At 44.9% G+C, this 56,826-nt stretch carries 60 protein-coding genes, 1 other RNA gene and 1 pseudogene (1 of these 62 only partly in view); 45 read left to right on the forward strand and 17 right to left on the reverse strand.

Translation table 11 applies throughout. The features are described from left to right. The 5 genes from ACN0V2_RS10140 to ACN0V2_RS10160 all read left to right on the forward strand — a co-directional run. On the forward strand, positions 1 to 316 hold a 316-nt coding region (locus tag ACN0V2_RS10140; RefSeq protein ID WP_417550696.1), incomplete at its 5' end, for a TSUP family transporter. Between the two features lie 30 nt (positions 317 to 346). Then, positions 347 to 1,045, forward strand: a complete 699-nt coding sequence (locus tag ACN0V2_RS10145; protein ID WP_417550697.1) for a phosphoadenylyl-sulfate reductase — start codon at positions 347 to 349, stop codon at positions 1,043 to 1,045. A 12-nt stretch (positions 1,046 to 1,057) separates the two neighbouring features. Further along, complete coding sequence (gene cysD / locus ACN0V2_RS10150) at positions 1,058 to 1,960, forward strand: sulfate adenylyltransferase subunit CysD (RefSeq protein WP_417550699.1); 903 nt, start codon at positions 1,058 to 1,060, stop codon at positions 1,958 to 1,960. Between the two features lie 114 nt (positions 1,961 to 2,074). Continuing rightward, on the forward strand, positions 2,075 to 3,505 hold the full coding sequence (gene cysN / locus ACN0V2_RS10155; RefSeq protein WP_417550700.1) for a sulfate adenylyltransferase subunit CysN: 1,431 nt from the start codon (positions 2,075 to 2,077) through the stop codon (positions 3,503 to 3,505). Positions 3,506 to 3,758: 253 nt separating this feature from the next. Beyond that, on the forward strand, positions 3,759 to 4,526 hold the full coding sequence (locus ACN0V2_RS10160; RefSeq protein WP_417550701.1) for an EAL domain-containing protein: 768 nt from the start codon (positions 3,759 to 3,761) through the stop codon (positions 4,524 to 4,526). On the opposite strand, the gene ACN0V2_RS10165 is transcribed toward ACN0V2_RS10160, so the two are convergent. Continuing rightward, complete coding sequence (locus ACN0V2_RS10165; protein WP_417550702.1) at positions 4,506 to 5,039, reverse strand: DNA-deoxyinosine glycosylase; 534 nt, start codon at positions 5,037 to 5,039, stop codon at positions 4,506 to 4,508. The two genes, ACN0V2_RS10160 and ACN0V2_RS10165, sit on opposite strands and share 21 nt — an antisense overlap. A gap of 4 nt (positions 5,040 to 5,043) precedes the next feature. Beyond that, the gene (locus tag ACN0V2_RS10170) at positions 5,044 to 5,487 is read right to left on the reverse strand and encodes a DUF3465 domain-containing protein (RefSeq protein ID WP_417550703.1); all 444 of its coding nucleotides are present in this window, start codon (positions 5,485 to 5,487) and stop codon (positions 5,044 to 5,046) included. A gap of 309 nt (positions 5,488 to 5,796) precedes the next feature. On the opposite strand from ACN0V2_RS10170, the gene ACN0V2_RS10175 reads away from it, so the two are divergent. The 7 genes from ACN0V2_RS10175 to ACN0V2_RS10205 all read left to right on the forward strand — a co-directional run bounded on the left by ACN0V2_RS10175 (position 5,797) and on the right by ACN0V2_RS10205 (position 11,317). Then, positions 5,797 to 7,455 (forward strand): nitrite/sulfite reductase, encoded by a 1,659-nt coding sequence (locus ACN0V2_RS10175; protein ID WP_417550704.1) that lies wholly within the window; start codon positions 5,797 to 5,799, stop codon positions 7,453 to 7,455. After that, entirely contained in the window at positions 7,439 to 7,921 is a 483-nt protein-coding gene (locus tag ACN0V2_RS10180) for a DUF934 domain-containing protein (RefSeq protein WP_417550705.1), read from the forward strand. Before ACN0V2_RS10175 ends, ACN0V2_RS10180 begins: the two co-directional genes overlap by 17 nt. A gap of 12 nt (positions 7,922 to 7,933) precedes the next feature. Beyond that, positions 7,934 to 8,809 (forward strand): symmetrical bis(5'-nucleosyl)-tetraphosphatase, encoded by an 876-nt coding sequence (locus ACN0V2_RS10185; protein WP_417550706.1) that lies wholly within the window; start codon positions 7,934 to 7,936, stop codon positions 8,807 to 8,809. A 69-nt stretch (positions 8,810 to 8,878) separates the two neighbouring features. Beyond that, positions 8,879 to 9,361 carry a 6,7-dimethyl-8-ribityllumazine synthase gene (ribE, locus tag ACN0V2_RS10190; protein ID WP_417550707.1) on the forward strand — a complete coding sequence of 161 codons (483 nt, stop codon included), beginning with the start codon at positions 8,879 to 8,881 and terminating at the stop codon, positions 9,359 to 9,361. Beyond that, entirely contained in the window at positions 9,362 to 9,823 is a 462-nt protein-coding gene (nusB, locus tag ACN0V2_RS10195) for a transcription antitermination factor NusB (RefSeq protein ID WP_417550708.1), read from the forward strand. Between the two features lie 47 nt (positions 9,824 to 9,870). Beyond that, complete coding sequence (thiL, locus tag ACN0V2_RS10200; RefSeq protein ID WP_417550709.1) at positions 9,871 to 10,845, forward strand: thiamine-phosphate kinase; 975 nt, start codon at positions 9,871 to 9,873, stop codon at positions 10,843 to 10,845. Next, positions 10,829 to 11,317, forward strand: coding sequence for a phosphatidylglycerophosphatase A (locus tag ACN0V2_RS10205; RefSeq protein ID WP_417550710.1), 489 nt, complete (start codon positions 10,829 to 10,831; stop codon positions 11,315 to 11,317). The genes thiL and ACN0V2_RS10205 overlap by 17 nt, the downstream gene beginning before the upstream one ends. A gap of 35 nt (positions 11,318 to 11,352) precedes the next feature. On the opposite strand, the gene ACN0V2_RS10210 is transcribed toward ACN0V2_RS10205, so the two are convergent. From ACN0V2_RS10210 to moaB, 5 genes are read right to left on the reverse strand one after another with little or no spacing between them, the layout of a single operon-like run. Next, positions 11,353 to 12,288: a carbohydrate kinase family protein gene (locus ACN0V2_RS10210; RefSeq protein WP_417550711.1), complete on the reverse strand. Its 936-nt coding sequence runs from the start codon at positions 12,286 to 12,288 to the stop codon at positions 11,353 to 11,355. Positions 12,289 to 12,291: 3 nt separating this feature from the next. Next, the gene (rnd, locus tag ACN0V2_RS10215) at positions 12,292 to 13,440 is read right to left on the reverse strand and encodes a ribonuclease D (protein WP_417550712.1); all 1,149 of its coding nucleotides are present in this window, start codon (positions 13,438 to 13,440) and stop codon (positions 12,292 to 12,294) included. A gap of 37 nt (positions 13,441 to 13,477) precedes the next feature. Continuing rightward, positions 13,478 to 14,368: an alpha/beta fold hydrolase gene (locus ACN0V2_RS10220; protein WP_417550713.1), complete on the reverse strand. Its 891-nt coding sequence runs from the start codon at positions 14,366 to 14,368 to the stop codon at positions 13,478 to 13,480. A gap of 54 nt (positions 14,369 to 14,422) precedes the next feature. Further along, a complete protein-coding gene (locus ACN0V2_RS10225) occupies positions 14,423 to 14,674 on the reverse strand; it encodes a glutaredoxin family protein (protein ID WP_417550714.1) in 252 nt (83 codons plus the stop codon). Then, the gene (moaB, locus tag ACN0V2_RS10230; protein WP_417550715.1) at positions 14,671 to 15,186 is read right to left on the reverse strand and encodes a molybdenum cofactor biosynthesis protein B; all 516 of its coding nucleotides are present in this window, start codon (positions 15,184 to 15,186) and stop codon (positions 14,671 to 14,673) included. Before moaB ends, ACN0V2_RS10225 begins: the two co-directional genes overlap by 4 nt. Positions 15,187 to 15,280: 94 nt before the next feature. On the opposite strand from moaB, the gene ACN0V2_RS10235 reads away from it, so the two are divergent. The 9 genes and pseudogenes from ACN0V2_RS10235 to radA all read left to right on the forward strand — a co-directional run bounded on the left by ACN0V2_RS10235 (position 15,281) and on the right by radA (position 22,946). Beyond that, complete coding sequence (locus tag ACN0V2_RS10235) at positions 15,281 to 15,961, forward strand: OmpA family protein (RefSeq protein WP_417550716.1); 681 nt, start codon at positions 15,281 to 15,283, stop codon at positions 15,959 to 15,961. A 37-nt stretch (positions 15,962 to 15,998) separates the two neighbouring features. Continuing rightward, the gene (rlmB, locus tag ACN0V2_RS10240) at positions 15,999 to 16,727 is read left to right on the forward strand and encodes a 23S rRNA (guanosine(2251)-2'-O)-methyltransferase RlmB (RefSeq protein WP_417550756.1); all 729 of its coding nucleotides are present in this window, start codon (positions 15,999 to 16,001) and stop codon (positions 16,725 to 16,727) included. Between the two features lie 104 nt (positions 16,728 to 16,831). Continuing rightward, entirely contained in the window at positions 16,832 to 17,176 is a 345-nt protein-coding gene (gene rpsF, locus ACN0V2_RS10245; RefSeq protein ID WP_417550717.1) for a 30S ribosomal protein S6, read from the forward strand. Between the two features lie 15 nt (positions 17,177 to 17,191). After that, entirely contained in the window at positions 17,192 to 17,419 is a 228-nt protein-coding gene (gene rpsR, locus ACN0V2_RS10250) for a 30S ribosomal protein S18 (protein WP_014706206.1), read from the forward strand. A 37-nt stretch (positions 17,420 to 17,456) separates the two neighbouring features. Continuing rightward, entirely contained in the window at positions 17,457 to 18,365 is a 909-nt protein-coding gene (locus tag ACN0V2_RS10255) for a DUF2232 domain-containing protein (RefSeq protein WP_417550719.1), read from the forward strand. Positions 18,366 to 18,413: 48 nt separating this feature from the next. After that, positions 18,414 to 18,857, forward strand: a pseudogene (gene rplI / locus ACN0V2_RS10260) (50S ribosomal protein L9); the annotation flags it as partial. A 207-nt stretch (positions 18,858 to 19,064) separates the two neighbouring features. Next, entirely contained in the window at positions 19,065 to 20,480 is a 1,416-nt protein-coding gene (gene dnaB, locus ACN0V2_RS10265) for a replicative DNA helicase (protein WP_417550720.1), read from the forward strand. After that, positions 20,477 to 21,565, forward strand: a complete 1,089-nt coding sequence (gene alr, locus ACN0V2_RS10270) for an alanine racemase (protein WP_417550721.1) — start codon at positions 20,477 to 20,479, stop codon at positions 21,563 to 21,565. Before dnaB ends, alr begins: the two co-directional genes overlap by 4 nt. Continuing rightward, a complete protein-coding gene (radA, locus tag ACN0V2_RS10275; RefSeq protein WP_417550722.1) occupies positions 21,558 to 22,946 on the forward strand; it encodes a DNA repair protein RadA in 1,389 nt (462 codons plus the stop codon). Before alr ends, radA begins: the two co-directional genes overlap by 8 nt. A gap of 7 nt (positions 22,947 to 22,953) precedes the next feature. Here the strand turns inward: radA and ACN0V2_RS10280 are convergent, their stop codons facing one another. Continuing rightward, positions 22,954 to 23,331, reverse strand: coding sequence for a PilZ domain-containing protein (locus ACN0V2_RS10280; RefSeq protein ID WP_417550723.1), 378 nt, complete (start codon positions 23,329 to 23,331; stop codon positions 22,954 to 22,956). A gap of 56 nt (positions 23,332 to 23,387) precedes the next feature. Between ACN0V2_RS10280 and hemJ the strand changes: the two genes are divergently transcribed. Further along, a complete protein-coding gene (gene hemJ / locus ACN0V2_RS10285; protein WP_417550724.1) occupies positions 23,388 to 23,819 on the forward strand; it encodes a protoporphyrinogen oxidase HemJ in 432 nt (143 codons plus the stop codon). A 39-nt stretch (positions 23,820 to 23,858) separates the two neighbouring features. On the opposite strand, the gene ACN0V2_RS10290 is transcribed toward hemJ, so the two are convergent. The 3 genes from ACN0V2_RS10290 to ACN0V2_RS10300 all read right to left on the reverse strand — a co-directional run bounded on the left by ACN0V2_RS10290 (position 23,859) and on the right by ACN0V2_RS10300 (position 26,625). Next, the gene (locus ACN0V2_RS10290; protein WP_417550725.1) at positions 23,859 to 24,392 is read right to left on the reverse strand and encodes a BON domain-containing protein; all 534 of its coding nucleotides are present in this window, start codon (positions 24,390 to 24,392) and stop codon (positions 23,859 to 23,861) included. Positions 24,393 to 24,475: 83 nt separating this feature from the next. Beyond that, the gene (locus ACN0V2_RS10295) at positions 24,476 to 24,832 is read right to left on the reverse strand and encodes a YraN family protein (RefSeq protein ID WP_417550726.1); all 357 of its coding nucleotides are present in this window, start codon (positions 24,830 to 24,832) and stop codon (positions 24,476 to 24,478) included. A gap of 5 nt (positions 24,833 to 24,837) precedes the next feature. Then, a complete protein-coding gene (locus ACN0V2_RS10300) occupies positions 24,838 to 26,625 on the reverse strand; it encodes a penicillin-binding protein activator (protein WP_417550728.1) in 1,788 nt (595 codons plus the stop codon). Positions 26,626 to 26,789: 164 nt separating this feature from the next. Between ACN0V2_RS10300 and rsmI the strand changes: the two genes are divergently transcribed. From rsmI to lpxC, 19 genes are all read left to right on the forward strand, one after another. Beyond that, positions 26,790 to 27,635 (forward strand): 16S rRNA (cytidine(1402)-2'-O)-methyltransferase, encoded by an 846-nt coding sequence (gene rsmI, locus ACN0V2_RS10305; RefSeq protein WP_417550729.1) that lies wholly within the window; start codon positions 26,790 to 26,792, stop codon positions 27,633 to 27,635. Between the two features lie 24 nt (positions 27,636 to 27,659). Beyond that, positions 27,660 to 28,026, forward strand: an RNA gene (rnpB, locus tag ACN0V2_RS10310) — RNase P RNA component class A. Between the two features lie 549 nt (positions 28,027 to 28,575). Beyond that, entirely contained in the window at positions 28,576 to 29,028 is a 453-nt protein-coding gene (gene mraZ, locus ACN0V2_RS10315) for a division/cell wall cluster transcriptional repressor MraZ (protein WP_069295733.1), read from the forward strand. A 9-nt stretch (positions 29,029 to 29,037) separates the two neighbouring features. Further along, complete coding sequence (gene rsmH / locus ACN0V2_RS10320; RefSeq protein WP_417550730.1) at positions 29,038 to 29,976, forward strand: 16S rRNA (cytosine(1402)-N(4))-methyltransferase RsmH; 939 nt, start codon at positions 29,038 to 29,040, stop codon at positions 29,974 to 29,976. Further along, entirely contained in the window at positions 29,973 to 30,266 is a 294-nt protein-coding gene (gene ftsL, locus ACN0V2_RS10325) for a cell division protein FtsL (protein WP_417550731.1), read from the forward strand. The genes rsmH and ftsL overlap by 4 nt, the downstream gene beginning before the upstream one ends. Further along, a complete protein-coding gene (locus tag ACN0V2_RS10330; RefSeq protein WP_417550732.1) occupies positions 30,263 to 31,972 on the forward strand; it encodes a peptidoglycan D,D-transpeptidase FtsI family protein in 1,710 nt (569 codons plus the stop codon). The genes ftsL and ACN0V2_RS10330 overlap by 4 nt, the downstream gene beginning before the upstream one ends. Further along, positions 31,969 to 33,489: a UDP-N-acetylmuramoyl-L-alanyl-D-glutamate--2,6-diaminopimelate ligase gene (locus tag ACN0V2_RS10335; RefSeq protein WP_417550733.1), complete on the forward strand. Its 1,521-nt coding sequence runs from the start codon at positions 31,969 to 31,971 to the stop codon at positions 33,487 to 33,489. Before ACN0V2_RS10330 ends, ACN0V2_RS10335 begins: the two co-directional genes overlap by 4 nt. Further along, complete coding sequence (locus ACN0V2_RS10340; RefSeq protein WP_417550734.1) at positions 33,486 to 34,841, forward strand: UDP-N-acetylmuramoyl-tripeptide--D-alanyl-D-alanine ligase; 1,356 nt, start codon at positions 33,486 to 33,488, stop codon at positions 34,839 to 34,841. Before ACN0V2_RS10335 ends, ACN0V2_RS10340 begins: the two co-directional genes overlap by 4 nt. After that, positions 34,841 to 35,923, forward strand: coding sequence for a phospho-N-acetylmuramoyl-pentapeptide-transferase (gene mraY, locus ACN0V2_RS10345; protein ID WP_417550735.1), 1,083 nt, complete (start codon positions 34,841 to 34,843; stop codon positions 35,921 to 35,923). Before ACN0V2_RS10340 ends, mraY begins: the two co-directional genes overlap by 1 nt. Further along, complete coding sequence (gene murD / locus ACN0V2_RS10350; protein WP_417550736.1) at positions 35,920 to 37,275, forward strand: UDP-N-acetylmuramoyl-L-alanine--D-glutamate ligase; 1,356 nt, start codon at positions 35,920 to 35,922, stop codon at positions 37,273 to 37,275. The genes mraY and murD overlap by 4 nt, the downstream gene beginning before the upstream one ends. Further along, positions 37,272 to 38,411 carry a putative lipid II flippase FtsW gene (gene ftsW, locus ACN0V2_RS10355; RefSeq protein WP_417550737.1) on the forward strand — a complete coding sequence of 380 codons (1,140 nt, stop codon included), beginning with the start codon at positions 37,272 to 37,274 and terminating at the stop codon, positions 38,409 to 38,411. Before murD ends, ftsW begins: the two co-directional genes overlap by 4 nt. After that, on the forward strand, positions 38,408 to 39,487 hold the full coding sequence (murG, locus tag ACN0V2_RS10360) for an undecaprenyldiphospho-muramoylpentapeptide beta-N-acetylglucosaminyltransferase (RefSeq protein WP_417550738.1): 1,080 nt from the start codon (positions 38,408 to 38,410) through the stop codon (positions 39,485 to 39,487). Before ftsW ends, murG begins: the two co-directional genes overlap by 4 nt. Continuing rightward, complete coding sequence (gene murC, locus ACN0V2_RS10365; RefSeq protein WP_417550739.1) at positions 39,480 to 40,898, forward strand: UDP-N-acetylmuramate--L-alanine ligase; 1,419 nt, start codon at positions 39,480 to 39,482, stop codon at positions 40,896 to 40,898. Before murG ends, murC begins: the two co-directional genes overlap by 8 nt. After that, on the forward strand, positions 40,898 to 41,788 hold the full coding sequence (gene murB, locus ACN0V2_RS10370; RefSeq protein ID WP_417550740.1) for a UDP-N-acetylmuramate dehydrogenase: 891 nt from the start codon (positions 40,898 to 40,900) through the stop codon (positions 41,786 to 41,788). The genes murC and murB overlap by 1 nt, the downstream gene beginning before the upstream one ends. Then, a complete protein-coding gene (locus ACN0V2_RS10375; RefSeq protein WP_417550741.1) occupies positions 41,785 to 42,723 on the forward strand; it encodes a D-alanine--D-alanine ligase in 939 nt (312 codons plus the stop codon). The genes murB and ACN0V2_RS10375 overlap by 4 nt, the downstream gene beginning before the upstream one ends. Further along, entirely contained in the window at positions 42,723 to 43,511 is a 789-nt protein-coding gene (locus ACN0V2_RS10380; RefSeq protein WP_417550742.1) for a cell division protein FtsQ/DivIB, read from the forward strand. Before ACN0V2_RS10375 ends, ACN0V2_RS10380 begins: the two co-directional genes overlap by 1 nt. Beyond that, positions 43,511 to 44,761 (forward strand): cell division protein FtsA, encoded by a 1,251-nt coding sequence (ftsA, locus tag ACN0V2_RS10385; protein WP_417550743.1) that lies wholly within the window; start codon positions 43,511 to 43,513, stop codon positions 44,759 to 44,761. Before ACN0V2_RS10380 ends, ftsA begins: the two co-directional genes overlap by 1 nt. Positions 44,762 to 44,797: 36 nt before the next feature. Continuing rightward, positions 44,798 to 45,955 (forward strand): cell division protein FtsZ, encoded by a 1,158-nt coding sequence (ftsZ, locus tag ACN0V2_RS10390; protein WP_417550744.1) that lies wholly within the window; start codon positions 44,798 to 44,800, stop codon positions 45,953 to 45,955. Positions 45,956 to 46,027: 72 nt separating this feature from the next. Further along, entirely contained in the window at positions 46,028 to 46,945 is a 918-nt protein-coding gene (gene lpxC / locus ACN0V2_RS10395) for a UDP-3-O-acyl-N-acetylglucosamine deacetylase (protein WP_014706240.1), read from the forward strand. 7 nt (positions 46,946 to 46,952) lie between these two features. Here the strand turns inward: lpxC and ACN0V2_RS10400 are convergent, their stop codons facing one another. Continuing rightward, positions 46,953 to 47,411 carry a DUF721 domain-containing protein gene (locus ACN0V2_RS10400; RefSeq protein WP_417550745.1) on the reverse strand — a complete coding sequence of 153 codons (459 nt, stop codon included), beginning with the start codon at positions 47,409 to 47,411 and terminating at the stop codon, positions 46,953 to 46,955. 26 nt (positions 47,412 to 47,437) lie between these two features. On the opposite strand from ACN0V2_RS10400, the gene ACN0V2_RS10405 reads away from it, so the two are divergent. The 4 genes from ACN0V2_RS10405 to ACN0V2_RS10420 all read left to right on the forward strand — a co-directional run bounded on the left by ACN0V2_RS10405 (position 47,438) and on the right by ACN0V2_RS10420 (position 53,495). Beyond that, a complete protein-coding gene (locus ACN0V2_RS10405) occupies positions 47,438 to 48,358 on the forward strand; it encodes a M23 family metallopeptidase (RefSeq protein ID WP_417550746.1) in 921 nt (306 codons plus the stop codon). 139 nt (positions 48,359 to 48,497) lie between these two features. After that, positions 48,498 to 51,203 carry a preprotein translocase subunit SecA gene (gene secA, locus ACN0V2_RS10410; RefSeq protein WP_417550747.1) on the forward strand — a complete coding sequence of 902 codons (2,706 nt, stop codon included), beginning with the start codon at positions 48,498 to 48,500 and terminating at the stop codon, positions 51,201 to 51,203. Next, positions 51,203 to 52,429, forward strand: coding sequence for a bifunctional glutamate N-acetyltransferase/amino-acid acetyltransferase ArgJ (gene argJ / locus ACN0V2_RS10415; RefSeq protein WP_417550748.1), 1,227 nt, complete (start codon positions 51,203 to 51,205; stop codon positions 52,427 to 52,429). Before secA ends, argJ begins: the two co-directional genes overlap by 1 nt. 13 nt (positions 52,430 to 52,442) lie before the next feature. Next, positions 52,443 to 53,495 carry a DUF3549 family protein gene (locus ACN0V2_RS10420; RefSeq protein ID WP_417550749.1) on the forward strand — a complete coding sequence of 351 codons (1,053 nt, stop codon included), beginning with the start codon at positions 52,443 to 52,445 and terminating at the stop codon, positions 53,493 to 53,495. Between the two features lie 13 nt (positions 53,496 to 53,508). On the opposite strand, the gene ACN0V2_RS10425 is transcribed toward ACN0V2_RS10420, so the two are convergent. The 5 genes from ACN0V2_RS10425 to ACN0V2_RS10445 all read right to left on the reverse strand — a co-directional run. Beyond that, the gene (locus ACN0V2_RS10425) at positions 53,509 to 54,060 is read right to left on the reverse strand and encodes a pyridoxamine 5'-phosphate oxidase family protein (protein ID WP_417550750.1); all 552 of its coding nucleotides are present in this window, start codon (positions 54,058 to 54,060) and stop codon (positions 53,509 to 53,511) included. Further along, positions 54,060 to 54,608, reverse strand: coding sequence for a peptide deformylase (gene def, locus ACN0V2_RS10430; RefSeq protein ID WP_417550751.1), 549 nt, complete (start codon positions 54,606 to 54,608; stop codon positions 54,060 to 54,062). Before def ends, ACN0V2_RS10425 begins: the two co-directional genes overlap by 1 nt. After that, positions 54,605 to 55,246, reverse strand: a complete 642-nt coding sequence (locus ACN0V2_RS10435; protein ID WP_417550752.1) for a 2OG-Fe(II) oxygenase — start codon at positions 55,244 to 55,246, stop codon at positions 54,605 to 54,607. Before ACN0V2_RS10435 ends, def begins: the two co-directional genes overlap by 4 nt. A 151-nt stretch (positions 55,247 to 55,397) precedes the next feature. After that, a complete protein-coding gene (locus tag ACN0V2_RS10440; RefSeq protein ID WP_417550753.1) occupies positions 55,398 to 56,627 on the reverse strand; it encodes a nucleoside recognition domain-containing protein in 1,230 nt (409 codons plus the stop codon). A 75-nt stretch (positions 56,628 to 56,702) separates the two neighbouring features. Next, a protein-coding gene (locus ACN0V2_RS10445) for a DEAD/DEAH box helicase (RefSeq protein WP_417550754.1) crosses the window boundary here: on the reverse strand, positions 56,703 to 56,826 show its 3' portion. Its footprint extends 1,691 nt past the window's final position; only the last 124 of its 1,815 coding nucleotides appear in the window; its start codon lies beyond the right edge, outside the window; it ends in the stop codon at positions 56,703 to 56,705.

The raw sequence follows: 56,826 nt of genomic DNA on the forward strand, positions 1-56,826 counted from the left end.
GGGTGTGATGGTGACATTATCTTCGGTAGGGGCCGGCGCATTGGGAGCGGGGGTTTTATTGTTTCTTTATCCACGGATGCGTGGTGTTGAAATTGTGGCAACCGATATCGCACATGCGGTTCCTTTAACGGCAGTGGCCGGATTAGGACATTCTGCAGTGGGCACGGTGGATTGGTCGTTATTATCTTATTTGCTGATGGGATCGTTACCAGGCATTTATATCGGCTCACATCTGGGGGTGAGAATCTCAGATAAGATTTTACGGCCATTACTTGCAATCATTTTATTGTTGGTTGGCATCAAATGTTTGCTTTAACAAACTAAACGAATGAAAAAGTAATTCAAAATGACAGAAATTAATGAAAAGCTTCAATTAAAAGTCGATGCAGCAAAACAATTGCTGGAGCAGATAGCGGCTGACTATAGTCCTGCGATTCTCGCCACCAGTTATGGTGCTGAGGATATGGTATTGATGGATATGATTGCCAAGTTTGCACCTCAAATCGGCATCTTTACTTTGGATACTGGTCGACTGCCTAAAGAAACCTATGAATTAATGCAGCAGGCAAAACAGCATTATAACCTTGAGGTTGAGGTTTATTATCCCGATACCCTGAGTATTGAACAGTTTGTCACTCACAATGGACCAAATGCATTTTATGACAGCGTTGAAATGCGAAAACAATGCTGTGGCATCCGCAAGGTTGCCCCATTAAATCGTGCTTTGTCCGGTAAGAAAGCCTGGCTGACCGGCATGCGCCGCTCTCAGTCAGTCACCCGCAATGAGTTGCCGGTATCGGAATGGGATGCTGATCATGAACTACAAAAATTCAGTCCACTGACGGACTGGTCCAATGGTGAAGTATGGAAATATATCCGCGCTTTTGATGTTCCATTTAACGAATTGCATAACCAAGGCTATGCCAGTATTGGCTGTGCGCCTTGCACTAGAGCCATTACTCCTGGCGAAGATATTAGGGCTGGTCGCTGGTGGTGGGAAAATCCTGAAACCAAAGAATGTGGCTTACATGTGAAAGCTAAGTAACAGAGAAAAATTATGACTGAAAAACAACTGACACACTTAAAACAACTCGAAGCCGAAAGCATTCATATCATGCGTGAAGTGGCAGCTGAGTTTGAAAATCCGGTCATGCTATATTCGATTGGTAAGGATTCAGCAGTCATGCTGCATCTTGCCATGAAAGCATTTTATCCGGGCAAGCCGCCGTTTCCGTTGATGCATATTGATACCACCTGGAAGTTTCAGGAAATGGTCAAGTTCCGCGATCAGCGTGCTAAAGAATTGGGACTGGAACTCATCGTACATACCAATCAGGATGGTGTCGAAGCGGGTATCAACCCTTTTGACCATCCTCGTTATACCGACATCATGAAAACGGATGCGTTGAAACAGGCGCTGAGTAAACATGGCTTTGATGCGGCTTTTGGTGGTGCACGCCGTGATGAAGAAAAGTCTCGTGCCAAAGAGCGAGTATATTCGTTTCGCGATAAAAACCATCGCTGGGATCCCAAAGCACAACGTCCTGAGCTATGGAATATTTATAACAGCAGAGTGAACAAAGGTGAAAGCATCCGGGTATTCCCGCTGTCGAACTGGACCGAACTGGATATCTGGCAATATATCCACCTTGAGCAGATCCCGATTGTACCGCTGTATTACGCCGCCGAGCGTCCGGTGGTCAATTACAATGGCCTGACCATTATGGTCGACGACGATCGTATGCGTATCCCTGAAGGTGAAAAAATTCGGATGGAAAAAGTTCGTTTCCGCACACTGGGCTGTTATCCACTGACCGGTGCGGTGAAATCGGAGGCGAATACGCTGCCTGAAATCATTCAGGAAATGCTGCTGACAACGACTTCTGAACGTCAAGGACGTGCCATCGATCACGATGAAGCCGGCTCGATGGAGAAAAAGAAACAGGAAGGTTATTTCTAGTTTTGATGATGATGGGCGCCAACCCCCTCATCAAGCAGCTGAATGAATTGAATTTGATGCTCAAATTTGTGAGCATCCGGACCCCGTTAAAGATAATTAAACCAGGCACACAACATGACATATGAAACTGATGCGCTGATTGCGACCGATATCGAAGCCTATCTCAAGCAACACGAAAACAAGGAACTGCTGCGTTTTCTAACCTGCGGTAATGTGGATGATGGTAAGAGTACGCTGATTGGGCGGTTATTACACGATTCCAAAATGATTTACGAAGATCAGCTGGAAGCGGTGACACGTGACAGTGTGAAATCCGGAACCACAGGAAATCAGGTCGATTTGGCTTTGCTGGTCGATGGATTACAGGCTGAACGTGAGCAGGGCATTACCATTGACGTAGCGTATCGTTATTTCTCTACGACCAAACGTAAATTTATCATTGCTGATACTCCTGGTCACGAGCAGTACACTCGGAACATGGCTACCGGCGCGTCAACCTGTCAGTTGGCGGTTATTTTGATAGATGCCCGTTATGGTATGCAAACCCAAACCCGCCGCCACAGCTTTATTGCTTCCTTGCTGGGCATCAAACACATCATCGTTGCCATTAATAAAATGGATTTAATGGATTTCAGCGAACAGGTATTTAATGATATTCGCAAAGCCTATAGCGAATTTGCCCGTGAACTGGAAATTGAAGATATTCACTTTGTACCGATGTCGGCCTTAAACGGCGACAACGTGGTGAACCGAAGTGAAAACATGTCCTGGTATCAGGGCAACACCATGATGGAATTACTGGAAAATATTGAGATCGGTAAGGATGCTAATACTCAAGATGCGCGTTTCCCGGTGCAATTTGTCAGTCGACCGAATCTAAATTTCCGTGGTTACTGTGGCACCCTATCTGCAGGTATCCTTAAACCCGGTGATGAAATAACGGTATTGCCATCTGGTAAGGAAAGCAAAGTAAAAGCGTTGGTCACTTATGATGGAGAACTGGATCATGCGGTTCCTGGGGAATCGATAACCGTCACCTTACAGGATGAAGTGGATGTCAGTCGCGGCGATATGATTGTGCATCGTGACCATCAACCACACGTATCCAGTCGTTTTAAAGCTATGGTGGTATGGATGACAGAACAGCCGCTGGTGGCCAACAAACAATACAATATCAAGGTCGGCGTTTCTGACAGTACCGGTGTGATGACACAAGTTGATCATCAAGTGGACGTAAATACCCTGGCCCATAATATAGTGACTGAGCTGAAACTCAATGAAATCGGCTTATGTGAATTTTCATTGAATAAACCTGTTGTGTTTGATGCTTACAAACGTAATCGCACAACGGGTGCATTTATCGTTATTGATCGCCTGACCAATGTCACTATTGGTGCTGGCATGATCACTGAAGCCATTACCGGTATTACCAATGAACCTGCAAGTTCAACTGATATTTCCGCATTTGAGGTCGAATTAAATGCCCTCATTCGCAAACATTTCCCGCATTGGGATGCGAAAGATATCAGTGCTCTGCTGAAGTAAATCAAAACAAATCAGGCCGTGTCCGCGGCCTGATTTTACCATCCAGTTTTCATTGGAAAGCTCTTCGAAATTCCTTTTTTACCACATTAAATCTTACGAATGGTTTGCTTTATGTTAATGAGGCAATGCTGTTGTTTTGCCATCTTATTCGAAATTGTTAAAGTACCTTTGTAAAAATATTTAAATTATGTGAACCGGTTTTAGTAGCGGAAAGTGATTTAGGTTACATTCTGCGGAACCGGGATGGTGAATAATGAAAGAACAAGCAGATTTTCGAAAGATAGGTTGTGGCGAGTGCTTAAACAGCGGCTTACTAGGATTCGATTTTTCGATGGCCTTTCAGCCCATAGTTAACACAACTAACCAAACGATTTATGCGCAGGAAGCACTCGTTCGTGGCTTGGAGGGACAAGGATCAGCTCACGTTTTTGAGAATGTAAATCAACTTAATCGGTATCGGTTTGATCAGGCATGCCGTGTTAAAGCCATTAAACTTGCAGCTGAACTTAACATTCAGAGCAGACTCAGCATCAACTTTATGCCCAATGCGGTGTATAAACCCGAATTGTGTATCAGGACAACACTGGAAGCGGCTGAAATATATAACTTCCCGATTGAGCGAATTATTTTTGAGGTGACTGAAGGTGAGCAGATTAATGATCATGTGCATCTCCAAGACATTATCCAGTCTTATCAGCAACAAGGGTTTTTAACGGCCATAGATGATTTTGGAGCGGGTTATGCGGGATTGAACTTGCTGGCAAATATGCAAACCGATTTAGTAAAGTTGGATATGGCTTTAATACGCAACATTCATAGTGATAAAGTTCGGCAATCAATTACTAAAGGCATCATTGCTTTTTGTAAGGATTTAAATATTACCGTGATAGCCGAAGGCATTGAATCTGCAGACGAGCTGCATGTTTTGCAAGAGATGGGTATTGAGTTATTTCAGGGATATTATTTTGCCAAGCCCAGTTTTGAATCTTTGGCAACAGTATCATCCGATTGGTGGCGCTAGGGCTTGATGCCAAAGCTGTTGTTTAGTTTCATAGTTCATAGCGGCATGTGCCGGGCTGGTCGAGGGGAGCCTATGGTATGAAGGTGAAATCCTCGCAGTTTCCAGTTTTTTTGCCACATAACGTTTGAAAACCTGTTCCGCTTTACCACCATTAAAAAAGATTTGTCTTATTGATGGATGAAGCTGCAGAAAAGCCACAAAATCATTAGCAACCATCGACTCCGTTTCAATATTTTGATCCAGGCTTCCCGGTCGATAACAACTTTTCAAAACATCCCACACAGCAATCTGCTTCTGTTTTAATAACTCACAGCGTTGCGAATAGTCTAAGCTCTCCGAATGACCATAAAGCGATGTAATGATTGGCCAGAACGCATTACGCGGATGGGCGTAATAACGCTGCTGTTTTAATGATTCCATCCCTGGCATCGAGCCAAGAATAAGGATTTTCGGCGTTGTACCAACAATCGGTGGAAAGCTGGTGGCAAGTTCCAGAATCTGTTTGTCTTCCATAGCCTTACTGATAGAGCCTATCCTGATGTCTTATCCAACCATGTGGATGACGATTAGCTGGATCATGATGGGTCCAGTGAATTAAGCCGCCTTTATCATTCCAGATATATTCGCCGTAAACGCGGACTTCGTTGCCTTCTCTAATATCATCAATTCTTGGTGCCAAATCGATATTGTGAACAATTAACAAAGTTTGGCTGCTGGGTAATTCAATAATAAACCGCTGATGTCTACTACCTTCATTATCATCTGATAACAGCCGGATTACCGTACCGGAAACCTCAATCTGAACATCACTTTGGCGTTGTTCAAACAGCTGCTCAACACTACCAGCAGGTGAAGACTGATTATTCTGCGGTTCGGGTTCATAAAAACTGCCTACAAAGATCAAAATGGCAAAGCCGAAAATGATCCAGATACGTTGTTGCATGCGTGTGAATTTCGACATTCTTGAATAGCTCCACTAATAATCCATGAAATAGGATTACAGTTTGTTTCTAAAATTGGTTGGGATTTTCAAATGATAAACTTTTTACCAGTCCTGAAATTACAGTAGGGGTTTAATTACAAGATGAATCAAAATTTGATTCATCAAAAAATACTGACTTTAACCGATTATAAAAATTGATAGCTTAACTTGGATCGCTATAGTGATTTTTTATTAGCAATTAATATCGATATAGCCATTTATAATTTCCTGTTATAAGCCAGCATCGTTATAATGGGCGGTTCCATTGAAACCGTTTAGAGACCATAAATGTATCAATACGATAAGTATGATCAGACGATGATAGATCAGCGAGTAGCGCAATTTCGCGATCAAACCCGTCGTTTCCTTGCCGGCGAATTGACTGAAGAGCAATTTCGTCCGCTACGCCTTATGAATGGTTTATACATTCAAATTCATGCACCGATGTTACGGATAGCGGTGCCTTACGGCATGATGTCATCCCGCCAAGTTCGCAAAATTGCGGAAGTTGCACGTCGTTACGATAAGGGCTTTGTACATTTCACCACTCGGCAAAATTTCCAAATGAACTGGCCGAAACTGGAAGATGTTCCGGATATTTTGGCAGATCTTGCAAGTGTGCAAATGCATGGTATTCAAAGTAGTGGTAATTGCATTCGTAACACCACCTCGGACCAACTTGCCGGCGTCAATGCCAATGAAATCGAAGATCCGCGTCCATGGGCCGAGATCATTCGCCAGTGGTCAACTTTCCATCCTGAGTTTGCTTACCTACCACGCAAATTTAAAATTGCTGTTGTTGGATCTCATGAAGATCGCGCAGCAACCAAGTTGCACGATATTGGCTTGCATCTTGTGAAAAATCACGAAGGTGAAGTGGGCTTTGAAGTGTTGGTAGGTGGTGGTTTAGGCCGTACGCCGATTATTGGCGAACAGATTCGCCCTTTCCTGGAAAAACAAGATCTGTTGTCTTATCTCGAAGCCATCGTACGTGTCTATAATCGCCTTGGTCGTCGTGACAATAAATATAAAGCACGCATCAAAATCACCGTTCGGGAACATGGCATCAACCATATCCGTGAATTAGTTGAAGCCGAATGGGTGCATATTCGCGACCAACTGAAACTGGATGCAAAAGAAATCGAACGGGTAAAACAGTATTTCACTGAGCCGGCTTATGAATTGGATGCGGTTGATTCCGATAGCAGTTATGCAGATCTGTTAGCGCAAGACAAAGACTTCGCTTTGTGGGTTAAACAAAATACTGCTGATCATAAAATTCCAGGCTATCGCGCTGTTTATGTTTCGTTAAAAAAACCGGGTGAAGCACCAGGAGATATTACTTCTGAGCAATTGGAAGTGGTTGCCGATCTGGCGGATGAATTCAGTTTTGGTGAAGTGCGCTCCACTCACACCCAAAATCTTGTTTATGCCGATGTCAAAAAAGCAGATCTGTATGCTTTATGGTTGCGGTTGAATGCAGAAGATCTGGCTACGCCTAATATCAATACACTGACAGATATTATTTGCTGTCCTGGATTGGATTACTGTGGTCTAGCTAATGCGACTTCTATTCCTTTATCCAAAGGAATCGCGCAACGATTTAATGATTTGGATTACCTACATGATTTGGGTGATATCAAAATCAAATTCTCCGGCTGCATGAATGGCTGCGCGCATCAAAGCGTTGGTCATATCGGTATTCTGGGTGTCGATAAAAAAGGGGAAGAATGGTATCAGTTCACCTTGGGCGGAAGTTCAGAAGCCGATGCCTCGCTAGGCGAACGTCTGGGTCGAGCCATTCCCAAAGATGAAGTGGTAGATACCGTCGCGCATTTACTGGATGCTTATATCGAGTTGCGGCATGACGATGAAAGTTTCCTCGCGACTGTTCGCCGAGTTGGCGTTGATCCGTTCAAGGAGCGTGTTTATGCAGAAGATCATTAAAGATCGCGAGATCGTTGACGACAACTGGCAACATCTTGACGATGAAGCTGCATTGGTTGCCGGTAATATCACGGTTTCGATAACACGTTGGCAGGAACAGCACGAAAAACTGAGTCGCCATGAAGGTGGTTTAGGTATTCGTCTATCTGGCGATGATCCCTTAGAAGAAATTGTCCCTGATTTAGGCCGCTTTCAACTTATTGTATTGTTATTTCCTGCATTTACCGACGGCCGTTGTTACTCCTATGCCCGTTTGTTACGTGACCGATATCACTTCAAAGGCGAAATCCGCGCACAGGGTGATGTGTTATATGACCAGTTGTTTTATATGTCTCAGTGCGGCATTAATAGTTTTGAACTGGCTAATCCCAACCGTCTGGTTCAGGCATTAGCTGCTTTTGACGATTTCAGCGAAAGTTATCAGGCCACGGTATTAAGGCCTGAACCACTGTATCGTCGCCGTTAATCCGCTAATAAGATGGCTGTTTATGCAATCGGTGATGTTCAGGGATGTTTTGATGAACTGATCAAATTACTGGAAGCTCTCAGATTTGATCCTCAACAGGATCAAATCTGGTTGGCTGGAGATTTGGTCAACCGTGGCCCCAAATCGTTAGACACTTTGCGTTTTGTGCGGGATCTGGGGGGAAAGGCAGCAAAAGTAGTGTTAGGCAATCACGATTTGCACATGCTGGCGCATGCCGCTGGAAATAATGAATTTAGTCATCGACTAGATACTATTGAACCAGTTTTAACGGCTGAAGATAGTGATGAACTGATTGACTGGTTACGTCATCAACCGTTGTTTTATCACGATAAACAATTGCAGTTTTCTATGGTGCATGCCGGTTTGCCACCTGAGTGGAGTATAGATGAAACATTGGTTCGCGCTGCCGAAGTGGAATCAGTACTACAATCTGACAATTGGCGGGATTTTTTCAAACACATGTACGGTAACAAACCCAAACGCTGGTCTGCTGATTTAACCGGCTGGGACAGATTACGCTTTATCACCAATTGTTTTACCCGGCTGCGTTACTGTCATGAAGATGGCAGCTTAGCGCTAAAGTTTAAAGGTGCACCTAAGGACAAACCGGCTGAACAAAAACCTTGGTTTATGATGCCAAACCGCGCTAGCGAGAATGACCGGATTGTGTTTGGTCATTGGTCGCAACTGGGTACCGGACAATATGACAATGTTTTTTCATTGGATAGCGGTGCAGTTTGGGGTGAACAATTAACCGCCGTGCGCATTGATCAATCACCTTATCAATGGACCGTGGTTGAAGCGGATGCAGATGCCTTGCCGCATGCACGGAATAAAACAGCAGCCGAAAAGCAGCGCTGGCTGTAACCGACTGTTAGGCATTCATTTTTAAACACAGTACAATATCTTTTTTATCTCTTTGGACATTTCTGAAATATGAGCAATATCAAAACCTTTTCAGGTGACTTTTCCGCAAAAGGCATGCGAGTGGGTATCGTTGCTGGCCGTTTCAATGACTTTATCGTTGATAATCTGATTGCTGGCGCAGTAGATACATTATTACGTCATGGCGCAGCGGAAAAAGATATTGAAATCGCCCGAGTTCCCGGCGCAGTGGAAATCCCCTTGGCTGTACAACGCATGGGTAAAACCGGCAAATACGATGCAATCATCGCATTAGGCGCTGTTATTCGTGGTGGTACTCCGCATTTTGAATATGTTGCCGGTGAATGCTCAAAAGGTCTTGGCCAACTTACACTGCAACTCGATATACCGATCGCTTTTGGTGTATTGACGGTCGATACCATTGAACAGGCAATTGAACGAGCTGGCACTAAAGCCGGTAATAAAGGCGCTGAGGCTGCGATGGGCACGATTGAGATGGTCAATGTGTTACGTCAAATCGGAGCTGCCAAGTAAATGGCTGGTGGACTGCCCCGGACCCAAGCTCGACGTGCTGCTGTACAAGCGCTTTATCAATCACTGGTCAACAATCAGGCTCCTGAAAAAGAAACCATGGATTTTGTTATGGCGGAATACGCCAATAAAATCGATAAAAACTATTTTCAATTGCTAGTGGAAGGTGTCACCAAAGAAATAGACATTATTGATGCTGAATTAGCTCATGCAGTGGATAGAAGTTTATCCGCTGTTGATCCGGTTGAAGTTTCTGTTTTACGTTTGGCTGTTTTTGAATATATGCATCGCCCGGATATTCCGTATCGCGTTGTGTTGAATGAGGCCGTTGAACTTGCCAAATCATTTGGTGGTGAACAAGGCCATAAATATGTCAACGGTGTGTTGGATAAGATGGGGGCCCGCTTACGTCAAGTCGAGTATCAGGCAGCCAAAGCGGCACGTGCACAGAAAAAAGCGAATTGATTATCAGCCCCGAAAAGATGAAATCATCCAGACGGGGCTTTTTTTGAATGAAGCAATCTCCCGAGTTTTCTCTGATTCAACAGTATTTCCACGCGTTAACGGCTAACCGTGAAGATGTCATTGTGGGAATTGGTGATGATTGTGCCGTATTAAACAATCCGCAAGATACATATACGGCGATTTCCATTGATACGCTGGTGCATGGCATACACTTTTTTGCCGATGTCGATCCTTATCGTTTAGGCATCAAAGCGCTTGCGGTTAATCTAAGTGATCTGGCAGCGATGGGAGCTGAACCTGCCTGGTTCACACTGGCGTTAACCTTGCCGGAAATAAATGATGAATGGCTGAAACAGTTTTCTGCCGGTTTAGCGGAAATCGCTCAACAACACCAGATTCAATTAGTCGGCGGTGATACTACGCGCGGTCCGTTAACCATCACCATTCAGGTTCATGGGCATTTAGCGAAAGAAAATATTCTGAGACGCAGTGCTGCTCGATCAGCTGATTTGATCTGTGTAACTGGTTATTTGGGAGATGCCGCTGCAGGGCTTCAATATAAATTAGGGCAGCTTGATACCGCATTATTAACGGATACAGATATAGAATACTTGCTTCAACGATTGGAAATGCCCACACCGCGTAATCAAATAGGTCAGCAACTGGTGGGCAAAGCACATGCGGCAATTGATGTGTCAGATGGCTTATTAGCGGATTTAAACCATATCCTCAATGCAAGTAACAAAGGTGCAAAGTTGCATTTATCCAATTTACCGTTCTCCTCGGTGTTGCAAAAACTTTCTTTAGAACAAGCGACTCAGCTGGCATTAACTGGCGGCGATGACTACGAATTATGTTTTACTGCCCCGGCTGACAAGGTGGCGAGACTCAAACAACAGTTTCCTGACATGATTCATGTGATTGGTGAAATCACTGAAGACCTAGGCATAAATTATAAGAATGCCCAAGGCGAATGGCAGGCATTCTCAGAAATAAAGGCTGGTTATGACCACTTCGCATAATAAGGTGACATTTCAAGACTTGCTCAAAAGACCAGCCTGTTTGCTGGCCTATGGGTTTGGTTCCGGGCTATCACCCAAAGCCCCTGGTACGATGGGCACAATTGTCGCGCTGCCACTTTATTGGCTAATACAAGATCTCGACCTTTGGAGTTATTTACTGATCACTGTCATAGCGTTTATCGCTGGGATTTGGATTTGTCAGCAAGCAGTGAACTGGTTGAAACAGGATGATCCATCCGCAGTTGTATGGGATGAAATTGTCGGATATTTGGTGACAATGATTGCCGCGCCAGCCGGATGGCAATGGATGTTACTGGGATTTGTATTGTTTAGATTGTTTGATATCTGGAAACCTTGGCCAGTTTCGCTGGCAGATCGCAAGCTACATGGCGGTCTGGGCATTATGGTTGATGATGTAATTGCAGGTGTTTTTGCCGCGGTGATATTGCAGCTTTGTCATTATTTGCTCTGAAACTGCCAGATTGCAGTCTCAGAGCTCAAATGTATTTAACCTAATTGCATACCAAAGTTTTGCTCAAACCGTTCGGCAAAACTCTCACTAGTAAATTGATGATTCTGCGTGCCGTGTTGTTCAATTTTAATGGCACCTAATAACGATGCAATACGCCCCGTAATTTCCCAATCCTTGCCATGCAAAATGCCGTGCAGTAGTCCGGCACGATAAGCATCACCACAACCGGTAGGATCGACGATTTCCTCAGCTTTGGCGCAGGGAATATCAATACGTTTGCCTTCGGTGTAGATGTACGAACCTTGAGCGCCACGGGTAATAATCAGTGCCTTAACAAGTTTGGCAATCTCTTCCGGAGGCAGACCGGTTCTATCTTCAAATAACTGTGCTTCATAATCATTCAATGCAATATAGCTTGCCTGCCGGGCAAACTGCAGCAAATCCTCACCATTAAACATCGGTAAACCCTGGCCCGGATCAAAGATAAACGGAGTGCCGGCATCCGCAAATTGCTGGGCATGTTGAATCATGCCATCACGACCATCTGGAGCGATAATGCCTAGCTGGATATTTTGAGCTTCACTGATCTTGGTTTCATGGGCCAGATTCATCGCACCAGGATGAAAAGCGGTGATCTGATTATCATCAATATCGGTGGTGATATAGGCCTGGGCAGTGAAATGATCTTCTTTGACATGTACATGACGACGGTTAATTGCATACTTATCCATCCATGCGGCATAGGTGGCAAAATCACTGCCAACGGTGCCCATCGGTACAGGTTCATCACCCAACATTTTCATATTAAACGCGATATTACCAGCACAGCCACCAAATTCACGACGTAACTCCGGCACCAGAAAGGAAACATTCAGCATATGCACCTTATCCGGCAGGATATGATTTTTAAATTGATCAGGAAAAACCATAATATTATCGTAAGCAAATGAGCCACAAATAAGTGCCGACATTTTTTATACCTCTGTTGTATGAATTTGTTGTGTATCAGCGGTAACCGACAGATGGCCATCGATAAACGCAGTCAGGTGATGCCCAACGATTTGATAACGCCAACCTTGTAATAAAGGCAGATCGGTTTCACCGCGCACCAGCTTTTCAATATCTTTGCGACTGGCAACAGCAATAGGGGTGATCGATTGGTCATCACAGAATTTACGCAGCAACGCCATCAATGCATCAATCAGAGCTTCCTGTTGATTGCTCAGAGGTTCGGGCTTGAGCAATATTGGCCAATCTTCGGGTGGGGTTTGTTTGGCTTTACTGATAACTTCGATGATGGCCCGACCGCTGCGTTCGATATCTCGCGCTTCAAGCCCACGGATTTGACTGAGTTTTTCAATTTTTTCCGGGGCAAAACGAGCTAGGTCTAACATCACTTCATCTTTGATGATCCAGCGTCTTGGTCGATCTCTATCAATTGCGCGTTGTTCACGCCAAGCTGCCAATTGTTGTAATACGGCAAGTTGCACACCTTTTAATTTGCCAGCACCACGAATCTTGCGCCAGATCGTTTCTGGATCAGCGATGTAATTGTCGGAGTTGGAGAGGGCGGCAAAATCTTCTTTAAGCCACTCACTGCGCTGTTGTTTTTCCAGATCAGCTGACATTTGGTGGTAAAGCTCGCGCAGATAGCGAACATCATCTGCAGCGTATTCCAGTTGTTCGGGACTCAAAGGACGCTGTGTCCAGTCGGCTCTGGAATGGGCTTTATCGAGGCTGACGTCAAGTCGTAATTTAACCAGATTGCCATAGCCAATTTGATCGCCATCGCCAAGGATGGTTGCGGCCAGCTGAGTATCAAATAGGTTTGGTGGGAGTGTATTTTTTAATAAATACAATAACTCGAGATCCTGTCGTGCAGCGTGGAAAACCAGCGTTATGTCTGGCTGATAAAGGAGATCAAGTAACGGTGTGAGATCTTTTATAGCGATTGGATCAACACAGGCAATGATATCGTCATTGGCAATCTGTATCAGACACAATTGAGGGAAATAGGTCTTTTCGCGCAGAAACTCCGTATCGATAGCGAGCCACTTGCTATCCTGAATATCTTGGCAAAATTGTGCTAACGCCTCGTCCGATTCAATGTAAAGAACTGTCATGTTATCCAGCTAAAAAAAGCAGCCAGTATAACTGTTTTTAAAGGATATTGCGGGCGTGCACCTGACTAACAACATGTTCAATAGCTTCAATAATAATTTCTGGTTGTTCGTGTGGTATAGCATGACCACTTTGATGAGCAAACATATGGGTGCTGATAGGGGAGAGATGTGATAAGTCTTGCTGCAGATCTATCCAAGTGTTCTCACGCTGTTGTTGGCTCACATCGCCATACCATTCCGGTTTACCACGGCTTATGACAATCAATGGCACGATTGGTAAAGCCGGATTTTTTTGTAATTGCATTGAGCTTTCATCTAAGGCAGAAATTTCCGCTCTGGCGGCATGGAATGCGCGTTCACGCAGAACCGGAGGTTTATTCGCATGCGCCAAACTATCAGTTGATTTTGGCAAAATCATGATAGTGCCACGGCGATTGAAATTGTTTGGCAACTTGATCTTAAACTGGTTGTATTGATCTTCATGCGATGCGTCAACCAGTACCATACCCGCAACCATTTGCGGATTATTTGCCGCAAAAACTCGAATGTTATAACCACCAAAAGAGTGACCTACCAAAATATAGGGCGGAGCAATATCAGCTTGCTCAAGTAATATTTCAAGTTCACTAGCTATTCGGTTACTGGTTCGGGGGGATGGGCCAAAATCACTCCAGCCGTAACCGGGCCTATCAAACACGCAGATTCGGGTATTAGTTGAAACAGCTTGTTGAATGGGTAACCAATCAGTGGAATCATCACCTAAACCCACATCTACAATAACTGTGGGACTGCCCGAGCCGGAACAATGAATATGTATATGATAACCGCCAACATCAAACCGCTTGCCCGGAATAGCTGGAAATTCAGCCGCAATTAGTGGTGTGGAAACCGACCAAAACACCAAAAAAGGCCAGATTAACGCTTTCATACCGTGGCTCCGATGCAGTTAACGTAACAGTTAAGTTAAGAGCTACAGCAGGTATTAAAGTTCCACAGGATTAGAGGCAATTTTCTGCAGAATATCATTTTGATTGAATGGCCAGTTTAATTCGCTGTTATCGGGAAATTTCAATACGGGAATACGAACCCCATATTGTTCCACCAAAACATCATCATCGCCGATTTCAACGATATGTAAATCGACTTGATCAGCAATACTAAGAGTTTTGATTTGCTCGATCGCCATATCGCATAAATGACACCCCACTGTGGAAAATAATTGCAGGGTGATCATTTCTCGCGTAACCGTGGAATTAATTCAACAAAGTTACAAGGTCGATGTCGCACATCAAGCTGGTGTTGTAAAATATCATCCCAACCCGTTTTGCAGGCGCCAGAAGAGCCGGGTAAACAAAAAATAAAGGTGCCATTCGCTACGCCAGCTATCGCTCTTGATTGCACCGTCGAAGTGCGAATAATGTCATAAGAGATTTGCCGGAACAGCTCACCAAAACCGGTGATTTCTTTATCAAATAAAACCTGAACTGCTTCCGGTGTACCATCTCGACCCGTCAGACCAGTGCCGCCGGTGGTGATTATGACGTCCACCTGATCATCACAAATCCATTGCGAAATAACTGAACGAATCTGATAAATGTCATCAGTCACAATTTGTTTATCTGCGAGCTCATGACCCGCAGCAATCAAGCGGTCTTTTAAGGTGTTACCTGATACATCATCGGTTTCAGTTCGAGTATCTGAAATCGTCAGGATGGCAATTTTGACAGCAATGAAGTCACGTTCCATGAGCAGTGGTTCTCGTATGTAAAGATTTGAAACAAGTATAGTCACCCTATGACGTAGGGTCTAGAATGCAACACAATAGCGAGGAGTTATAACAATGAAAAAAGTTTTATTAGTCTCAGCGATTTCATCAGCAATCATTCTATCCGGCTGTGCTGCTGAAGATCCAAATATGCGTACTAAACGCGGTGCTGCTATCGGCGCTGCTGCTGGTTCGATCATTGGTTATGCAATTGATGATGGTGCTGGTGGTGTGTTAGCTGGGGCCGCTGTTGGCACATTGGCTGGTGCGGGTGTGGGCCGTTACATGGATAACCAGCAACGCGATATGAATGAAGCATTGGCTCAAGAGCAAGCTCGCAATGAATTGCAAATCCAACAATTGCAGGATGAGTCATTAAAAATTGATATTTCTAATGAAGTATCATTCGATTTTGATAGTGCTGCTATCAAACCAGCATTTGAACCGACGTTGAATAAAGTTGCTGACGTTTTACAGCGTTATCCAAAAACGATCATTCATGTTATCGGACATACCGACAGTAAAGGTGCAGAAAGTTATAACCAACAACTTTCAGAGCGCAGAGCTCAATCGGTGACTAACTATTTTGCCGCGCGCGGTGTGTTAAAAGAACGTCTTGTCCCAATGGGCCGAGGTGAGTTGGAACCTAGAGCTAGTAATGATACGGAAGCTGGCCGACAATTAAATCGTCGTGTCGAAATTATTGTTAAACCAATTGTAGAGGGACAAGAAACTGAAGCCTACCAAACGCCGTAAAGGCACATCTGAAAGAAACCAGGCCCCATCACAAGACCTGATTTTTGGTTTGCACGCAGTACAGGCGGCTCTTGAGTCGCCTGTTTCACGTGTGGCAGAAATTTGGGTGGCCGATGAGCGTCATGATCAGCGCGTTGAAACTATTTATAAATTAGCGGGCGATTTGGGTATTCGTTTACACAAAACCCAACGCCAGCAGTTGGATGATATGGTTCCGGAAAACCGCCATCAAGGCTGTGTTGCACGCTGTCATCCATTAGCTGTTCTGGATGAAACTGATCTTGATGTAATACTGGATAACTTACAGCAAACACCGTTTCTATTAATCCTGGATGGTGTTCAGGATCCACACAATCTTGGTGCTTGTCTGCGAACCGCTGAAGCTGCTGGTGCTCATGCGGTTATCGCTCCTAAAGATCGTGCTTCTGGCTTGACGCCAACGGCCATTAAGATATCCAGCGGCGCAGCCGAACGTTTGCCGTTTATTCAAGTGACTAATCTTGCGCGCGTTTTGCGGGATTTACAGCAACGTGGTATCTGGTTGGTGGGAACCTCAGGTGATAGTGAGATGAGTCTTTATCAAGCCGATCTCAAAGGGCCATTAGCGATCATCCTGGGAGCAGAAGGGCAGGGTATTCGCCGGTTGACTAGAGATCACTGTGATCAGGTTATGCATATTCCCATGCAAGGTAGTGCTGAAAGTCTTAACGTATCTGTCGCTGCAGGTGTATGCCTATTCGAAGCAGATCGTCAACGTCGCTTGTGAGTAAGTACCAAAATGAAGTAAAATCCGCGATTGCCTTTTAACAGGTAAAACTCCTTGCTTTCTGAAATTTTTCAGCAAGCTGTATAAACCGTGAGGAGCTCAAATTGAGACATTACGAAATCGTGTTTCTGGTCCACCCTGATCAGAGCGAACAAGTGCCCGGTATGATCGAGCGCTATACCCAAACATTGACTGCTGCTGGTGGTCAAGTTCACCGTCTGGAAGACTGGGGTCGTCGTCAATTAGCTTACCCTATCAACAAAGTTCACAAAGCACATTACGTGTTAATGAACGTTGAATGTGGTGTTGAACAATTGAATGAAGTTACCACTGCTTTCCGTTTCAACGATGCCGTTATTCGTCACTTGGTTGTTAGCATGGATGAAGCTGTTACTGATGCTTCACCGATGATGCGCAAAGACGACGAAAAACCCGCTTCACAAGCCTAATCCGGAGATATCACGATGGCACGTTTTTTCAGACGTAGAAAATTTTGTCGTTTCACTGCCGAAGGTGTGAAACAAATCGATTATAAAGACGTAAACCTGCTTAAAAATTTCGTAACTGAAACAGGCAAAATCGTTCCTAGCCGTATTACCGGTACAAAAGCTCGTTATCAGCGTCAGCTGTCAACTTGTGTAAAACGTGCACGGTTTTTGGCATTGCTGCCTTACTGTGACATGCACAAGTAATTTAGCTTCCCAGTTGTAAGGTTAAAATCAAAATATTATGTTGCGGGCAATCGCTGATTTTGCAATGAAAGGTCGCTGGCAAGCTGCTTTGGCAGCTGCTTTGCTATCCGTTGCTGCAATGTTGCTTCCACCACTCAATTATCTCGCTAGCGGGGTCATTGTACTGGCTACTTTACGTGTCGGCCCCAAAGAAGGGCTGCGGGTAATGGCTGCAACACTAGTGGTATTCGCTATTGTCGCCGGATTGCTCCTAGGACAGATCTGGATTGCTTTAGTGTTATTGCTGACCAGTTGGTTACCTGCCTATTTGGTGACATTGGTATTGGGATACACTCGATCGCTGGAGCGGGCGCTTTTGGCCGCTGCAGGTGTTGGCATCTTGGTGGTATTGATAGCGCATGTCTTTTTACCAAGCCCTGTTTTATGGTGGCAGGAAATGCTGACACCATTTGTTCAATTACTATCAGAGCAATCTGGATGGCAACTGAATGCAGCAGACACCCAAAACTTTCTGGTGCAAATGGCCGGGATGATGACAGGGTTGATTGCAGCAGCAGTCAGCGTCAATATTATTCTGGGTATTTTGATCGGTCGGGCATGGCAATCTGCGTTATATAACCAAGGTGCGTTTGGTAGTGAGTTTACACAGTTAACTCTGGGGAAATCACTGGCAATTGTAACGGCTGTATTGATGGCCTTGTCACTGACACCAATAGCTAATTCGCTGGCGTTGTTAATAGATTGTTTGCCGGTTTTGCTGGTGCTATTTGCAATACAAGGTATTGCAGTTGCCCATGCGATTGTTCGGGCGAAACAAAAATCTGTTGCTTGGTTGGTGGTAATGTATGTGCTGATGGTGTTAATGCTACCGCAAATGTTGATTTTGACTGCCTCACTGGGCGTATTGGAACAATGGTTTAATTTTCGCAAGCGCTCAATGGCGTGATGCGGTTATTTTATAAGCAGTCTCTGACTGCGAATGAGGGTTAGAACGATGCAAGTAATTTTGCTGGAAAAAGTTCAAAAGCTTGGCAATTTGGGTGACGAAGTTAGTGTAAAAGCTGGCTATGGTCGTAACTATCTGGTTCCTGCTGGTAAGGCTTTGCCTGCTAACAAGAACAACAGAGTTAAATTTGAAGAACGTCGTGCTGATTTAGAAGCGGCGGCGGCCAAATTACTTACTGCTGCTCAAGAACGTGAGAAAAAACTGATTGCGGCTGGTGATGTAGACATCATGGCTAATGCCGGTGTGGAAGGTAAATTGTTCGGTTCAGTTACTGCTGCAGATATCGCTGATGCGGTTAATGCTAAAGGTGCTGATGTAGACCGCAATGAAGTCCGTTTACCAACGGGTCCTTTACGTCACACAGGCGAATACAACATTGATGTGCAATTGCATGCAGATGTTGTCTTTAGTCTGAAAGTAAACATCACTTCAGAAGCTGAACTTGCCGCTATTGCAGCTGCAGAAGAAGCACGTAAAGCGCGTGAAGCTTCACGTGAAGAAGCTGAAGCGATCGCAAAAGCACAAGAACAACAGTAAGAAGATTGATCAGCAGGGGCACAGAAAATTCTGTGCCTCTGCTATTTTTGTGATTCAGTTATATTGAATCAAATGCTTGTTTAACCAGCTTGGACAATTGCTGTGGAACAGATAACTTATCCAGAAAGCTATCAAGACAGCGCGACTCAGGCCCTGAAGGTACCACCACATTCAGTTGAAGCTGAACAATCTGTCTTAGGCGGATTGATGCTTGATAATAGTGCGTGGGAACAGGTTTCTGATCTATTGGTTGAGCTGGATTTCTACCGCCACGACCATCAGCTTATTTTCCGCGGCATCGCGGAATTAATGGAACAAGCCAATCCGGTAGACGTTATCACGCTGGCCGAATGGCATAATCAACGTGGTGAACTCGATAAGGTTGGTGAACTAGCCTATCTCGGCGCCCTTGCGCGCAACACTCCCAGTGCAGCCAATATCAAAGCCTATGCAGCGATCGTCCGCGAGCGTTCAATTCTGCGTCAGCTAATTCAGATTGGTAATAACATTGCTAGTATGGCTTTTACGCCGGAAGGTCGAAATAGTGAAGAAATGCTCGACACCGCTGAGCGACGTGTTTTTGAAATCGCTGAAAAAGGTGCAAAACGTGGTGGCGGCTTTATTCAGGTCAAAGATGTCTTGAGTAAAGTGGTCGATAAAATCGATACACTATTTGAGCAGGATAGTGGTATTACCGGCCTACCAACTGGTTTTATTGATTTTGATGATCAAACTTCCGGCTTACAACCTGCAGATTTAGTGATTATTGCTGGCCGACCGTCGATGGGTAAAACTACCTTTGCAATGAACATTGCCGAAAATGCGGCTATCCATAGCAAACAGCCGGTTGCGGTATTCAGTATGGAGATGCCTGCCGACTCATTAGCGATGCGGATGTTGTCCTCATTAGGTCGTATAGATCAGCATCGATTACGTACCGGCCGACTGAATGATGATGATTGGCCCAGACTGACTTCGGCCATTGCTTTATTAAACGAAGCACCCTTATTTATTGATGATACTGGCGGCTTAACCCCATCAGAACTAAGAGCACGTGCAAGAAGGTTAAAACGTGAACATGGTTTGAGCCTGATCATTATCGATTATCTACAATTGATGAGCGGCAGTTCCAATGGACGTCAGGCTGAAAATCGCACCAATGAAATTTCCGAGATTTCACGTTCGTTAAAAGCTCTTGCCAAAGAATTGAATGTACCCGTTATCGCCTTATCTCAGTTGAATCGTTCACTTGAACAACGTCCGAATAAGCGGCCGGTAATGTCGGATCTACGTGAGTCTGGAGCGATTGAGCAGGACGCGGATATCATTGTTTTTATCTATCGTGATGAAGTTTATAACGAAGATTCTGCTGAAAAAGGCAAAGCTGAAATCATTATCAGTAAACAACGTAATGGTCCCATTGGCACTGTCGCGTTAACCTTTCAGGGCAAATACACCCGTTTTGAAAACTTTGCCCCTGCTTATTACCAACAAGATTACGGTGATAATGAATCGTGAGTCGTTATCCGTTTGCCCGAATCGATCTGGCAGCCCTCCAACATAATCTGCAGCAGGTTCGCCATTACGCTCCGAACAGTAAAGTAATGTCGGTGATTAAAGCCGATGCCTATGGCCATGGCGTCATTGAAATCGCCAAAGCATTACAGCAAACCGATGCTTTTGCGGTAGCCAGATTAAAAGAAGCGTTAATCCTAAGACAACATGGTTTTAAGCAGCCGATCACGATTTTTGAAGGTGTCAGTTCTATCGAAGAATGGCAGTTGGCAGCTGAGTATGACTTAACACCGGTTTTACACCAGCAACAACATCTCGACTTTTTGCTGAAAGCAAAACTCATTAAACCCATACCGTTTATCTGGCTGATGCTGGAAACCGGTATGCATAGGTTGGGGCTGGCGGAGCAACATATCCGACAGATCTGGGACCAACTTACGGCACGTAAAGATCTGGTCGACGAGGTTGGTTTGATGAGCCATTTTGCTAACTCTGATTTACTTAATGATGAGAGAAACCAACAACAGATAATGGTTATGCAAAACCTTGCAGAAACTTCTGGATTGCCTGTTTGTATGGCGAACTCAGCAGCGATAATCAGTTTGCCTCAATCACATTATCAATGGGTAAGACCCGGGCTGATGCTATACGGCGCTTCACCATTTGCCGATAAAACAGGCACTCAACTGGGATTAAAGCCGGTGATGCAATTGGTCTCCAAACTGATTGCTACCCAACAGTTAAAAGCTGGAGATGAAGTGGGTTACGGTGGCCAATGGACGGCAGACCAATCAATGCGTATGGGTGTGGTCAGTATTGGTTATGGTGACGGCTATAGCCGACATTTATCCAATACTGGCAAAGTCATTATTCGTGGCAAAGAAGTTCCGGTTATCGGTCGCGTCTCCATGGACACAATATGTGTCAATCTGGATACTTGTCCACAAGCACAATTAGATGACGAGGTGGTGATTTGGGGCACCGATGCCTTAGCGGTTGAATGGTTAGCCGAAAAAGCAGGAACCATCCCCTACGAATTATTATGCTGTGTGACACCGCGAGTGAACAGGGAGTATCTACATGGCTAAAGCAAAACGGGTTTATGTATGCCGTGAATGTGGTGCTCAAACACCGCAATGGGCTGGTCGTTGTACAGACTGCGGTGCCTGGAACAGTCTTGAAGAATCGGTGCAAAGCAGTGTTAAACCCTCTGCCACAATGAATAAACACACTGGTTATGCTGGCCAACAACAAAATACAGTTCAAGCATTAAAAACGATTACTTCCGAACAAGCAGTTCGCTGGTCAACCGGATTGCCGGAATTGGATCGCGTGCTGGGTGGAGGACTGGTTACTGGTTCAGTAGTGTTGATAGGCGGTGATCCCGGTATTGGTAAGTCGACTTTACTGTTGCAAGCCATGGCGAGTATGGCGGAATTAAGTGGTATTAATCCGCTATATATCAGTGGTGAAGAATCCCTGCAGCAAATTCGTCTGCGCGCTGAGCGTCTGCAATTACAAGAAACGCCAGTGGATCTACTGGCAGAAACTCATGCAGAACAAATGATGGCGATTGCCCAACAACGTCAACCGCAAGTGATGGTCGTTGATTCGATTCAAACGGTGTTTACTGAGTTACTGCAATCTGCGCCAGGAACGGTAGCACAAGTCCGGGAAAGTGCGGCGCAATTAGTCAGATTTGCCAAATCCAGCGGCATTACCATGATTCTGGTCGGCCATGTCACCAAACAAGGTGCATTGGCAGGACCACGTGTTTTGGAACATATGGTGGATACGGTGTTGTATTTTGAAGGCGACAGCTCGACTCGCTTCCGTATTTTACGTGCAGTCAAAAACCGCTTTGGCGCAGTGAATGAGCTGGGTGTATTCGCTATGACTGAACTAGGGTTAAAAGAAGTTAGTAATCCATCAGCCATCTTTTTATCGCGTGGAGAACAGGCCGTTCCTGGCAGTATTATTACGGTGATTCGTGAAGGTAGTCGCCCAATGTTGGTGGAAGTGCAAGCTCTGGTCGATGAAAGCCCTTTAGGCAATCCGCGACGTGTCTCGGTTGGTCTGGAACAAAATCGTTTGGCGATGTTATTGGCTATTTTGCATAGACATGGTGGTATTACTTGTCATGATCAGGATGTCTTTATCAATGTAGTGGGCGGCGTCAAATTAAGTGAAACCGGTGCCGATCTTGCGGTGCTGACAGCTGTTATTTCAAGCTTACGTAATAAAGCGATTCCACAGGATTGGGTAGTGTTTGGTGAAGTCGGATTAACCGGTGAGATTCGGCCAGTTCAAGCGGGAGAAGAACGGATTCGGGATGCAGGTAAACATGGCTTTAAAGTGGCATTAGTACCTGCTGCCAATGCACCACGGAAACCTATTTCAGGGTTGAAAGTGATTGCAGTACATCATTTGCAACAGGCAATTGATGCGCTTAAAGAGGGCTGGCTATAAGCCTAATTTATTGGCCTGGCATAGTTAATAAGGCTGATAATTCGCGATGTAACAAAGCTTCGTCAGCGAGATTCAATTCCACCAATCTTTTGAGGTGGGTTATGCTGTCTAGGTCGATTAATTTACAGTGAAAGCCAATACTGTCTGTGTCCAGGTGTGCCATTTCCGCTTGCATTTTAATCACCACCTGCGCGTCGTCGAGCAACAAATCAACAGTAAAATTATCAGTAAGCTTGCCTACCCAGTTTTCGGGGCGAGCAATGAGTAATCCGTTGAGTGACACATCAATTACCCGACAATTAAGATACATGTCACCATCAGTCGTTAAAATATGCGCATTGGCCGTAAAAGGGATTCGGCTAAAATATCTTCGTTCATCGGACATCGTTGATCTCCAGTTTAATATGGACTGATACTATCATTGTTTCTAATAAGGAGTCATTGCAGATGTTATGGATAAAAGCGTTCCATTTGATGGCGATTGTGACATGGTTTGCCGCTTTGTTTTATTTACCAAGATTATTTGTTTATCACGCGATGTGTGAAGACCAAGCTGGCAACGAACGGTTTAAAGTTATGGAGCGTAAACTGTATCGTGGCATTATGACCCCCAGTGCAATTATTGCCCTGATATTGGGGGTATGGCTAATGAGTTATTACACGCTGGATCAATTGAAAACGATGTATTGGTTACATGCCAAATTGACTCTGGTGCTATTGCTGTTTGCCTATCATGGTATGTGTGGACGAATGCTTAAACAGTTTTCTGCAGATAAAAATCAACGTAGTCATAAGTTTTATCGGTGGTTTAACGAGATGCCAGTGTTGATATTAATAGCGGTGATAATTCTGGCGGTGGTGAAACCGTTTTAAAAAAAGCCCCTCTGAGAGGGGCTTTTGTACAACAGCTAATCAATCGATATATTCGAATATTTTTACGACTCGTAAAACCCCTTTCACAGACCGTGTTGCGGCGACAGCCTGATCTGCCTCAGCCTTCTTAACTTTACCCATCAAGTAGACCGTTCCTCTTTCTGTAACAACTTTCACATAAAAGGGATCGACATTTTCATCCTGGGTAATCTTGGTTTTAACCTTAGTGGTGATCCAGCTATCACTGCTTCTTGAAGTTAATGCGCTGGGGCCTGAAATCGCCAGTTCGTTATAGACCTTACGTACTTTTGGTATATCTTTAACTAGCTTTGTCGCTTTTTGTTTTAGTGCTTCGTTGGGTGTTTCACCTGATAACAGCACAAAGCCGTTATAACTGGTTACATTGATATTGCTTTGGTTATATACATCTTTACTTTGGAAAATAGCATATTTGGCTTTCACTTCAATGCTTTGATCATCTAATATCGCGCCAGCGGTACGGCGATCATAAGCGACTGCTGCAGTGGTTGCAGCGCCACCGACCACCACGGCTGCACAGGCTTGCAGCAACATTATTGGTATCAGTAGTAAGAAAACCAGTCTAATTTGGTACATGGATTTGTTCCTCGTTGAATAATTGCTGATGAATTTGTTCTTTAGTTTAGTTGAAATGCATCCTGAATCCATAAAATGTGATCGGATGAATCTGCTGTCACGGCGATTGCATCAAATCGACAATTATGTGGCCATCCAGATTGCATTAAATAATGCTGAGCTGTGGTGATAATACGTGATTGTTTGGTGCTTGTAATACTTTCCAGCGCACTGCCATGGTATGCATTGCGTCGAAACCGAACTTCAATAAATACTAACGTCGTGCCATCTTGCATGATCAAATCAATTTCACCGCGACGACAGTGAAAGTTACGTTGGATTAGCTTTAACCCTCTTTTTTTTAGGTAATCACAAGCTAATTGCTCCGCCTGCTTACCAGACTGGAGATGTTCGGCCATCTGTTTTATTCACTAAGAAGCGGTTCAATCAGGCCATTGCGTATTGTAGCAATTGGCATTGAACGTTCAATCTGACCTTGCTCATTAATCGTCAGTGTGCCGGTGGCACCTTTATACTCCTCGGTTTCAGAGCTTGTCATCACTGGTAAGAAAGGAATCATTCGATAGGCATCAACGCCTAACGCCGCTAAACGCATAAACGTACCAATATCGCCAGAGGCTTGTCGACGCACAGCAGTATAAGCGGGATCTTGCTCTGATTGCTCGCTAAACATCCAAGGTATATCGGTAAAAATCAACCCATTCAAGTCGATATCTTGTTGAGCATTGGCTTCACCACCATAGGCGTGTGAAGTAGCCAGAATGGGTAATTGTCCTGAACGATGGAAACGTAGTTGCGTTAACAGTTGACGAGCTTTCAAAGGCCTACCAACCATAAACAGAAAATCCACATCCTGGCGACGTCTCGGTTCAAATTCAAGTGATTTCCCTAGCGCACGCTGGAGGTTTTGATAACGTTGAATACTGCTATCCACTCCAAGAATAGGTGTCAGGATATGTGAATAGTCATTTTCTGCTTCATCATATTTTGCCCGAGTAACCAGTTGACCACCCGAAGCTTGCCATTCATCGGCAAAAGCATCCACCACTCGATCACCCCAATCACTGCGTGGGCTCAAGACAATTGCTCGTTTATATCCCAGTTTGTTGGCATACTCTGCTTGGGTGCGGGCATCATCCTCAGGTGCAAGAGCAAATTGGAAGAAGTTTACTTGCTCAATATCGTGGCTAATTCGGTTAAGCGCTAACACCGGAATGGTTAAACCTTCGTGTTCAGCCAATATTTCTACTGAAAGCTTGTCCAGAGGGCCAATGATAATATTCGCGCCATCAGCCACGGCCTTATCGTACTGCGAGATAACATTATTGGAAGCAGCTGTGCTACCGGCTTGAACATCATAAAACTGCAGCCGAACATTGGAACGGGCATTGAAATGTGCAGCAATGATTCCCTGGCGGATTGCCTGGCCCGCATTTGCTGCTGGTCCTGAATCAGGCAATAAAATCCCAATCAGGTCGAGTTGTTCTGGAAGGCGAACCGGTGTTTTAACCGATTTTTTTAATTGCTCAACATTGGCAGGATGGTTGGGATAACTGTATTCCCAGTCTTCGATCGCCACTTCCATCGCTTCAGGATTATTTTCATAAGCTTTAACTGCATAAGCCAATGCAAACCAGCCACTATCTTCGGCTGGCGGCTGACCGGGATTGTATAAATCCAATGCCTGCGGTGTCATTTTCATCAACGTTTGCCACAGTGCTAAATGATTATTTTCACGATCACTTTCCGATAACATTTCATCAAGTTTGATATGAGCTAAAGCTTTCTCTAGCCAGTTTTCTGTCAGATCGTAAGCGGTAATTTGCAATTCCAAAATACGACTTTGTTGGGCAGTATTGGCTGAAGCAAAATCAATCTTGTCTAAATGTAGTAATGCACTTTGACCATCCAAATTTAATACAGCGATATCTGCGCGTAGCAAATTGGCTGTTATTTGTTCTTGTGAAGTAAGTTGTTCAAGGTTGGTTTCAGCAAGTAACGCATCTGCCTCAGTCAGTTCACCTAATTCATAGTGCATCATGGCGGCGCGATATTGAAATGCTGATTTTAATGCACCTTCAGATTCTGCTGCTTTAGCAAGATACTGTTCAGCGGCCACCGCATAATCGCCCTGTTGTTCTGCCTCAGATATCAAGGTTGTCATATCGGGACCAGAGGGTTTTGTATCCATCGATATCGGCTGACAGGCAGACAAAGTCAGTAGGGCCAACAGTATAAGCAGGGCAGAAAATCGTTGCGTCATAAGCTACATCAAATTTAGTTCGGAGAAGGCATCATCTTACCTGTTCGCGTATATTACGACCAGAATCAATATTTCTTTTCAGGATACATGCCGTGAACGACGCTACAGCCGCCCTCTATATTGTCGCGACCCCTATCGGAAATTTGGCAGATATTTCTGCCCGCGCTATTGAAGTCCTATCTTCAGTAGATTTGATTGCCGCTGAAGACACCAGACATAGTAAATATTTGTTGAAGCACCATGGTATTGAAACTTCTACCATTTCATTACACGAACATAATGAACAACAACGCAGTGAATTATTGTTATCGCGTATCGCTGCAGGTGAATCAATTGCTTTGATTTCGGATGCCGGCACACCATTGATAAGTGATCCGGGGTTTCGTTTAGTCAATATGGCGCGTGAACAAGGTATCAAAGTGGTTCCCATACCAGGCGCCTGTGCGGTTATTACGGCACTGTCAGCATCTGGATTATCCGCCGAACGTTTTGCCTTTGAAGGTTTTTTACCACCTAAATCTACCGCACGCCGGCAAGTGCTAGAAAAACTAGCGAATGAGCCGCGTACGTTAATTTTCTATGAAAGCCCCAAGCGAATGGTGGCCAGTTTGCAAGATATGCTGGCTGTTTTTGGGGCAGAGCGTAAAGCTTGTCTGGCTCGTGAACTGACAAAAATGTTTGAAACCATTGTTACTCTGCCGTTAGCTGAGTTGGTAGAGGTTGTTATCGCTGATCCAAATCATCAAAAAGGTGAGATCGTTTTACTAATTGAAGGTCAATCAACGGTGGTGGACAGTGATGAAGCAGAGCAAGCCCGAGTACTGAAGATCTTGTTAGAGGAAGTACCTTTGAAGCAGGCCGCGAGTATTACGGCTTCTATTCTTGGCATCAAGAAAAATAAAGCCTACGACATGGCGTTGAAACTTCAGCAAAAATAAAGCTGCTCCGGTAAAATAGCGGGTTGAGATGGCCAGACAATCGCGCTTGATGTCCGTAAGGATTCAGAGTGAGGAAAGTCCGGGCTCCATAGGGTAAGGTGCCAGGTAACACCTGGGGGACGCAAGTCCACGGCCAGTGCAACAGAGAGTAAACCGCCTGAATGTATTTTCAGGTAAGGGTGAAAGGGTGCGGTAAGAGCGCACCGCGCTTCTGGTAACAGAAGTGGCATGGTAAACCCCACCAGGAGCAAGACCAAATAGAGGAACAAATGCTTCGGCATGACATGCGGCCCGCATGGTTCCCGGGTAGGTTGCTTGAGGCTGATGGTGACATCAGTCCCAGATGAATGATTGTCCACGACAGAACCCGGCTTATCGGCCATCTCAAACTTTTTTCTTGATTAGGACTTGTTGATCTTTCATATCCACCACTGCTGGCGGCTATTTTTGTGTCCGCCAAGGCGGAAAGCACGCCGTGTAGTCCTCCTACATAAGTGATTGACAACGCAGTCGGCCGTAAAAATAGTCCCAGCCCTACGGGTTGTGACTGAAAAAGCGCCACTCTGCGTTACTCGTCACTTATTTAGAACAACTAAAAGGCGCTCCTCGTGCCTTGATTGACGCTTTTTCAGCTCACAACAGAGGCGGAGATGAAAGAGCAACAAGCCCTAGCCCCTCTAAAATTTTTTTCAGCCGGTTCAAATCCAGCCATTATTCTAGAATCTACTTTAACTTCCGATGCCAGTTTTTTGATAAGAAATGAGTCCTCATTTTTGCCTTGATCCACATTCCCCCCACTTTTATAAAAATGCGCTAAGTCCTTGTCGTAAAAAGGGGATTTTCTTAATTTTGATGCTTGACTTCGTTCTGTAGCACTCCTATAGTGTCGGAAAGTGGGGAAAAGTGGATCTTTGTGGATCCTTCAATTTGAGGACTAACAGTGTTTCGAGGCGTAGCAACTTTCAATCTGGATGCAAAAGGACGGATGGCCATCCCAGCCAAGTTCCGTAAGCATCTTGATGTCTGTTGTGAGGGCCGATTAGTGATCACTATCGACCACTCAGATCACTGTTTACAGGTTTACCCCCTGCCAGAATGGGAAGCTGTTGAGCAGAAATTATCTGCGCTACCAAGTTTGAATCCTCAAGTTCGTCGTTTGAAACGTATGTTGCTGGGCTATGCCACCGAATGTGAGATGGATAGCAATGGCCGCATTCTGTTGCCGGCCAAGCTTCGTGAGTTCGCAGGTTTAGATAAAAATATCGTCATGATTGGGCAAGGAAATAAGTTTGAGCTGTGGGATGAACAAAGCTGGAATACATTGATGGACGCATGTCTTCAAGAAGACTTTGACGCAATAATGCCCGCCGAACTCGAAACGCTGTCGATATAGGGCGGAGCCATGACAAACCAACTCCCAACACATCAACCGGTCCTTCTGAAAGAGACTGTCGAGGCGCTGTTGATTCAGCCCGATGGTATTTATGTGGATGCCACTTTCGGTCGCGGTGGCCACACCCGTGCTGTATTAGAGCAACTTTCAGATAATGGACGTTTATTGGGTTTAGACCGTGATCCCGCTGCGGTTGCTGTAGGTCAGGCTCTCGCTGCAAGCGATAGCCGTTTTTCTATTGAGCATTGTGCATTTTCCGAACTTTCCACTGTTATTCATTCACGTCTCTGGCAGGGAAAAGTGAATGGTATTTTGATGGATATTGGTGTGTCCTCTCCACAGCTTGATGAAGCAGTTCGTGGCTTTAGTTTTCAGCATGATGGTCCGTTGGATATGCGGATGGACCCGACCACGGGTATGAGCGCAGCACAATGGCTTGCCAGTGCCGAGATGAACGAAATAGCGACGGTTATTAAAACCCTTGGCGAAGAACGTTACGGTAAGCGTATTGCTTCAGCCATTGTAGAAACTCGCGAACACACGCCCATTACCACAACTAAACAACTGGCAGATTTGGTTGATAAAGCCAGCCCTACCCGCGATAAGTTCAAGCATCCAGCGACACGCACCTTTCAAGCCATTCGTATTTTTATTAATAGCGAGTTAGAAGAATTAACCAGTGCGCTTGAACAGGCACTAGACGTGCTAGCAGTGGGCGGCCGGTTAGCGGTAATCAGTTTTCATTCATTAGAAGATCGTATTGTTAAACGCTTTTTCCGAGATCAGGCTAGAGGGGATGATTTACCAGCCCATTTCCCTATCACGGCGGATCAATTAAATCCTCGTTTACGAATAATTGGTAAAGCCGTTAAGGCCGATGATGCTGAATTATCAGTGAATGTACGCTCGCGCAGTGCCGTGTTACGTGTCGCGGAGAAACTCACATGAGCTGGCCAACATTTTTTGAACACATTCGTATTGATTGGCCGGTGTTTGTAATGACTTTATTGGTGTTGATCTCATCGGTTGCAGTGGTTTACACCAAACATGCTGGCCGAAGTGAATTTGTGGCTTTGCAGCAATTAGAAAATAGACGTGACCAATTGAATGAAAATTGGGGGAAGTTACTATTAGAGCAAAGTACTTGGGCAAGTCCTGCTCGAGTTGAACTGCAATCTCGAACTCGCCTTAACATGCAAGTTCCTACCAATGAGCAAACTGTGGTGGTTAAACCATGAGTCGTCGTCAGCAACGTGGTTATCAGCAAACAGGTAGTTGGCGGCTGAACCTGGTCAGACTGTCTTTTATTCTGATTGGTCTGGCTTTGCTATGGCGTTTGATTGATATCCAGGTGCTTAATCCCGACTTTTTGCGTAATCAAGGTGACGCACGCCATTTACGTAATGTCCCAATTGTGGCGCATCGCGGCATGATCTTGGACCGACATGGTGAGCCTTTGGCAATTAGTACACCGGTACATTCTGTCTGGTTGAACCCACAAGCAACTGATCCAGAGCACCCACAACTGGCAAAATTGGCAGCTATTTTAGACATTGATGTGAGAAACATTCGTGAACGTATCTATCAAAATCCTAACCGCGAATTTTTGTATTTAAAACGTCGAGTAACTCCTGAAATCTCCGAGCAAGTAAAACTACTAAAAATTGGTGGGGTAGCTCTCCAACGTGAATATAAACGCTATTACCCAACTGGCGAGGTGGCCGCCCATGTTGTGGGCTTTACCAATATAGATGATGTTGGGCAAGAAGGGCTGGAGTTAACCTACGAGCCTTTATTAACTGGCGTGCCAGGCATGCGCCGAATGGTGCGTGACAGTAAGGGAAACTTTGTTGGTGGTGGTGATCCGATTCGTGCGGCAAAAGCGGGTGAAAATATTCAGCTGAGTATCGACTTGCGCTTGCAATATTTGAGTTATAACGCATTGAAAAATGCGGTTGAAAAAAATAAAGCTCAATCTGGCTCTGCGGTTATTCTGGATGTTCAAACCGGTGAAGTGTTGGCCATGGTCAATCAACCAGCCTTTAATCCGAATAACCGTTATGGCGTAAGTTCTAACGATTTACGAAATCGTGCTGTTACCGATTTATTTGAACCGGGTTCAACCGTTAAACCATTCACCGTCGTCAGTGGATTAAAATCAGGAAAATTTGATCTCGATACTATGATTAATACGCATCCTGGCACCATGCGGGTCACTGGTCATACTATTCGTGATTTTCGTGATTACGGCATCATTAACCTGGCCACATCGATTCAAAAATCCAGTAACGTAGCGGCCAGCAAAATTGCCCTCGAAATCGAGCCTATGGAGCTGTGGGAAGATTTTGCCAGTTTTGGTATGGGCGTTGATAGTGGAGCTTATTTCCCTGGCGAAGCAATGGGCCGCTTACCCGATCCTCGTACTTGGCGGACACTTGATAGAGCAACATTAGCTTATGGTTACGGTTTAGCAACCAATACCCTGCAATTAGCTAGAGCCTACACCATCATTGGTAATGGCGGCATCATGCGCGATGTCACGTTTATCAAACAAGATAAAGCGCCAAAGGGACGTCGTGTTTTTTCCAAAGATTTAATGGAAACTGTTCGTGGCATGATGGAACTGGTGGTGCTTCCAGGAGGAACTGCACAACGTGCGGCAGTTCAAAACTATCGCGTTGCAGCAAAAACCGGAACCGTTAAAAAGGCCATGGCCGGTGGATATACCGAGAGTGAATATCAATCTCTATTTGCCGGTTTAATTCCTGCAAGTAATCCTAGGCTGGCCATGGTGGTCGTCATTGATAATCCTACGGGTGAAGAGTATTACGGGGGAGCGGTAGCTGCTCCAGTCTTTGCTGATGTCATGGTCGGAGCCATGCGTCTGTTGAATATCGCACCTGATGCGCTTCCACAAACGCAATTACAGGTGGCGCATCAATGAATTATCAAATGCGCCTAATTGATTTAATGAGTCTGGTTGAAAGTGATACTTTTTCAACGACTGTGATTACTGGTATGAGTCTGGATAGCCGCCAACTTAAGCCTGGAGATTTGTTTATTGCTTTAGCAACGAACACAGAAGTTCGCTCCCAACACATCCAGCAAGCAATCGAGGCTGATGTTGTTGCCATTTGCTATTCAACTGAATTACCACTTGAGCCTGAGCTGATACAGCAAGTGTCAGACGCTAATATTGAATTATTAGCTGTAGACCAGCTGAACGATAAAACCTCACGACTTGCGGCGGCTTTTTATCAATATCCCTCTGCGGTTATGACTATCTTTGCGGTAACCGGTACCAATGGTAAAACTTCCGTTACGCAGTTTATTGCCCAGGCTCTTGAAAATGCTGGCCAGCCATGTGGTGTCATAGGAACATTGGGAAGTGGCCGTTTAAATGAGCTCAAACACAATGGCATGACAACACCTGATCCAATCCGTTTGCAGGCCTTATTGGCCGAAATGCGTGATGCAGGTATTCAATATGTTGCTTTGGAGGCTTCATCTCACGCACTTGAGCAGGGACGCTTAGCTTTTGTCGATATTGATTTTGCCATTCTGACCAATTTAAGCCGCGATCATCTTGATTACCACCAAACCATGGAAGATTACGCTGCCGCTAAACAACGCCTATTTAGTTTTGCATCGCTTCAAGCGGCTGTGGTGAATGCCGATGATGAGTTTGGCCAAAAATTGTTGTCATTACTGAGCAGCGAACAAATTACTTGTATTAAATATAGCTACAAAGATCCTAAGGCAGATATTTATGCCTCAGCTATTGAGGCAACAACCAATGGTTTGCAATTTAATCTGCAGCTTCATCAACAAGATGTAGCGATAAACACCCGGCTGCTCGGCAAATTTAATGTGGAAAATCTGCAGGCAACAGCCGGAGCATTAACACTGCTTGACTGGTCCGTAGCCCAAATTGCCCAAGCGCTTGATCACCTGGTTAGTGTAAACGGCCGCATGCAAATGTTGGCGAGCAGCCTGCAACCATCAGTCGTAATTGATTTTGCTCATACACCCGATGCGCTCGCTAAGGCCTTACAAGGTATGCGCCAGCATATGGAGTCTGAATCCAGACTTTGGTGTGTGTTTGGCTGTGGTGGCAATCGTGACAATGGCAAACGGCCATTAATGGGACAAATTGCTAGTGAACTGGCTGATAAGGTTGTGCTAACAGACGATAACCCTCGCAGTGAAAGCAGTGCCGAAATCATTCAACAAATCCTGGTTGGTTGTCTGACTGATACCGATATTCATATCGAAGCAGATAGACAGCTGGCGATTGAATTCGCCGTGATGGATTCAGCGCTGGAAGACATGGTGTTGATAGCCGGTAAAGGCCATGAACAGTACCAAGAAGTATCTGGCATAAAAACACCATTCAACGACTACGAGATTGCGATGCAAGCTTTAGAAAAACGCCATTCAGTAACAAGGGTAACACTATGACGTGGAACATTCGCTTAGTCGAAATTGCTGAGTTACTTGGAGCCGAAATAAACGGTCACGATGCGGTGATGACTGGCAGTAAAATTGATAGTCGTAAACTTGAGTCTGGCGATTTGTTTATCGCATTGCCGGGCGAAAATACTGACGGTCATGATTTTATTGAACAAGCGCTTCAAACTGGAGCGTGTGGTGCATTGGTCAACCGCTATATCCCTAGCGAATTACCCCAAATTGTGGTGAATGATGTCGTTAGCGCCTATGCACAAATTGCTAGGTTTTGCCGTAAAAAAAGCCATGCCAAAATCATTGCTGTAACCGGCAGTAATGGCAAGACCACCTTAAAAGAAATGATCGCTTCCATCCTGACACAAAGCGGTAAGGTTTTAGCGACAGCAGGCAACTTGAATAATGAACTGGGGGTTCCACTTACCCTTACCCGGTTAAACGATAGTTTTGATTATGCCGTGATTGAAATGGGAGCAAACCATGCTGGTGAGATTGCTTCATTGGTGGCTATGGCAGAACCCGATGTAGCCGTCATTAATAATGTCGGTGCAGCTCATCTGGAAGGTTTTGGTTCTCTGCAAGGGGTTGCCGAAGCTAAAGGTGAAATATTTGCCGGTTTGAAGGCAGATGGTGTGGGCATTTTGAATGCGGATATGCCTTATATAGAGTTATGGAAACATATCCTGGGTGCCCGACAGTCCATAAGCTTTGCGCTTCAACAACCAGCAGAAATTACAGCATTAGATTTACAGCAGTCAATTACTGGAAGCCACTTTATGGTGAGACTGGATGGGGTATGCCATTTTATAACTTTACCCTTACCCGGAATCCATAACGTTAGTAATGCGTTAGCTGCGATTGCAGTATGTTCCGCTTTAAACGTTGATCCAGAAGCGATTGTGAAAGGTTTAGCGTCAATTGAAGCGGTACCTCATCGGTTGCAACTGCGCCAAGCGGTCAATAACGCATTAGTGATTGATGATACCTACAATGCTAATCCCGGCTCATTTCAACAGGCCTTAAAAACCTTAATGCAATTTCCGGGAGAACATTGGCTGGTGTTAGGGGATTTCGGCGAGCTGGGTCCGGAGAGCACTTCTATTCATCAAAAATTAGGTAAAGATGCCCGAGCCGCGGGTGTTAAACGCTTATTTACGGTTGGTCAACAAAGCCAACTGGCAGCATCAGAGTTTGGCAATAATGCTCAGCATTTTAATGATAGATCCCAACTGGAAGCGGAATTAAAAAACATGCTCAATAAAGACGTAGCGTGTTTGATAAAAGGCTCGCGCTTTATGAAGCTGGATAAACTGGCTGATGCGTTGTCTGTTGGAGGAGAAGCCTGATGTTGTTAATGCTGAGTGAATATTTAAGCCAGTATTACACCGGTTTCAATGTCTTCCAATATCTGACGTTAAGGGCCATTTTAGGCGTGATGACGGCCTTGGGAATTGCCTTGATTGTTGGCCCTACGATGATTCGTCATTTAAGTTTCAGACAAATTGGCCAAGTGGTGCGTAATGATGGTCCAGAATCACACTTCAGTAAAACTGGAACACCGACTATGGGCGGTTCCTTAATCCTAGTAGCCATTGCTGTGAGTACATTACTGTGGGCCGATCTCGCTAACCGTTATGTGTGGGTGGTCTTACTAGTTACCTTACTTTTTGGTTTGATCGGATTTGTTGATGATTACATCAAGCTGGTTCGGCAGGATCCGAAAGGCCTTTTGAGCCGTTACAAGTATTTCTGGCAATCGGTAGTCGGTTTGGGTGCCGCAATATTCTTATATATGACGACCCAAACTGCTGCTGAAACGCAGTTAATCGTGCCATTTTTTAAAGAAATTATTATTCCACTCGGTGCATGGTATCTGCTAGTGGTTTATCTGGTCATAGTAGGCAGCAGTAACGCGGTGAACCTTACTGATGGTTTGGATGGTTTAGCCATTATGCCAACCGTTATGGTGGCAGCTGCATTGGGCTTGTTCAGCTATGTTGCAGGTCACTTTGAGTTTGCAAATTATCTACAAATTCCACATATCCCCGGTGCTGGAGAATTAACCGTGTTTTGCGCCGCCATGGTTGGCGCCGGTTTGGGATTTTTATGGTTTAACACATATCCAGCACAAGTGTTTATGGGGGATGTCGGTGCGTTAGCGTTAGGTGCAGCATTAGGCACCGTGGCCGTTTTGGTTCGCCAGGAATTGGTATTACTAATCATGGGTGGAGTATTTGTTATCGAAACCCTATCCGTAATGATTCAAGTGGCCTCATACAAATTACGAGGCAAACGTGTGTTTTTAATGGCGCCAATTCATCATCACTACGAATTAAAGGGCTGGCCGGAACCCCGCATTATTGTTCGATTTTGGATCATCACCGTATTTTTGGTGCTGGTCGGTTTAGCGACGTTGAAAATACGATGACAGCAGAATTACAACATCATAGTTCCCAATACAGCTTAATCATCGGATTAGGTCAGACAGGATTGTCGTGTGCGAGATTTCTGTTGCAGCAGGGTAATGCCGTAGCGGTTATTGATAGCAGCGAAAAACCTTCTTGCCTGAATGCATTGCAAAAAGACTATCCAGAAGTTGTTGTTAAGACTGGTGGTATCCCTGCAGACTGGTTGATGCGGGCAGATAGTATTGTGTTGAGTCCTGGAGTTGACCCACGACTACCTCAAATCAAACAGGCCGCAGAAGCAGGCATTGAAATCGTTGGTGATATTGAGTTGTTCGCGCGTCACGCTAATGCACCAATCATTGCAATCACTGGCTCTAATGGCAAAAGTACCGTGACCACCCTGGTAGGGTTGATGGCACAAATGGCTGATAAAAATGTGGCCATTGGCGGTAATTTAGGTACGCCAGCGTTGGATTTACTGACTGAGCCTGCACCTGATTTTTATGTGCTTGAGTTATCCAGTTTTCAAATGGAAACCGTACAGTCATTAAATGCCTTTGCATCGGTGATTCTGAACGTAAGCCCCGATCATTTGGATCGCTATGATTCAATTGAAGACTATCAATGGGCTAAACAGAAGGTTTACCAAGGTAACGGAGTCATGGTGATTAATCGGGATGATCCGATTGTTTCATCAATGGCTGTTGAAGGCCGCAATCAGCTTGGTTTCAGTCTGCATGAGTCAAAAGGCTATGAGTTTGGCGTACTGACTCAGCGTGGCCATCTTTGGTTAGCTGAAGGCGATACACCATTAATGCTGGTCAGCAAGATGAAAATTGCTGGCAGTCATAATGTGGCCAATGCACTTGCCGCATTAGCGCTAGGATCAGTAATGGGCTTGCCAATGGACGCTATGTTGCAAGCATTAAGAGAATTTAAAGGTTTACCGCATCGTTGTCGGTTTGTGCGTGAATTGCACGGAGTGCGTTGGTTTAATGATTCCAAAGCGACCAATGTTGGTGCCAGTATCGCTGCAATTGAGGGGCTGGCTGAGAATGGCAAAATTGTATTGATCGCTGGTGGAGTGGGTAAAGGACAAAATTTCGCACCATTAAGTGACGTCTTAAATGACTATGTCAGTACCATCGTATTGATTGGTCAATCAGCTGAAGAGATCGCTCGTCATGTACCGAAATCAGTACAGGTCCATTTTGCGGCAGATATGAAAGCGGCCGTTCAAGCGGCAAGTATTTCGGCACAAAAAGGTCAGCAAGTTTTGCTGTCACCAGCTTGTGCAAGCTTTGATCAATTTACCAATTATGCTGATCGCGGCGAGCGTTTTGAACAGGCTGTCAGGGAGTTGGCTGCATGAGTCGTGTAAGCACCTACTTCGATTCAAAGCTTTTGATGGCAACATTAGCCTTACTGCTGATTGGCCTAATTATGGTCTGTTCTGCCTCGATCACTATTGCTGAGAACAAAACCGGGCAACCACTGTATTTCTTCATCCGACAACTGGCATTTGCCATGATTGGATTGTTCTTTGCCTGGTGTGTAATGTCGATACGACTGTCACATTGGCAACAAATGGCACCAATGTTGTTAATGATTGGTGTGGGCATGTTAGTACTGGTGTTGATACCCGGGATTGGCCGCGAAGTGAATGGTAGCTCACGTTGGTTACCTCTCGGCCCGGTTAATTTGCAAGTAGCAGAATTGATCAAGTTGTTTGCCATTATCTACGTAGCTGATTATCTGCAACGACATCATGGTCAGCTCAACACATCGCTATTGAAAGTATTATCTCCGTTGTTATTGCTAAGCGTGGCGGCGGCATTAATGTTGATGCAACCCGATATGGGGTCAATAGTAGTAATTCTGTCTACCGTATTAGTGATGATGTTCCTTGGCGGTGCCAGGTTGGATGTATTTATCGGTTTAATCACTATTCTGGCTGGACTGTTTGCATTGATGGTGTGGATTGCCCCATACCGTTTACAGCGTTTGCAAAGTTTTATGGACCCCTGGGCAGATCCATTTGGTAGTGGCTTTCAGTTAACACAAGCCCTTATTGCTTTTGGCCGTGGTGACTGGTTAGGTGTTGGACTAGGCAGCAGTATGCAAAAGTTGTTTTATTTACCTGAAGCACATACTGACTTTTTATTTTCCATCCTGGCCGAAGAGTTAGGTTTGGTGGGTGCTGTCGCGGTGATTGCCTTGTTCTTAATTATGATTTGGCGTGCGTTGGCAATTGGCCGCGCTGCTGAAGAAGCAGGTCAATTATTCGGTGCACAGATAGCCTATGGCATTTCAGTTTGGTTAGGCTTACAGGCCTGCGTCAATATAGGCGTCAATATGGGCGTATTGCCCACGAAGGGTTTAACCCTTCCTTTAATGAGTTATGGCGGTAGTAGTCTGGTTATCGTTTGTGTCGCCATTGGTTTGTTATTACGAGTGGATTTGGAAACCCGCCAGCCTGAGAAAGCGTCAGCGAGGGTCAAACGATGACGCGAGTATTAATAATGGCGGGCGGAACCGGTGGACATGTGTTTCCAGCCTTAGCGGTGGCTGAAGAATTGCGCTCCCGTTCAGTGGATATTGAATGGATTGGCACAGAGCGTGGAATTGAATCACGTTTGGTGCCTGCGGCGGCATTTAAATTAAATTTAATTCCTATTAAGGGATTGCGCGGCAACGGTTTACTGGGCTGGCTAGTTGCGCCGTACAGAATTTTGAAAGCTGTGTTGGCTTCAACAAAAGTGATTAAACGGTTCCAACCGGATGTGGTCATCGGATTGGGCGGGTTTGCTTCAGGTCCAGGTGGTCTAGCAGCGTGGTTGTCAGGCAAACCACTATTAATTCATGAACAAAATGCTATAGCCGGATTAACCAATCGTCTATTGGCAAAAATTGCCAAACAAGTCTTACAGGGATTTGAAAATAGCTTTGCCAGCAGCACTAAAACCAAATGGGTTGGTAATCCGGTACGTAAAGAGATTGAACAACTGCCAGAGCCACACATTCGTTATCAGGCAAGAGCCCAAAAACCAATGAAACTATTAGTATTAGGTGGCAGCCTGGGAGCACAAAGTTTAAATCAGGTCGTGCCAAAAGCTTTGGCAATGCTTGGACCTGAGCATGCGGTGGAAGTGGTTCATCAGTGTGGCGAAAAACATTTAGAGGCTTGTCAACAAGCCTATCAACAAGCAAATGTGCCAGGCACAGTTACTCAATTTATTGATGATATGGCGATAGCTTATGGCGAAGCAGATTTAGTGATTTGCCGGGCTGGGGCATTAACGGTTGCTGAGGTTGCTGCAACGGGTGTAGCAGCCATTTTTGTGCCTTATCCATATGCCGTTGATGATCACCAAACACACAATGCACAGGCATTAAAAGATGCTGGAGCAGCTCTGATTATTCAGGATTCCTTTTTAAATGCAGAAGAGTTGGCAAAAACACTAAAGACATTACTGGAAAATCGAAAACAATTGGAACAAATGGCAATACAAGCAAGAGCCTTGGCAAACCCAGGAACGGCTGTGCAGATAGCCGATATCTGTTTGGAGTACGCGCATGGCTAAATTAACCTCAGCAATGCAAAGCCGGGTCAAACATATCCATTTCATCGGTATTGGTGGAGTGGGAATGGGCGGTATTGCCGAAGTATTACTGAATCTTGGGTATCAAGTGAGTGGTTCTGATATCCATGAGAACAGCTTGATCCAGCATTTGCGTCAACTAGGTGCCAACATCATGATTGGTCATGATGCTGAATACTTGAAAGGCGCTGATGTAGTGGTAGTGACCACCGCAGTGAGCGCTGACAATGTGGAGGTTATCGCAGCAAGAGAACAACGTATCCCAGTGGTTCCACGTGCAGAAATGTTGGCTGAACTTATGCGGTTTAGTTATGGCATTGCGGTGGCAGGTACCCATGGCAAAACTACCACGACAAGTTTAACGGCAGCATTGCTCAGTGAAGGTGAGTTGGATCCAACCTTTGTCATTGGCGGTCGCTTAAACAGTGCCGGTTCCAATGCAAGATTAGGGACTGGTCGTTATCTGGTGGCAGAAGCAGATGAAAGCGATGCATCCTTTTTATACCTGCAGCCGATGATCGCTATCGTGACCAATATAGATGATGATCACATGGCAACTTATGAAGGAGATTTTGAAAAACTCAAAGCGACCTTCATTGAGTTTTTACATCATTTACCCTTTTATGGTTTAGCTGTGTTGTGCCTTGACGATGAGGTGGTGGAAAGCATTCTGCCTGAAGTCACTCGTCCCATCACAACATATGGTCAAGATGCTCGTGCCGATTTTCGAATCAGTGATCTGCAGCAGCATCAGGGACAAAGTGAGTTTACCGTTAGTGAAGCCCAAAGCGGAGTGCAATATCAGATCCGTTTAAATATGCCTGGCTTGCACAATGCACTGAATGCTACGGCGGCTTTATCCGTAGCTCGTAATTTGGGTGTAGACATCGCTGCTTGCCAACGAGCGTTATTAAAGTTTGACGGCGTTGGACGACGTTTTAATATTCTTGGCGAAAAACAAACTGCAAATGGGCAGGTGTTGTTGGTTGACGATTATGGACATCACCCGACTGAAATTGCCGCCACTATTGCTGCAAGTCGTGGTGGATGGCCGGACCGCCGTTTAGTGGTGATCTTTCAGCCGCACCGTTATACCCGGACCCGTGATTTATTTGAAGACTTTGCTCGTGTGCTCTCAACAATAGATGTTTTGATTGTGCTGGAAGTGTATCCCGCAGGTGAAAATAAAATTGCAGGTGCAGATGCACGCAGTTTGTGCCGTGCTATTCGTTTGCGTGGCCAGGTTGAGCCGGTGTTTGTTGAAGACAAACAGGCATTGTTTTCTGTGCTCCCCGGTTTACTACAAGATCAAGATTTACTGCTTACCCTTGGTGCAGGTGATATCGGAACCATTGCCAAAGAGTTGGATCAACAACTTGAGGAGCTGAGCTAATGGTGTCGATGTTTACCGAGTTACAAGGTGAATTGAAAATCAACGAGCCTTTATCACAGCACACTTCCTGGCGGGTTGGAGGTATTGCCCAGCGCTTTTATCAACCAAAAGATAAAAACGACCTGGCAAATTTTCTACGTCAATTACCAATTAATGAGCCTCTATTGTGGTTGGGATTAGGTAGCAATTTATTGATAAGAGATGGCGGTTTCGCTGGCACTGTGATCAGTATGGCAGGCACAATGCAGAACCTGGATATAGAAGGCCAGAGAGTTACAGCCGAAGTAGGTGTTTACTGCAGCAAAGTTGCTAAACAATCCGCTAAACAAGGATTGAGTGGTGCTGCATTTCTGGCAGGTATTCCTGGCACATTTGGCGGAGCTCTAGCGATGAACGCGGGCGCGCATGGCTGGGAGACTTGGCAGTTAGTTAAAGAAGCCACCACAGTAACGCGTCAAGGTGAACTAAAAAAACGTCCGGCTAGTGACTTTAATGTCAGTTATCGCCATGTCGAACTGCCAGAGAAAGAATGGTTTGTCTCTGCCACATTGGAATTACAAGTTGGCGATGCAGAAGCTGAAACAGCATTAATCAAACAATTACTGAAAAAACGTAATGACAGTCAGCCGACTAATCAACCTTGTGCTGGATCAGTATTTCGTAATCCTCAGGGTGATTATGCTGGACGTTTGATTGAACAATGTGGTTTGAAAGGACTGCGTGTTGGCGGGGCCAGTGTGTCGCCCAAACATGCCAACTTTATTGTCAATGACGGGGCAGCGAGTGCGGCTGATATTGAAGCGTTAATTGATTTAGTAAAACAACGTGTAGAAGCAGAGACAAAAGTTCAATTGATCCCCGAAGTCCACATTATCGGAGAACACGCATGAGTGAATTAACTATCAATCCACAAAGCTTTGGTAGAGTTGCTGTATTGATGGGCGGACGCTCTGCTGAACGCGAGATTTCGTTGAAAAGTGGTCGTGCTGTGTTTGCCGCTATGCAGACTTTAGGTATTGATGCGGTAGCGATCGATGTTGATCAAAATGTCAGTGAGCGTTTACGCCATGAAACCTTTGATCGGGCATTTATTATTCTGCATGGCCGCGGCGGTGAAGATGGTGAGATCCAGGGTGTTTTGCAGTCATTGCAGATCCCTTATACCGGTAGCGGTATCACTGGAGCAGTGCTGTCGATGAACAAACGCCTCAGTAAACAAATTTGGCAAAGTCAGGGATTACCGACACCTAAATATGTGCGATTAAATCGCCACTCAAATACTGAACAAATTGTTGAAGAGTTGGGTTTGCCCATCGTGATCAAGCCGGTAAATGAGGGGTCAAGTATTGGCATGAGCAAGGTGACTTCTGCAGAAGCGTTGCACCAAGCCATCAATCTTGCTTTTGATTACGACGATGAAGTTATCGCCGAGCAATGGGTTCATGGTGCGGAATTCACGGTAAGCATTTTGAACGGCAAAGCCTTACCTGTTATTCGTTTAACAACGCCTAGAGAGTTTTACGATTTTGAAGCCAAATATCTGGCAGATTCAACAGAATATTTATGTCCTTGCGGTTTGGCCGAGGATGATGAAAAACGTTGTCAGCAACTCGCTATCTCGGCATTTAATGCTTTGAATATGTCCGATTGGGGACGGATTGATGTGATGGCAGATCAGCAAGGTGAGTTTTACCTGCTGGAAGCGAATAGCGTACCTGGCATGACCGATCATAGTTTGGTGCCAATGGCCGCTCGTCAAGCTGGAATCAGTTTTGAAAACCTGGTTGCACAGGTATTACAGAGCAGCTTGGAGGGTAAACGCTAATGGCCATCAGACAGCGTCCAACTGCGGGAGCAACACGAACCCAAGCCGTGAAGCCACGAGAAGCCGTGAATTGGAAGATCAGGATACGAAATATAAGTACGGTTCTGGTGTTGCTGACATTGATATTCGGCACTGTGTATATGAACAACACCGATACTCTGCCGATTTTGCACGTAACGGTTGAAGGCGAATTGGTTAATACCGAAAAACAAGCATTGATCGAGGCGGTAACACCTTTTGTCACAGGCAGTTTCCTGGATGTAAATGTGGCGGGTATTCGCCAAGCAGGTGAAGCATTGCCCTGGGTGGCACAAATACAAGTGAGACGTGTTTGGCCAGATACTTTGCACTTGATGGTTAGTGAGCATAAAGCGATAGCCCGTTGGAATGAAAATGGTCTGGTCAACACCCGTGGACAAGTTTTTTATCCAGACGGTAATGGAAAAATGCCTGAAGGACTTATTCAATTGTTTGGGCCCGAAGGCAACAGTGAATTGATGGCGAGACAGTTGGTGACCATCCAGCAGTCTTTAGACACCCTGGGATTAAGAGTGAAAAGCCTGACTATGGATGAACGTCGTTCTTGGCAAGTGCAATTTACCGACGATATGCAATTGCAGCTAGGGCGTGCAGCTAGCGAGCAACGGTTAGCAAGATTTATTCGGGTATTTGAAGGCCCGCTCGCAAGTTATCGCGACCAAATCAAAATTGTAGATATGCGCTATACCAACGGACTTGCAGTCGTCTGGAAAAACGGTAAGCAACCTGATTTTAATGGAATTGTGTAATGTCGAAACGAATTGAAAGAGAACTGATTGTAGGACTGGATATCGGCACCTCCAAGGTAGTTGCAATTGTTGCAGCGCCGATTTTGGACGCAGGACCGAATGAAAATAAATTAGAAATTATCGGAATCGGTTCGCATCCTGCCCGAGGCATGAAAAAAGGCGTTGTGGTGAATATTGAATCTACCGTGCAATCGATTCAACGTGCGATTGAAGAGGCCGAACTGATGGCTGGCTGTCAGATCCATTCTGTTTTTGCTGGGATTGCTGGCAGTCATATTCGCAGTTTGAATTCACATGGCACCGTGGCAATCCGTGACAAAGAAGTGACTCAGGGGGATTTGGATCGTGTTTTAGATGCTGCACGTGCTGTGCATTTTCCTGGCGATCAGCAATTACTGCATGTGCTGCCTCAAGAATACATCATCGATAATCAGGAAGGCATCCGTGAACCTATCGGCATGTCAGGTGTGCGTTTGGAAGCCAAAGTGCACTTGATTACAGGTGCTGTTAGCGCGGCACAAAATATCACTAAATGTATTGAACGTTGTGGGCTGGTAGTTGACGGAATCATATTGGAACAGATGGCTTCCAGTTATTCGGTTCTTGAGCAAGATGAAAAAGAACTGGGCGTTTGCTTAGTCGATATCGGCGGCGGCACCACCGATATTGCCGTGTTTATTGATGGCGCCATTCGCCATACGGCGGTGATTCCAATTGCAGGCGATCAAGTGACTAACGATATCGCCGTGGCATTAAGAACACCGACGCAATATGCCGAAGAAATCAAAATCAAATATGCCTGTGCATTAACGCAGCTGGCCCGCGAAGATGAAACCATCGAAGTGCCAAGTGTAGGTGATAGACCGCCAAGGCAACTAGCCAGACAAACTCTGGCAGAAGTGGTGGAGCCTCGTTACGAAGAATTATTAATGCTGGTCCAGGCAGAGCTACGCCGAAGTGGCTTTGAAGAAATGTTAGCTGCCGGAGTGGTGTTAACAGGTGGTAGTTCGAAAATGGAAGGTGCAATTGAACTGGCAGAAGAAGTATTTCATCTGCCCGTAAGACTAGGTGTACCACAGCATGTTGGTGGTTTAGTTGATGTAGTACGTAATCCAATCCACGCCACGGGTGTGGGCTTATTACTGTTTGGAAATGAACAAGTTAGTACCGGACACAGTGAATCTGTGATTTCGGATGGTTTTAAAGGAATGCTTACCAGAATGAAAAGTTGGTTTCAGGGCAATTTCTGAGTAAGTAATGTTAGTAATTGAAGAGGGGAGAAGATCATGACATTTGAATTGATTGATACATACACAGCAAATGCAGTTATCAAAGTCATCGGTGTAGGTGGCGGTGGCGGTAACGCGTTGGAACACATGGTGGCCAATAAAATCGAAGGTGTTGATTTTATTTGTGCTAATACTGATGCACAGGCTTTACGTAAAAGTAACGCCACTACGCATTTACAATTAGGTACAGATATCACTAAAGGTCTTGGTGCTGGTGCCAACCCGGATGTGGGTCGTCAGGCCGCACTGGAAGATCGCGAACGTATTATGGATGTGATCCGTGGTGCTGACATGGTGTTTATTACCGCCGGTATGGGTGGTGGAACGGGTACGGGTGCCGCACCAGTGGTTGCTCAAGTAGCAAAAGAAATGGGTATTTTGACTGTTGCTGTCGTCACCAAACCTTTCCCATTCGAAGGTGCTAAAAGACTGAAAGTTGCAACAGCGGGTATTGAAGAGCTTGGTCAACATGTTGATTCATTGATTACCATCCCCAATGAAAAATTGCTGAAAGTGTTAGGCAAAGAAATGAGTTTGCTCAATGCCTTTAAATCAGCAAATGATGTTTTATTGGGTGCTGTACAAGGTATCGCTGAATTGATTACCCGTGAAGGTATGATCAACGTCGACTTTGCTGACGTACGCACCGTAATGTCCGAAATGGGTATGGCAATGATGGGTACTGGTCGTGCTTCAGGTGAAAACCGTGCAGCAGAAGCCGCCAGATTGGCCGTTTCAAGTCCATTATTGGAAGATGTCGATTTGGCTGGTGCCCGTGGTGTATTGGTCAATATCACTGCAGGTCTGGATATGAGCATCGGCGAGTTTGAAGAAGTCGGTAATACCATTAAAGAATTTGCCTCAGAAGACGCAACAGTGGTTGTTGGTACCGTCATTGATCCAGATATGACCGACGAGTTACGCGTAACCGTTGTTGCGACAGGTTTAGGCGCGGCAAGAGCCGCTGTAGCTAAACCAGTTGAAACCAATTCTGCGCCGCAAATTGAAATTGTCAAAAAGCCCGTAGATATTGATTACGATGAACCAACTGTTTTACGTAATGGTCGTAACAGCGACCACAAACAAGCGGCTAATGGTGATGTCAATATGGATTACTTGGACATTCCAGCATTCTTACGTAGACAAGCTGACTAACGTAGATGGTGAAGTGGTATAAGCCTATGATATTATTCTTCGATGATTAAACTAGTGAGGGGGTAAAACACCTTGATTAAGCAACGAACATTGAAAAATGTGATTCGTGCCACAGGTGTAGGATTACACAGCGGTGAGATGGTTTATTTAACGCTGCGTCCAGCTGCCCCTAATACTGGCATTATTTTTCGTCGAGTCGATTTAGATCCTGTGGTTGAAATCGAGGCCAAAGCTGAAAATGTGGGTGAGACAGCCCTGTCAACCACATTGATTCAGAATGGTCAGCGAGTTTCAACCGTGGAACATTTATTGTCAGCCTTTGCTGGGCTGGGTATCGATAACGCTTATATTGATTTAAATGCAGCAGAAGTGCCCATTATGGACGGCAGTGCCGGTCCTTTTGTATTTCTGGTGCAATCTGCCGGTATTGAAGAACAGGCAGTTGCCAAGCAATTTATTCGGATCAAAAAGTCTGTATTACTGGAAGATGGTGATAAGTGGGCCAAGTTTGAGCCTTTTGAAGGTTTCAAGGTCTCTTTTACGATTGATTTTGAACATCCAGCTTTTACTGGCCGACCACAACAAGTTGATGTTGATTTCTCCTCCACATCATTTGTTCGTGAAGTCAGTCGTGCTCGGACGTTTGGATTTATGAAAGATATCGAAAAATTGCGAGAAATGAATCTGGCTTTAGGTGGCAGTATGGATAATGCCATCGTGGTCGATGATTTCCGGGTGCTAAATGAAGATGGTCTGCGTTACGAAGATGAATTTGTGCGTCATAAAGTGCTTGATGCCATCGGTGATTTGTACTTGCTAGGCCATAGTTTGATCGGTGCTTTTGTTGGGCATAAGTCTGGTCATGAAGTAAACAATCGTTTATTACGCAAACTTATCGCTCAGGAAGATTGCTGGGAATTGGTTACTTTTGAAGAAGATGCGGATGCTCCGATTGTTTTTAGTCGTCCCGCTGCTTCAATAGTAAGTTAGGACTAGTTTATTTTTCAGTTTCACCAGAAGATTTACCTCGCTTAGCGAGTTTATGCAGCGCTGTTTTGAGCTGACCATCGTCTAACCCGGCGGCGGTCTGAGCAATCAGCGCTGCATTGTTATTAGACATATCAATAATATTGGACTTTGCTGAACGTTGGGATGGGTAGTTGGGTTTTACCCTAACTTCGACACGGACAATTTTCTCTGATAACTGGCTAGAAAAGGTTTTACAAATGGTGGCGGAATGGAAGCGTAATAGGCTTGCAATTGCCGCATTTTCTGTATGGATGATGATTTTGCAATCTTTCATATTCGCCAACTGGCAATGGCCTGCGAACTGTGAAGGTAAAATTTCTTGCAGAATGCTGTTAAGCTGAGTTAATTTTTGGGCGCGCTTCGACATTTGCTGTAAATGCTGATTTGTCTGACAAACAGTAGTGAAATGAAGCGGTTTATTTGACATGTCTCAAACCCGGGACGAGGATAAGTATGCAGATTATCATAATATCCGCCGACAATACCGGCCACAAGCATTGGCATTTAAGCCGAACGCGACTGATGCTTTTAACAATATTTCTTTTATCTATTACCATTGCAATTACCGTCTCGGCAATGAAGTTTATAGATGAAAAGACCAATACGACTGCAACAGAAGATTCAAAGTTTTTCCCTACTGCTCAGCTGCTTACCCCTAAATCCCCCCCTTACTCCATCAGTGAAAACACTACTGAAAATGAAGCCATTCAAGGTTTTTATGCGCAGCAACTGGGTGGATTACAAGCCGAAGCGATTCGTTTAAAAATGCTCAGCCAACGGTTAGCTGAGATAGCTGGATTTGAGTTAAGTGATTTTGATTTAGAATTCGCACCTGGCATGGGTGGCATTGAGAAGTCTGGCGATTGGTTATCCAACGCCGAATTTGAAGAAAGTTTGGTTCAGCTATCACAAGACTTTGCTGATCAACAAGATACACTAACTGCTTTGCAGGATTATTTAATCACTAACGATAATATTACCGGTGCAATACCTACCGGCAGACCGGTTGATGACGGATGGATTTCATCTTTTTATGGTTATCGTGTTGATCCGTTTAATGGTAAAAAAGTGTTTCACGATGGAATAGACTTTGCCGGTAAAACTGGAAGCGCCGTTATTTCCGTTGCCGATGGTATTGTTAGTTGGGCCGGTATGCGTGGTGGTTACGGTGGGCTAGTGGAGATCGATCATGGCAATGGTTACATTACTCGTTACGCACATAATAAATCACTCGAAGTGAATACTGGTGATCGCGTCAGCAAGGGAGATGTGATTGCGTTGATGGGGTCAACTGGCCGCTCAACTGGCCCCCATGTACATTTTGAAGTTCTCAGAGACGGTAAATCCGTTAATCCTTTTAATTACATCGAATAATACTTCTTGCAATTGAAAAATTTGCCACCACTTAAAAAAAGTGTGGCAGGTCTTTCGATCTTCTCAACAGTACGCGTTATAATCACGCGATTAATCTAACCGTCGACAATTCGGCACAATTCAACAGGTAGTTTTAGTCATGGTAGGCAAGTTTTTCAGTAAGGTTTTCGGCAGTCGTAATGAGCGTGTAATCAAAAAACTGCAGAAACAAATTGGCCTAATCAATGCGTTGGAGAGTGAATACGAAAAACTTGACGATGCCGCTCTCAGAGCTAAAACAATTGAATTCAAACAAAGACTGACTGACGGTCAAACCCTTAATGATATTTTGGTAGAAGCTTTTGCTGTCGTTCGTGAAGCCGGCAAAAGAGTGATGGAAATGCGTCATTTTGATGTGCAGCTAATAGGCGGCATGGTGCTAAATGATGGCAAAGTCGCTGAAATGAAAACGGGTGAAGGTAAAACACTGGTTGCAACACTAGCGGTTTATCTGAATGCACTGACGGGCGAAGGTGTTCACGTTATTACAGTCAATGATTACTTGGCAAAACGTGATGCGGCATGGATGAGCAAGCTTTATGGTTTTCTTGGTCTCACAACAGGTGTGATTGTCAGCGGTCTGAGTGGTGATGAACGTCGTGAAGCCTATGCGGCAGATATCACCTACGGCACAAATAACGAGTTTGGTTTTGATTACCTTCGCGATAACATGGCTTTTCGACTTGAAGATCGGGTTCAGCGGCCATTAAATTTTGCCGTTATCGATGAGGTTGACTCGATTCTGATTGACGAAGCCCGCACTCCGTTGATTATCTCCGGTCCAGCCGAAGACAGTTCAGAACGCTATGTACAGATTAATAAATTAATTCCAAATCTGACTAAGCAAGAAGGCGAGGAAGAAGAGATTACTATCCCAGGTGATTACACTGTCGACGAAAAAAATAAACAGGTGCACTTCACTGAAGCTGGTCACGAAAAAATTGAGCAATTATTAACTGATGCTGGTCTTTTAGACCCTGAGGCAAGTTTATACGATGCTGCCAATATTGGTTTGATGCATCATGTTACCGCCGCTTTACGTGCACATGTGTTATTCAACAAAGATGTTGAATATATCGTTCAAGATGATCAGATTGTTATCGTCGATGAATTTACCGGACGTACTATGCCAGGCCGTCGTTGGTCAGAAGGTTTGCATCAAGCCATTGAAGCTAAAGAGGGTGTAAAGATTCAAAATGAGAATCAAACCCTAGCATCAATTACTTTCCAGAACTATTTCCGTTTGTACAAAAAATTGTCCGGTATGACCGGTACCGCTGACACCGAAGCTTACGAATTACAATCGATTTATGGTTTGGAAGTTGTCGTCATTCCGACACATCGTCCAATGCAACGTAAAGATGAAGCCGATCGCATTTATTTAACTGCAAAAGAAAAATTCGACGCGATTTTGTTGGATATTCAGGAATGTATTAAACGTCAACAACCTGTGTTGGTTGGTACTGCCTCGATCGAGAGTTCAGAATATCTGGATAAATTGCTGACCAAAGCCAAAATTCCACATGAAGTGTTAAACGCTAAATTCCATGAAAAAGAAGCCCACATCATTGCCGAAGCAGGTAAACCTGGTTCGGTAACCATTGCGACCAATATGGCTGGTCGTGGTACTGATATTGTGCTTGGTGGTAGCCTCGAAGCCGAGATGGATAAATTAGCTGAGGATGCTGATGAAGCTGCCAAGGCCAAAGTCAAAGCTGATTGGCAACAACGCCATGATATGGTTTTGCAGGCGGGTGGCTTACATATTATCGGTACTGAGCGTCACGAATCACGGCGTATTGATAATCAACTTCGCGGTCGATCTGGTCGTCAAGGTGATCCCGGTTCAACCCGTTTTTACTTGTCGCTTGAAGATAATTTGATGCGAATTTTTGCCTCCGAACGCATGTCCGGCCTGATGCAAAAACTGGGCATGGAAGAAGGCGAAGCTATTGAACACCCTTGGGTCAGTAGAGCCATTGAAAATGCTCAACGTAAAGTTGAAGGACATAACTTCGACATCCGTAAACAATTATTGCAATTCGATGATGTCGCTAATGACCAACGTAAAGTTATTTACGAGCAGCGCAATGAATTAATGGCAGCAGATGACGTATCTGAAACCATTATCTCAATGCGTAGAGGTGTAATTGATGATGTGATCAGTCTGTATGTTCCACCAAACAGCATTGATGAACAATGGAATATCAGTGGATTGGAACAGGCATTACGTGATGATTTTGCCTTGGATCTTGATATCAGCGGTTGGTTGGAAGCGGACGATACCCTGCACGAAGAAAACTTGCGTGAACGGATTATTGATGAAGCTGAAGCCGCCTGTCAGGCGAAGGAAGCTACGGTTGGCGCCGAATTGATGCGACACTTCGAAAAAGCCATCATGCTGCAGACGTTGGATACCCAATGGAAAGAACATCTGTCTCAAATGGATTATTTACGTCAGGGCATCAACCTTCGTGGTTATGCACAAAAAGATCCTAAGCAGGAATATAAGCGCGAAGCTTTTCAGCTTTTTACCGCTATGTTGGATAGCTTAAAACATGATGTTGTTAGTTTGATTTCTCGGGTTAAGGTGAGAGCGCCAGAAGATGTTGCAGCAGTTGATGAACAACGTCGTCAATCTGCTGATGTTGAGTACCAGCATGAAAGTGCTTCCACAGAAACGGAAGCAGAGCAACCTTCTGCCAATCAGCCTTTAACTCGTGATGGCAAAAAAGTTGGCCGCAATGATCCGTGTCCATGTGGCAGTGGTAAAAAGTTCAAAAACTGCCATGGCGCATTGAACTAATGGCAGTCAATTTATCTGCACCTGCAGCAAATGAATTAAAACTAATAAATGGCATCAGGCTATCCACTGCTAGTGCTGGTATTAAAAAACCGGGTCGTCAGGATGTCGTTTTAATTGAACTGGCACCTGGAAGTCATACCGCAGCGGTATATACCCGTAATGCTTTTTGTGCGGCACCCGTACTAATCGCTAGAGAACATCAGGCACAAACTGCAACGCGTTTCTTACTAATTAATTCTGGCAATGCTAATGCTGGAACGGGGGACGCTGGTCTAATTGATGCCAAAGCGTGTTGTCAGGCTGTAGCAGAACAAGGTGATTGCCATGCTGCTGCTGTACTGCCTTTCTCTACAGGGGTGATTGGTCAGCCATTACCGGTAGAAAAAATAACAAGCGTTTTACCTGAAGCATTTACGCAATTAAAAGCTGATAACTGGTTTGCTGCGGCTCATGCGATTATGACAACCGATACTATTGCCAAAGCCCGTTCAGTTGAACTGTCATTAAATGGACAGCAAATCACACTGACAGGCATCGCCAAAGGCTCAGGCATGATTCGCCCTGATATGGCCACAATGTTGTCTTACATCGCCACTGATGCGGCGATAAGCCCGTCAATATTACAAAAGATACTTGAAGTTTCGATGGAGCAGTCTTTTAACAGTATTACCGTTGATGGCGATACCTCAACCAATGATGCCTGCATCCTCATTGCAACTGGTAAGGCTGGAAACTCAGTTATTGATGATATGGATAGCGCGGATGCACATCAGTTTATTGAGGCTTTAAATAATCTAAGCCGATTCCTAGCCCAAGCTATTGTTCGCGATGGTGAAGGCGCGACTAAATTTATTAGTATTGATGTTCAGCAAGGCACTGATGAAGACGAGTGTAAGCAAGTCGCCTACACCATTGCACACTCACCGCTGGTTAAAACGGCATTATTTGCATCAGATCCGAACTGGGGTCGGATTCTGGCAGCGGTTGGTCGAAGTGGCTTGCCCAATCTGGACTTATCGAAAATCGCCATTTATCTGGATGACGTGTGTATTGTTGATGGCGGGCAACCTGCTACCGACTATACTGAAGAAAAAGGCCAACAGGTTATGTCTCAATCTGAAATAACCATTAAGGTAAAACTTGGTAGAGGCGGTGTAAGCAAAACAGTCTGGACTTGTGATTTCTCCTACGACTACGTCAAGATAAACGCTGAATACCGTACCTGATACGGGGCAAGCTATGGATATTGGACAGATCAACACGCTGAGTAAATTTCTGCGGCAAAGTGGAGCGCAATATCGGGTGTTTGATATGGGCCGTCGTGTCTGGAAATTAACGCCGGATCAGTTTGTCAGTTTTGATAATTGTCAGAAACCTTATCCTTATCCTTTTAAACGGCAAGCCCAAATAGGCATTATTTTCTGGCATCCTGAAGCCCCTCAACAACAATATGTCTGGTTTTTACAGTTCCCATTGGATGAGCAGGGCTTATTGATCCCCGATGCGCGAGATGCATTTTTAATGATGCTGCTAGAAAGATTGGGCGAGGCCATGCTGGCCGCTGCTGATGGTGAAAAAATTCAGGGGGCTTTGATGGATAGCCCCTATAGCTTTAAACCTCGTCAAGATCGAATGGCTGCATTTAATGCGCATGCTACTTATGCTCTGAAGTTATCACCATCAAAATATTACGATAAGGCCTATAAGTATTTCACCGGTGAAGTTTCATTGGATAAATGGCCAGGGTTGGCGATGCAAGGGCTTGCCGACTTTGCTATTCGGTTAGATTCTGATGAAGGCACATTAGGACTGATTCAAACGCTTTCTAAGTTACCGCATGAGCCATTTCATAATCTCTGCGTATTGTTGGAACATGGCATGCCAGCAGCTGGTGTAGTCGAAATATTAGCCCAACAAGTAGATATCCAATTACAGGAAAAACAGCCGGATACAGTCAAAATTATTTCTTGTTTACGGGCGGCGTCTAATAGTCCTGCCCGGGGTCTTGTCGAACGTATGGTGATGCAGGTTTTAAAGCATCGTTGTAGCCGAGAGATTGAAGTATTGGCAATCATTAGTGGGCGTATTTGGCTGGCGTTGGCTAAACCACCTATCTGTGAATTATATCTTGAGCAACTTGCTCATAATGACGCTGGGCAACCAGGCTTTAGTCAATTATTAGCTGATTTGTTATTTATCCCGGGTATGCGTGAACCGATTATGCAGGTTTTGCGTAATCCAAAGCGTTCGGAAACTCTGGCAAAAGCTGTGGGTGAAATGTTCGGCCATTAGTAAGTCGAAAAGGCTAAATATTCTTTTTGACAATATCGGTTTCCAGCCCATCCACCGTGATCTGATTTTTTTCCCGCCAATAGTCTTTAATACCAGTTTCACCTTTGCGCTCAGCCCAGTTATTCAGTAGCTCGCGTTCCCCAACATAATCCAAATAGGGAACAGCCATGCCACAAGAGGTTTGTACCAAATCAATATCCAGAATAAATATCTGCCTAGCACCGGGCAACGCATCAAATAAACCATAAAGTGATTGCCACTCAGGATCCTTATGATGAATCGCCCGAGCCTGCCCGTAGAGTCTCAAAATCAAAGGTTTGCCTTCAAAAGCACAAAACATCAGAGTCATCCGTGGATTTTGTTCTATATGTGCAGCGGTTTCGTTGCCGCTACCAGTCACATTCAACCAGATCACCTGATTACTGTTTAACACCCGTAATGAGTCCATCCCTTTGGGTGAAACGTTAACTCGACTGTCAGCCGTAGCCGTTGCCACGAAAAACAGATGCTGTTGGTGAATAAACTCAATTAAGCGATCAGACAAGCTATCAAATTGTTGTGCCATTACTTAGTATTGCTCCTGGCTTTTTCAGCCAGCATTGAGCGCCAGCTGGATTCGGTCATCATATCCATTGTCGATTCCACACGATCAACAAAGACTTTTCCATCCAGATGATCCAGTTCATGCTGAAACAGCCTAGCCATGAAATCATCATATTTCACCTCTATGTGAGTACCATCACGTAAGCTGTATCGGACTTCAATCTGCTGATAACGAGGCACCAAGGATCGCAATCCTGGCACACTCAAACAACCTTCCCAGTCTTTTTCAACCGCCTCGGAGTGCCATATAATTTCAGGATTTATGACACAGGTTGCCGGCATATCCGGTGCGTAGGGATAACGTTCGTTAGGATGACTCGACATAATAAAAAAGCGTTGATTAATACCAACTTGTGTAGCAGCAATACCCATACCGCCGCGTTGCTGAACAAACGCAATTAACGCATCAATATTCTGTTGCAGAGTTACATCGTGTATATCGATGACTGGAACAGCGACGCGACGTAGATCGGTTTGGCCTAATTCCAAAATCTCAAAGTTTGTATTCATATCATTGGTGCCTGCAGTGGATCGTGAACTCGAAACCATCCTGCGATACTGTAACGATCACGATTGGCCAGTAACACTTCGTGAGGAAACTGCTCACTTAAAAACACAACAAAAGTGCCCAGTTCGGGTTCAACAGAGGTGATCAGACTATCATTATTGAGATCATAGATCTGTAATTGCCCGCCATCCTGCGTCTGCCAGAAAGGATTTAAATACATCACCGTCGTTAATATGCGGTTTGATTGACCTTTAAAGGCATCTAAATGGCGTTTATAGAATGCACCACTGGGGTAATGTGCATAATGCGCTTCATAATCAAACAGGCCTAAAAACAACCGTTGATTCATGGCCAGGCGGAAATCTGACATATGGTTGAGATAGGCCTGATCAACGTGATTGTTCGGATCCAGCCAGCGAGTTTCATCGCTGCGAATGGTTTCGTTTAATTGATGCTTTTGTTCTCGACCAATGCCAGCCAGCTCTAGAGCATTATGCTCATCCAGACGGGCAACCCGTCGGTATAAGTCATGAGTTAATGCTGCCGGCAATAGATGTGGCAGAATGCAGTAACCGTGAGTGCTCAACGCGTCAGCGATCAGATCAAATACAGCATAATCAACAACAGATTGAGCGTTCAAAAAAATGAATCTCCAGAAGAGTAAATAACTTCATTATTAGGGTGGATGTTAAGCTAAGCCTTTGAACGGGCGATAAAATGTAGCAGAATTTGAGTTTTATTGAAGAAGTTTTTTTGTGGTTAAGACTAACCAGCCAATTACCGGTTATTAATTAACCAAAAAACCAATACGCGACAACAATTGCGGCAGTGATGCCAGCAACATCTGCGGCCAAACCACAGGCGACAGCATGACGAATTTTCTGAATGCCGACCGCACCAAAATAAACAGCCAAAACATAAAAAGTGGTTTCAGTACTGCCCTGAACTATCGATGCTAGACGCCCAGCAAACGAATCCGCACCATGGACTTCCATGGTATCAATCATCATGGCTCGCGCACCGCTACCGCTAAACGGTTTCATCAAAGCGGTTGGCAATGCATCAATAAACCTGTCATCCAATCCCACAGCGACCACCACAGCGCGAATGCCCTCTGCGAACAGATCCAGTGCGCCACTGGCACGGAAAACCCCAATGGCAACTAACATGGCAACCAGATAGGGAATAATCATTACTGCAGTTGAAAAGCCTTCTTTTGCACCTTCAATAAAGGCTTCATAGGCATTTACCCGTTGCCAAGCTGCTGCAACGATAAAGGCAATCACCAGTGAAAAAATTACCACATTACTGATGATTGCTGATTGCACTAGCATTTGTTGTTGTTCCAGACTGGCAAAATAAGCCAGTAAACCAAATACAAAAGCACTGAACCCACCCAGATACATCAGCACAACCCGATCCAGTAGATTGATCTTCTGTACCGCAGCGACAGTTATTAAACCTATCAAGGTTGAAAAATAGGTGGCAATAAGGAGGGGAATGAACACATCCGTCGGATTGGCAGCACCCATCTGAGCACGATAGGTAAAAATAGTGACCGGGAATAAGGTGACAGCTGAGGTGTTAATCACCAGAAATAAAATCTGTGCGTTACTGGCGGTGTCTTTTAACGGATTGAGTTTTTGTAGCTCCTGCATTGCTTTAATACCCAATGGCGTCGCTGCATTATCCAGCCCTAGCGCATTGGCTGATATATTCATCACCATTGCTCCCAATGCCGGATGATTCTTCGGCACCTCAGGCATTAAGCGTGTAAATAGCGGGGAGAGGCCACGAGTTAACAATTCGATAAATCCGCTACGCTCGCCAATTTTCATAATGCCCAACCACAGCGCCAGAATACCTGTTAGGCCGATAGCAATTTCAAAAGCCGTTTTGGAAAGCGCAAACAAGGCTTGCATGATCTGGCTGAAGATTTCGCTGTCGCCCAATACCAGCAGCTTAAATAAAGCTACCGCAAAGGCGATCAGAAAAAAAGCTATCCAGATGATATTGAGCATGGACGCTATTGTGGCATGCTTAAAAAAAAAGTCACTGCTAGCAGTGACTTTTTAAATGTTGAAAAACGTTATTTTTTAGCTTTTTTTGAATTTCTTGGCCGGTTTGTTTTTTGGACCATCTTTACGATCTTTACTGAAGTTACGTCGTGATGGACGATCTGCAGCACTTTCTGCAACAGCTTCATCGGTTGCCAGACTC

Origin of the sequence: Methylophaga sp., assembly GCF_048266885.1 — a bacterium.
Classification (GTDB): Bacteria; Pseudomonadota; Gammaproteobacteria; order Nitrosococcales; family Methylophagaceae; genus Methylophaga.

What these genes read in the sequence shown, in the direction of transcription:
- ACN0V2_RS10145 (WP_417550697.1), top strand. Translation starts at nt 347, where the DNA reads ATGACAGAAATTAATGAAAAGCTTCAATTAAAAGTCGATGCAGCAAAA.
- cysD (WP_417550699.1), top strand. Translation starts at nt 1,058, where the DNA reads ATGACTGAAAAACAACTGACACACTTAAAACAACTCGAAGCCGAAAGC.
- cysN (WP_417550700.1), top strand. Translation starts at nt 2,075, where the DNA reads ATGACATATGAAACTGATGCGCTGATTGCGACCGATATCGAAGCCTAT.
- ACN0V2_RS10160 (WP_417550701.1), top strand. Translation starts at nt 3,759, where the DNA reads ATGAAAGAACAAGCAGATTTTCGAAAGATAGGTTGTGGCGAGTGCTTA.
- ACN0V2_RS10165 (WP_417550702.1), bottom strand. Translation starts at nt 5,039, where the DNA reads ATGGAAGACAAACAGATTCTGGAACTTGCCACCAGCTTTCCACCGATT.
- ACN0V2_RS10170 (WP_417550703.1), bottom strand. Translation starts at nt 5,487, where the DNA reads ATGTCGAAATTCACACGCATGCAACAACGTATCTGGATCATTTTCGGC.
- ACN0V2_RS10175 (WP_417550704.1), top strand. Translation starts at nt 5,797, where the DNA reads ATGTATCAATACGATAAGTATGATCAGACGATGATAGATCAGCGAGTA.
- ACN0V2_RS10180 (WP_417550705.1), top strand. Translation starts at nt 7,439, where the DNA reads ATGCAGAAGATCATTAAAGATCGCGAGATCGTTGACGACAACTGGCAA.
- ACN0V2_RS10185 (WP_417550706.1), top strand. Translation starts at nt 7,934, where the DNA reads ATGGCTGTTTATGCAATCGGTGATGTTCAGGGATGTTTTGATGAACTG.
- ribE (WP_417550707.1), top strand. Translation starts at nt 8,879, where the DNA reads ATGAGCAATATCAAAACCTTTTCAGGTGACTTTTCCGCAAAAGGCATG.
- nusB (WP_417550708.1), top strand. Translation starts at nt 9,362, where the DNA reads ATGGCTGGTGGACTGCCCCGGACCCAAGCTCGACGTGCTGCTGTACAA.
- thiL (WP_417550709.1), top strand. Translation starts at nt 9,871, where the DNA reads ATGAAGCAATCTCCCGAGTTTTCTCTGATTCAACAGTATTTCCACGCG.
- ACN0V2_RS10205 (WP_417550710.1), top strand. Translation starts at nt 10,829, where the DNA reads ATGACCACTTCGCATAATAAGGTGACATTTCAAGACTTGCTCAAAAGA.
- ACN0V2_RS10210 (WP_417550711.1), bottom strand. Translation starts at nt 12,288, where the DNA reads ATGTCGGCACTTATTTGTGGCTCATTTGCTTACGATAATATTATGGTT.
- rnd (WP_417550712.1), bottom strand. Translation starts at nt 13,440, where the DNA reads ATGACAGTTCTTTACATTGAATCGGACGAGGCGTTAGCACAATTTTGC.
- ACN0V2_RS10220 (WP_417550713.1), bottom strand. Translation starts at nt 14,368, where the DNA reads ATGAAAGCGTTAATCTGGCCTTTTTTGGTGTTTTGGTCGGTTTCCACA.
- ACN0V2_RS10225 (WP_417550714.1), bottom strand. Translation starts at nt 14,674, where the DNA reads ATGATCACCCTGCAATTATTTTCCACAGTGGGGTGTCATTTATGCGAT.
- moaB (WP_417550715.1), bottom strand. Translation starts at nt 15,186, where the DNA reads ATGGAACGTGACTTCATTGCTGTCAAAATTGCCATCCTGACGATTTCA.
- ACN0V2_RS10235 (WP_417550716.1), top strand. Translation starts at nt 15,281, where the DNA reads ATGAAAAAAGTTTTATTAGTCTCAGCGATTTCATCAGCAATCATTCTA.
- rpsR (WP_014706206.1), top strand. Translation starts at nt 17,192, where the DNA reads ATGGCACGTTTTTTCAGACGTAGAAAATTTTGTCGTTTCACTGCCGAA.
- ACN0V2_RS10255 (WP_417550719.1), top strand. Translation starts at nt 17,457, where the DNA reads ATGTTGCGGGCAATCGCTGATTTTGCAATGAAAGGTCGCTGGCAAGCT.
- radA (WP_417550722.1), top strand. Translation starts at nt 21,558, where the DNA reads ATGGCTAAAGCAAAACGGGTTTATGTATGCCGTGAATGTGGTGCTCAA.
- ACN0V2_RS10280 (WP_417550723.1), bottom strand. Translation starts at nt 23,331, where the DNA reads ATGTCCGATGAACGAAGATATTTTAGCCGAATCCCTTTTACGGCCAAT.
- ACN0V2_RS10290 (WP_417550725.1), bottom strand. Translation starts at nt 24,392, where the DNA reads ATGTTGCTGCAAGCCTGTGCAGCCGTGGTGGTCGGTGGCGCTGCAACC.
- ACN0V2_RS10295 (WP_417550726.1), bottom strand. Translation starts at nt 24,832, where the DNA reads ATGGCCGAACATCTCCAGTCTGGTAAGCAGGCGGAGCAATTAGCTTGT.
- ACN0V2_RS10300 (WP_417550728.1), bottom strand. Translation starts at nt 26,625, where the DNA reads ATGGATACAAAACCCTCTGGTCCCGATATGACAACCTTGATATCTGAG.
- rsmH (WP_417550730.1), top strand. Translation starts at nt 29,038, where the DNA reads ATGACAAACCAACTCCCAACACATCAACCGGTCCTTCTGAAAGAGACT.
- ftsL (WP_417550731.1), top strand. Translation starts at nt 29,973, where the DNA reads ATGAGCTGGCCAACATTTTTTGAACACATTCGTATTGATTGGCCGGTG.
- ACN0V2_RS10330 (WP_417550732.1), top strand. Translation starts at nt 30,263, where the DNA reads ATGAGTCGTCGTCAGCAACGTGGTTATCAGCAAACAGGTAGTTGGCGG.
- ACN0V2_RS10335 (WP_417550733.1), top strand. Translation starts at nt 31,969, where the DNA reads ATGAATTATCAAATGCGCCTAATTGATTTAATGAGTCTGGTTGAAAGT.
- ACN0V2_RS10340 (WP_417550734.1), top strand. Translation starts at nt 33,486, where the DNA reads ATGACGTGGAACATTCGCTTAGTCGAAATTGCTGAGTTACTTGGAGCC.
- mraY (WP_417550735.1), top strand. Translation starts at nt 34,841, where the DNA reads ATGTTGTTAATGCTGAGTGAATATTTAAGCCAGTATTACACCGGTTTC.
- murD (WP_417550736.1), top strand. Translation starts at nt 35,920, where the DNA reads ATGACAGCAGAATTACAACATCATAGTTCCCAATACAGCTTAATCATC.
- ftsW (WP_417550737.1), top strand. Translation starts at nt 37,272, where the DNA reads ATGAGTCGTGTAAGCACCTACTTCGATTCAAAGCTTTTGATGGCAACA.
- murG (WP_417550738.1), top strand. Translation starts at nt 38,408, where the DNA reads ATGACGCGAGTATTAATAATGGCGGGCGGAACCGGTGGACATGTGTTT.
- murC (WP_417550739.1), top strand. Translation starts at nt 39,480, where the DNA reads ATGGCTAAATTAACCTCAGCAATGCAAAGCCGGGTCAAACATATCCAT.
- murB (WP_417550740.1), top strand. Translation starts at nt 40,898, where the DNA reads ATGGTGTCGATGTTTACCGAGTTACAAGGTGAATTGAAAATCAACGAG.
- ACN0V2_RS10375 (WP_417550741.1), top strand. Translation starts at nt 41,785, where the DNA reads ATGAGTGAATTAACTATCAATCCACAAAGCTTTGGTAGAGTTGCTGTA.
- ACN0V2_RS10380 (WP_417550742.1), top strand. Translation starts at nt 42,723, where the DNA reads ATGGCCATCAGACAGCGTCCAACTGCGGGAGCAACACGAACCCAAGCC.
- ftsA (WP_417550743.1), top strand. Translation starts at nt 43,511, where the DNA reads ATGTCGAAACGAATTGAAAGAGAACTGATTGTAGGACTGGATATCGGC.
- ftsZ (WP_417550744.1), top strand. Translation starts at nt 44,798, where the DNA reads ATGACATTTGAATTGATTGATACATACACAGCAAATGCAGTTATCAAA.
- ACN0V2_RS10400 (WP_417550745.1), bottom strand. Translation starts at nt 47,411, where the DNA reads ATGTCAAATAAACCGCTTCATTTCACTACTGTTTGTCAGACAAATCAG.
- ACN0V2_RS10405 (WP_417550746.1), top strand. Translation starts at nt 47,438, where the DNA reads ATGCAGATTATCATAATATCCGCCGACAATACCGGCCACAAGCATTGG.
- secA (WP_417550747.1), top strand. Translation starts at nt 48,498, where the DNA reads ATGGTAGGCAAGTTTTTCAGTAAGGTTTTCGGCAGTCGTAATGAGCGT.
- argJ (WP_417550748.1), top strand. Translation starts at nt 51,203, where the DNA reads ATGGCAGTCAATTTATCTGCACCTGCAGCAAATGAATTAAAACTAATA.
- ACN0V2_RS10420 (WP_417550749.1), top strand. Translation starts at nt 52,443, where the DNA reads ATGGATATTGGACAGATCAACACGCTGAGTAAATTTCTGCGGCAAAGT.
- ACN0V2_RS10425 (WP_417550750.1), bottom strand. Translation starts at nt 54,060, where the DNA reads ATGGCACAACAATTTGATAGCTTGTCTGATCGCTTAATTGAGTTTATT.
- def (WP_417550751.1), bottom strand. Translation starts at nt 54,608, where the DNA reads ATGAATACAAACTTTGAGATTTTGGAATTAGGCCAAACCGATCTACGT.
- ACN0V2_RS10440 (WP_417550753.1), bottom strand. Translation starts at nt 56,627, where the DNA reads ATGCTCAATATCATCTGGATAGCTTTTTTTCTGATCGCCTTTGCGGTA.